General features: G+C 69.6%; 62 protein-coding genes. 33 read left to right on the top strand and 29 right to left on the bottom strand.

Annotated elements, in window-relative coordinates:
• Nucleotides 1–153 precede the first annotated feature (153 nt).
• Nucleotides 154–786, bottom strand: coding sequence for an RsiG family protein (locus tag AWZ10_RS29130; RefSeq protein WP_046707436.1), 633 nt, complete (start codon nucleotides 784–786; stop codon nucleotides 154–156).
• 216 nt (nucleotides 787–1,002) lie between these two features.
• Here AWZ10_RS29130 and dtd point away from each other — a divergent pair, with 216 nt between their 5' ends.
• Nucleotides 1,003–1,428 carry a D-aminoacyl-tRNA deacylase gene (gene dtd, locus AWZ10_RS29125; RefSeq protein WP_037688582.1) on the top strand — a complete coding sequence of 142 codons (426 nt, stop codon included), beginning with the start codon at nucleotides 1,003–1,005 and terminating at the stop codon, nucleotides 1,426–1,428.
• A 64-nt stretch (nucleotides 1,429–1,492) separates the two neighbouring features.
• On the opposite strand, the gene ygfZ is transcribed toward dtd, so the two are convergent.
• Genes ygfZ through AWZ10_RS29110 form a run of 3 tightly spaced genes read right to left on the bottom strand, consistent with a single transcriptional unit; the run spans nucleotide 1,493 to nucleotide 3,572 of the window.
• The gene (ygfZ, locus tag AWZ10_RS29120) at nucleotides 1,493–2,458 is read right to left on the bottom strand and encodes a CAF17-like 4Fe-4S cluster assembly/insertion protein YgfZ (RefSeq protein WP_046707437.1); all 966 of its coding nucleotides are present in this window, start codon (nucleotides 2,456–2,458) and stop codon (nucleotides 1,493–1,495) included.
• Nucleotides 2,459–2,468: 10 nt separating this feature from the next.
• Entirely contained in the window at nucleotides 2,469–2,936 is a 468-nt protein-coding gene (locus AWZ10_RS29115; protein WP_046707438.1) for a Fur family transcriptional regulator, read from the bottom strand.
• Nucleotides 2,937–2,996: 60 nt separating this feature from the next.
• Nucleotides 2,997–3,572: a heme-binding beta-barrel domain-containing protein gene (locus AWZ10_RS29110; RefSeq protein WP_046707439.1), complete on the bottom strand. Its 576-nt coding sequence runs from the start codon at nucleotides 3,570–3,572 to the stop codon at nucleotides 2,997–2,999.
• A 272-nt stretch (nucleotides 3,573–3,844) separates the two neighbouring features.
• On the opposite strand from AWZ10_RS29110, the gene AWZ10_RS29100 reads away from it, so the two are divergent.
• Entirely contained in the window at nucleotides 3,845–4,207 is a 363-nt protein-coding gene (locus tag AWZ10_RS29100) for a DsrE family protein (protein ID WP_046707440.1), read from the top strand.
• Nucleotides 4,208–4,290: 83 nt separating this feature from the next.
• On the opposite strand, the gene AWZ10_RS29095 is transcribed toward AWZ10_RS29100, so the two are convergent.
• The 7 genes from AWZ10_RS29095 to AWZ10_RS29065 form a co-directional block, all read right to left on the bottom strand.
• Complete coding sequence (locus AWZ10_RS29095; RefSeq protein ID WP_046707441.1) at nucleotides 4,291–4,560, bottom strand: DUF3099 domain-containing protein; 270 nt, start codon at nucleotides 4,558–4,560, stop codon at nucleotides 4,291–4,293.
• A gap of 98 nt (nucleotides 4,561–4,658) precedes the next feature.
• Nucleotides 4,659–4,946, bottom strand: a complete 288-nt coding sequence (locus AWZ10_RS29090) for a DUF1416 domain-containing protein (protein WP_037688344.1) — start codon at nucleotides 4,944–4,946, stop codon at nucleotides 4,659–4,661.
• A gap of 93 nt (nucleotides 4,947–5,039) precedes the next feature.
• Nucleotides 5,040–5,879: a sulfurtransferase gene (locus AWZ10_RS29085; RefSeq protein ID WP_037688342.1), complete on the bottom strand. Its 840-nt coding sequence runs from the start codon at nucleotides 5,877–5,879 to the stop codon at nucleotides 5,040–5,042.
• 445 nt (nucleotides 5,880–6,324) lie between these two features.
• Entirely contained in the window at nucleotides 6,325–7,059 is a 735-nt protein-coding gene (locus tag AWZ10_RS29080; protein WP_046707442.1) for an LmeA family phospholipid-binding protein, read from the bottom strand.
• A 337-nt stretch (nucleotides 7,060–7,396) separates the two neighbouring features.
• Nucleotides 7,397–8,686, bottom strand: coding sequence for a hypothetical protein (locus AWZ10_RS29075; RefSeq protein WP_046709819.1), 1,290 nt, complete (start codon nucleotides 8,684–8,686; stop codon nucleotides 7,397–7,399).
• A gap of 10 nt (nucleotides 8,687–8,696) precedes the next feature.
• Entirely contained in the window at nucleotides 8,697–8,951 is a 255-nt protein-coding gene (locus AWZ10_RS29070) for a MoaD/ThiS family protein (protein ID WP_046709820.1), read from the bottom strand.
• 183 nt (nucleotides 8,952–9,134) lie between these two features.
• Nucleotides 9,135–10,007, bottom strand: coding sequence for an alpha/beta hydrolase (locus AWZ10_RS29065; RefSeq protein WP_060892428.1), 873 nt, complete (start codon nucleotides 10,005–10,007; stop codon nucleotides 9,135–9,137).
• A gap of 216 nt (nucleotides 10,008–10,223) precedes the next feature.
• On the opposite strand from AWZ10_RS29065, the gene AWZ10_RS29060 reads away from it, so the two are divergent.
• The 6 genes from AWZ10_RS29060 to AWZ10_RS29035 all read left to right on the top strand — a co-directional run bounded on the left by AWZ10_RS29060 (nucleotide 10,224) and on the right by AWZ10_RS29035 (nucleotide 16,381).
• Nucleotides 10,224–11,015 (top strand): response regulator transcription factor, encoded by a 792-nt coding sequence (locus tag AWZ10_RS29060; protein ID WP_060892427.1) that lies wholly within the window; start codon nucleotides 10,224–10,226, stop codon nucleotides 11,013–11,015.
• 106 nt (nucleotides 11,016–11,121) lie between these two features.
• Nucleotides 11,122–12,144, top strand: a complete 1,023-nt coding sequence (locus tag AWZ10_RS29055) for a LacI family DNA-binding transcriptional regulator (RefSeq protein WP_060892426.1) — start codon at nucleotides 11,122–11,124, stop codon at nucleotides 12,142–12,144.
• A 267-nt stretch (nucleotides 12,145–12,411) separates the two neighbouring features.
• The gene (locus AWZ10_RS29050) at nucleotides 12,412–13,614 is read left to right on the top strand and encodes a S1C family serine protease (protein ID WP_060892425.1); all 1,203 of its coding nucleotides are present in this window, start codon (nucleotides 12,412–12,414) and stop codon (nucleotides 13,612–13,614) included.
• A 144-nt stretch (nucleotides 13,615–13,758) separates the two neighbouring features.
• Entirely contained in the window at nucleotides 13,759–13,971 is a 213-nt protein-coding gene (locus AWZ10_RS29045) for a hypothetical protein (protein ID WP_046709927.1), read from the top strand.
• A 215-nt stretch (nucleotides 13,972–14,186) separates the two neighbouring features.
• A complete protein-coding gene (locus AWZ10_RS29040) occupies nucleotides 14,187–14,921 on the top strand; it encodes a response regulator transcription factor (RefSeq protein WP_046707396.1) in 735 nt (244 codons plus the stop codon).
• On the top strand, nucleotides 14,918–16,381 hold the full coding sequence (locus AWZ10_RS29035; protein ID WP_060892424.1) for a HAMP domain-containing sensor histidine kinase: 1,464 nt from the start codon (nucleotides 14,918–14,920) through the stop codon (nucleotides 16,379–16,381). Before AWZ10_RS29040 ends, AWZ10_RS29035 begins: the two co-directional genes overlap by 4 nt.
• 54 nt (nucleotides 16,382–16,435) lie before the next feature.
• On the opposite strand, the gene AWZ10_RS29030 is transcribed toward AWZ10_RS29035, so the two are convergent.
• The 4 genes from AWZ10_RS29030 to AWZ10_RS29015 form a co-directional block, all read right to left on the bottom strand.
• Nucleotides 16,436–16,834 (bottom strand): PIN domain-containing protein, encoded by a 399-nt coding sequence (locus AWZ10_RS29030; RefSeq protein ID WP_046707398.1) that lies wholly within the window; start codon nucleotides 16,832–16,834, stop codon nucleotides 16,436–16,438.
• Entirely contained in the window at nucleotides 16,831–17,139 is a 309-nt protein-coding gene (locus tag AWZ10_RS29025) for a hypothetical protein (protein ID WP_046707399.1), read from the bottom strand. The genes AWZ10_RS29030 and AWZ10_RS29025 overlap by 4 nt, the downstream gene beginning before the upstream one ends.
• Before the next feature lie 66 nt (nucleotides 17,140–17,205).
• On the bottom strand, nucleotides 17,206–17,406 hold the full coding sequence (locus AWZ10_RS29020; RefSeq protein WP_046707400.1) for a DUF397 domain-containing protein: 201 nt from the start codon (nucleotides 17,404–17,406) through the stop codon (nucleotides 17,206–17,208).
• Entirely contained in the window at nucleotides 17,390–18,229 is an 840-nt protein-coding gene (locus tag AWZ10_RS29015) for a helix-turn-helix domain-containing protein (protein ID WP_046707401.1), read from the bottom strand. Before AWZ10_RS29015 ends, AWZ10_RS29020 begins: the two co-directional genes overlap by 17 nt.
• 148 nt (nucleotides 18,230–18,377) lie before the next feature.
• On the opposite strand from AWZ10_RS29015, the gene AWZ10_RS29010 reads away from it, so the two are divergent.
• Both AWZ10_RS29010 and AWZ10_RS29005 read left to right on the top strand, forming a co-directional pair.
• Nucleotides 18,378–18,614, top strand: coding sequence for a hypothetical protein (locus AWZ10_RS29010; RefSeq protein ID WP_060892423.1), 237 nt, complete (start codon nucleotides 18,378–18,380; stop codon nucleotides 18,612–18,614).
• Nucleotides 18,611–18,901: a hypothetical protein gene (locus tag AWZ10_RS29005; protein WP_046707403.1), complete on the top strand. Its 291-nt coding sequence runs from the start codon at nucleotides 18,611–18,613 to the stop codon at nucleotides 18,899–18,901. Before AWZ10_RS29010 ends, AWZ10_RS29005 begins: the two co-directional genes overlap by 4 nt.
• Here AWZ10_RS29005 and AWZ10_RS29000 read toward each other — a convergent pair.
• Complete coding sequence (locus tag AWZ10_RS29000; RefSeq protein ID WP_079104467.1) at nucleotides 18,898–19,155, bottom strand: erythromycin esterase family protein; 258 nt, start codon at nucleotides 19,153–19,155, stop codon at nucleotides 18,898–18,900. The genes AWZ10_RS29005 and AWZ10_RS29000 overlap by 4 nt on opposite strands.
• Before the next feature lie 54 nt (nucleotides 19,156–19,209).
• On the opposite strand from AWZ10_RS29000, the gene AWZ10_RS28995 reads away from it, so the two are divergent.
• The 4 genes from AWZ10_RS28995 (at nucleotide 19,210) to AWZ10_RS28985 (ending at nucleotide 21,542) form a co-directional block, all read left to right on the top strand.
• Entirely contained in the window at nucleotides 19,210–19,611 is a 402-nt protein-coding gene (locus AWZ10_RS28995; protein ID WP_079104465.1) for a TioE family transcriptional regulator, read from the top strand.
• The gene (locus AWZ10_RS51630) at nucleotides 19,608–19,766 is read left to right on the top strand and encodes a hypothetical protein (RefSeq protein WP_159058379.1); all 159 of its coding nucleotides are present in this window, start codon (nucleotides 19,608–19,610) and stop codon (nucleotides 19,764–19,766) included. The genes AWZ10_RS28995 and AWZ10_RS51630 overlap by 4 nt, the downstream gene beginning before the upstream one ends.
• 138 nt (nucleotides 19,767–19,904) lie before the next feature.
• Nucleotides 19,905–20,765, top strand: coding sequence for a hypothetical protein (locus AWZ10_RS28990; protein WP_046707406.1), 861 nt, complete (start codon nucleotides 19,905–19,907; stop codon nucleotides 20,763–20,765).
• Between the two features lie 66 nt (nucleotides 20,766–20,831).
• Entirely contained in the window at nucleotides 20,832–21,542 is a 711-nt protein-coding gene (locus AWZ10_RS28985) for a response regulator transcription factor (RefSeq protein WP_060892421.1), read from the top strand.
• Between the two features lie 122 nt (nucleotides 21,543–21,664).
• On the opposite strand, the gene AWZ10_RS28980 is transcribed toward AWZ10_RS28985, so the two are convergent.
• Entirely contained in the window at nucleotides 21,665–23,476 is a 1,812-nt protein-coding gene (locus AWZ10_RS28980; protein WP_060892420.1) for a bifunctional metallophosphatase/5'-nucleotidase, read from the bottom strand.
• Nucleotides 23,477–23,763: 287 nt separating this feature from the next.
• Here AWZ10_RS28980 and mshD point away from each other — a divergent pair, with 287 nt between their 5' ends.
• The 10 genes from mshD (at nucleotide 23,764) to AWZ10_RS28935 (ending at nucleotide 33,722) form a co-directional block, all read left to right on the top strand.
• Entirely contained in the window at nucleotides 23,764–24,708 is a 945-nt protein-coding gene (gene mshD, locus AWZ10_RS28975; protein WP_060892419.1) for a mycothiol synthase, read from the top strand.
• Nucleotides 24,709–24,810: 102 nt separating this feature from the next.
• Nucleotides 24,811–25,224 (top strand): GntR family transcriptional regulator, encoded by a 414-nt coding sequence (locus AWZ10_RS28970; RefSeq protein ID WP_060892418.1) that lies wholly within the window; start codon nucleotides 24,811–24,813, stop codon nucleotides 25,222–25,224.
• Nucleotides 25,221–26,138 carry an ABC transporter ATP-binding protein gene (locus AWZ10_RS28965; protein ID WP_060892417.1) on the top strand — a complete coding sequence of 306 codons (918 nt, stop codon included), beginning with the start codon at nucleotides 25,221–25,223 and terminating at the stop codon, nucleotides 26,136–26,138. The genes AWZ10_RS28970 and AWZ10_RS28965 overlap by 4 nt, the downstream gene beginning before the upstream one ends.
• Entirely contained in the window at nucleotides 26,135–27,139 is a 1,005-nt protein-coding gene (locus tag AWZ10_RS28960; protein ID WP_060892416.1) for a hypothetical protein, read from the top strand. Before AWZ10_RS28965 ends, AWZ10_RS28960 begins: the two co-directional genes overlap by 4 nt.
• Nucleotides 27,136–28,203 (top strand): hypothetical protein, encoded by a 1,068-nt coding sequence (locus AWZ10_RS28955; RefSeq protein ID WP_063809795.1) that lies wholly within the window; start codon nucleotides 27,136–27,138, stop codon nucleotides 28,201–28,203. The genes AWZ10_RS28960 and AWZ10_RS28955 overlap by 4 nt, the downstream gene beginning before the upstream one ends.
• Nucleotides 28,200–29,183, top strand: coding sequence for an ABC transporter permease (locus AWZ10_RS28950; protein WP_060892415.1), 984 nt, complete (start codon nucleotides 28,200–28,202; stop codon nucleotides 29,181–29,183). The genes AWZ10_RS28955 and AWZ10_RS28950 overlap by 4 nt, the downstream gene beginning before the upstream one ends.
• A gap of 452 nt (nucleotides 29,184–29,635) precedes the next feature.
• Nucleotides 29,636–31,870, top strand: coding sequence for an RNA degradosome polyphosphate kinase (locus tag AWZ10_RS28945; RefSeq protein ID WP_173531698.1), 2,235 nt, complete (start codon nucleotides 29,636–29,638; stop codon nucleotides 31,868–31,870).
• Nucleotides 31,851–33,113: a CHAD domain-containing protein gene (locus AWZ10_RS28940; protein WP_199845758.1), complete on the top strand. Its 1,263-nt coding sequence runs from the start codon at nucleotides 31,851–31,853 to the stop codon at nucleotides 33,111–33,113. The genes AWZ10_RS28945 and AWZ10_RS28940 overlap by 20 nt, the downstream gene beginning before the upstream one ends.
• Nucleotides 33,110–33,247, top strand: a complete 138-nt coding sequence (locus tag AWZ10_RS51625; RefSeq protein WP_159014988.1) for a hypothetical protein — start codon at nucleotides 33,110–33,112, stop codon at nucleotides 33,245–33,247. The genes AWZ10_RS28940 and AWZ10_RS51625 overlap by 4 nt, the downstream gene beginning before the upstream one ends.
• A gap of 40 nt (nucleotides 33,248–33,287) precedes the next feature.
• Complete coding sequence (locus AWZ10_RS28935; protein ID WP_046703629.1) at nucleotides 33,288–33,722, top strand: NUDIX hydrolase; 435 nt, start codon at nucleotides 33,288–33,290, stop codon at nucleotides 33,720–33,722.
• Nucleotides 33,723–33,812: 90 nt separating this feature from the next.
• Here the strand turns inward: AWZ10_RS28935 and AWZ10_RS48215 are convergent, their stop codons facing one another.
• Nucleotides 33,813–35,330 carry an ice-binding family protein gene (locus AWZ10_RS48215; protein WP_079104464.1) on the bottom strand — a complete coding sequence of 506 codons (1,518 nt, stop codon included), beginning with the start codon at nucleotides 35,328–35,330 and terminating at the stop codon, nucleotides 33,813–33,815.
• A 246-nt stretch (nucleotides 35,331–35,576) separates the two neighbouring features.
• Between AWZ10_RS48215 and AWZ10_RS55200 the strand changes: the two genes are divergently transcribed.
• The 3 genes from AWZ10_RS55200 to AWZ10_RS28920 all read left to right on the top strand — a co-directional run bounded on the left by AWZ10_RS55200 (nucleotide 35,577) and on the right by AWZ10_RS28920 (nucleotide 37,766).
• A complete protein-coding gene (locus AWZ10_RS55200; protein WP_279616645.1) occupies nucleotides 35,577–35,699 on the top strand; it encodes a hypothetical protein in 123 nt (40 codons plus the stop codon).
• A gap of 941 nt (nucleotides 35,700–36,640) precedes the next feature.
• A complete protein-coding gene (locus AWZ10_RS28925) occupies nucleotides 36,641–37,474 on the top strand; it encodes an SCO4651 family lipoprotein (protein WP_046703628.1) in 834 nt (277 codons plus the stop codon).
• 106 nt (nucleotides 37,475–37,580) lie between these two features.
• Nucleotides 37,581–37,766, top strand: coding sequence for a hypothetical protein (locus AWZ10_RS28920; RefSeq protein WP_046703627.1), 186 nt, complete (start codon nucleotides 37,581–37,583; stop codon nucleotides 37,764–37,766).
• Between the two features lie 159 nt (nucleotides 37,767–37,925).
• On the opposite strand, the gene AWZ10_RS28915 is transcribed toward AWZ10_RS28920, so the two are convergent.
• Entirely contained in the window at nucleotides 37,926–38,291 is a 366-nt protein-coding gene (locus AWZ10_RS28915; protein WP_037688248.1) for a metal-sensitive transcriptional regulator, read from the bottom strand.
• A gap of 188 nt (nucleotides 38,292–38,479) precedes the next feature.
• On the opposite strand from AWZ10_RS28915, the gene AWZ10_RS28910 reads away from it, so the two are divergent.
• Together AWZ10_RS28910 and AWZ10_RS28905 are read left to right on the top strand one after the other, a co-directional pair.
• On the top strand, nucleotides 38,480–39,100 hold the full coding sequence (locus tag AWZ10_RS28910; protein ID WP_013002574.1) for a DUF47 domain-containing protein: 621 nt from the start codon (nucleotides 38,480–38,482) through the stop codon (nucleotides 39,098–39,100).
• 7 nt (nucleotides 39,101–39,107) lie between these two features.
• Nucleotides 39,108–40,106, top strand: a complete 999-nt coding sequence (locus AWZ10_RS28905) for an inorganic phosphate transporter (protein WP_037688244.1) — start codon at nucleotides 39,108–39,110, stop codon at nucleotides 40,104–40,106.
• Nucleotides 40,107–40,406: 300 nt separating this feature from the next.
• Here AWZ10_RS28905 and pstB read toward each other — a convergent pair whose 3' ends face one another.
• The 4 genes from pstB to pstS form a co-directional block, all read right to left on the bottom strand.
• Nucleotides 40,407–41,183, bottom strand: coding sequence for a phosphate ABC transporter ATP-binding protein PstB (gene pstB / locus AWZ10_RS28900; RefSeq protein ID WP_046703626.1), 777 nt, complete (start codon nucleotides 41,181–41,183; stop codon nucleotides 40,407–40,409).
• Nucleotides 41,184–41,265: 82 nt separating this feature from the next.
• Nucleotides 41,266–42,321, bottom strand: coding sequence for a phosphate ABC transporter permease PstA (gene pstA / locus AWZ10_RS28895; RefSeq protein ID WP_046703625.1), 1,056 nt, complete (start codon nucleotides 42,319–42,321; stop codon nucleotides 41,266–41,268).
• Complete coding sequence (gene pstC, locus AWZ10_RS28890; RefSeq protein ID WP_046703624.1) at nucleotides 42,318–43,325, bottom strand: phosphate ABC transporter permease subunit PstC; 1,008 nt, start codon at nucleotides 43,323–43,325, stop codon at nucleotides 42,318–42,320. The genes pstA and pstC overlap by 4 nt, the downstream gene beginning before the upstream one ends.
• Before the next feature lie 137 nt (nucleotides 43,326–43,462).
• Nucleotides 43,463–44,593: a phosphate ABC transporter substrate-binding protein PstS gene (gene pstS, locus AWZ10_RS28885; protein ID WP_046703623.1), complete on the bottom strand. Its 1,131-nt coding sequence runs from the start codon at nucleotides 44,591–44,593 to the stop codon at nucleotides 43,463–43,465.
• Between the two features lie 695 nt (nucleotides 44,594–45,288).
• Here pstS and AWZ10_RS28880 point away from each other — a divergent pair.
• Nucleotides 45,289–46,845, top strand: a complete 1,557-nt coding sequence (locus AWZ10_RS28880; protein WP_060892412.1) for an FAD-binding oxidoreductase — start codon at nucleotides 45,289–45,291, stop codon at nucleotides 46,843–46,845.
• A gap of 284 nt (nucleotides 46,846–47,129) precedes the next feature.
• Here AWZ10_RS28880 and AWZ10_RS28875 read toward each other — a convergent pair whose 3' ends face one another.
• From AWZ10_RS28875 to AWZ10_RS28865, 3 genes are all read right to left on the bottom strand, one after another.
• Nucleotides 47,130–47,852 carry a phosphatase PAP2 family protein gene (locus tag AWZ10_RS28875; RefSeq protein ID WP_037688226.1) on the bottom strand — a complete coding sequence of 241 codons (723 nt, stop codon included), beginning with the start codon at nucleotides 47,850–47,852 and terminating at the stop codon, nucleotides 47,130–47,132.
• 235 nt (nucleotides 47,853–48,087) lie between these two features.
• Complete coding sequence (locus AWZ10_RS28870) at nucleotides 48,088–49,095, bottom strand: C40 family peptidase (RefSeq protein WP_173531696.1); 1,008 nt, start codon at nucleotides 49,093–49,095, stop codon at nucleotides 48,088–48,090.
• Between the two features lie 66 nt (nucleotides 49,096–49,161).
• Nucleotides 49,162–49,587: an ATP-binding protein gene (locus AWZ10_RS28865; RefSeq protein ID WP_208618567.1), complete on the bottom strand. Its 426-nt coding sequence runs from the start codon at nucleotides 49,585–49,587 to the stop codon at nucleotides 49,162–49,164.
• A gap of 151 nt (nucleotides 49,588–49,738) precedes the next feature.
• Here AWZ10_RS28865 and AWZ10_RS28860 point away from each other — a divergent pair, with 151 nt between their 5' ends.
• Genes AWZ10_RS28860 through AWZ10_RS28850 form a run of 3 tightly spaced genes read left to right on the top strand, consistent with a single transcriptional unit; the run spans nucleotide 49,739 to nucleotide 51,040 of the window.
• Nucleotides 49,739–50,587, top strand: a complete 849-nt coding sequence (locus AWZ10_RS28860; protein WP_060892434.1) for a helix-turn-helix domain-containing protein — start codon at nucleotides 49,739–49,741, stop codon at nucleotides 50,585–50,587.
• A gap of 11 nt (nucleotides 50,588–50,598) precedes the next feature.
• Nucleotides 50,599–50,790 (top strand): DUF397 domain-containing protein, encoded by a 192-nt coding sequence (locus tag AWZ10_RS28855; protein ID WP_060892411.1) that lies wholly within the window; start codon nucleotides 50,599–50,601, stop codon nucleotides 50,788–50,790.
• Complete coding sequence (locus AWZ10_RS28850) at nucleotides 50,783–51,040, top strand: DUF397 domain-containing protein (protein ID WP_060892410.1); 258 nt, start codon at nucleotides 50,783–50,785, stop codon at nucleotides 51,038–51,040. The genes AWZ10_RS28855 and AWZ10_RS28850 overlap by 8 nt, the downstream gene beginning before the upstream one ends.
• Before the next feature lie 102 nt (nucleotides 51,041–51,142).
• Here the strand turns inward: AWZ10_RS28850 and AWZ10_RS28845 are convergent, their stop codons facing one another.
• The 3 genes from AWZ10_RS28845 to AWZ10_RS28835 form a co-directional block, all read right to left on the bottom strand.
• Nucleotides 51,143–51,790, bottom strand: a complete 648-nt coding sequence (locus AWZ10_RS28845) for a hypothetical protein (protein ID WP_159058378.1) — start codon at nucleotides 51,788–51,790, stop codon at nucleotides 51,143–51,145.
• 91 nt (nucleotides 51,791–51,881) lie between these two features.
• The gene (locus tag AWZ10_RS28840; protein ID WP_244172577.1) at nucleotides 51,882–52,757 is read right to left on the bottom strand and encodes an immunity 49 family protein; all 876 of its coding nucleotides are present in this window, start codon (nucleotides 52,755–52,757) and stop codon (nucleotides 51,882–51,884) included.
• A gap of 16 nt (nucleotides 52,758–52,773) precedes the next feature.
• Complete coding sequence (locus AWZ10_RS28835; protein ID WP_060892407.1) at nucleotides 52,774–53,781, bottom strand: hypothetical protein; 1,008 nt, start codon at nucleotides 53,779–53,781, stop codon at nucleotides 52,774–52,776.
• Nucleotides 53,782–53,901 lie beyond the last annotated feature (120 nt).

Here is a 53,901-nt window from a genome sequence, read left to right as displayed (position 1 = left end):
CCGCCCCTGCCCGCCCCTGCCCGCCCCTTCTCCAGGGGCTGCGCCCCTTCGACCACCGGCCGCGGGTTCGGTTGGGGGCTGGTCGCGCAGTTCCCCGCGCCCCTGAGAAGACGGCCCTTCGGGCCTGTCTTCTCAGGGACACGCGTCCTCGCGTCAGATCAGCAGGTCGTCCACCTGGGCCTCGCCCTCGCGGTAGCGGCGGGCGATTTCGGCGCTGCAGTCGTCCGCGGTGCGCTGGAGGCGCTGGCGGCGGCCGGAGATCTGCTGCTCGTGATGGACGAGACGGGCGAGGCCGGCGGTGAGTTCGTCGTCGGTGCGGGCCTGGAGGTCGGAGAGTTCGACCTCGTCGAGCATGTCGGCGGCGAGCCGACGGTACTCCTCTCCGTAGGGCGTGCCCACGGTGACGTGGCGGGCCGAGGACCGGTGCCGGGCCGGGGCGTCCGTGAGGATCGCCGAGAGCCGGTCGACGAGCGCCGAGGGCTCCCCCCGGGCCGTGGGGTCCGCCGCGCCGCCCCGGCGGACCAGTTCGGCGCGCAGGATGTCGATACGGCCCTGGAGCAGCCGCCGCAGATAGCTGAGATCGGCCTCGTCCCGCTGGGCGTCCCGGCGCAGTGCGCGCAGTTCGGGCAGCCGCAGCCGGGACAGGGCGTGCTCGGCCGGGTCCGGCGGCAGTGGTTCGCTGTCCGTGCGCTGGACCGGTGGCCGGCGGACGCCGGGGCCAGGCCCCGGATTGGTACGGGTGAACGTCGCAGTCCCCGGGGGCTGCCCTGTACTCGATGTGCTCATGCGCCTCAACCGTCCCCTCGACCGGTGTGTGTGAGCATGGTGCCACTCTCAGTGGCCGCTATGTGACCGAGTCCCCGCGATCCACCCCAGATGGTCGGTAATGGATCAATGAGAAAGACCGGGCAAAGCGCTCTTCAAACCCTCGTGATCACAAACCCCCCGTAAGGAGGACCCCCTCGCGCGCGGCCGATGGACGTCGACGGCATGATGGTCGGCATGCGTGCGGTGGTGCAGAGGGTCGACGGCGCGAGCGTCGTCGTGGACGGTGAGACGGTCGGTGCGATCGAGGGCGAGGGGCTGTGCGTCCTCGTGGGGGTGACCCACGACGACACCAAGGAGAAGGCGGCTCAGCTGGCCCGCAAACTGTGGTCGGTGCGGATGCTGCACGACGAGAAGTCGTGCGGCGATGTGGACGCGCCACTGCTGGTGATCAGCCAGTTCACGCTGTACGGCGACGCGCGCAAGGGACGCCGGCCCACCTGGAACGCGGCGGCGCCCGGCGATGTCGCCGAGCCCCTGGTGGAGGAGGTCGTCGCGCAGCTGCGGTCGCTGGGGGCGACGGTGGCGACCGGGCGGTTCGGGGCGAGGATGCGGGTCACGCTGACGAATGACGGGCCGTTCACGGTGCTGCTGGAGATGTGAGGCGCCGGACGCCTCCGCCGGCCGGCGGGAGGGGGCGCAACCCGGCGCTCACGGGGTGCCGCCGCTACGGCTCGACCACGGTCTCCTGCGCCGCTGCCGTCGTGTCGGCCATGAGCCTCGCGTCCACCGGTACGTTGCGCTTGATCAGGGCGAGGGCCACCGGGCCCAGCTCGTGGTGGCGGGCCGAGGTCGTGATGAAGCCGAGCTTGCGGCCGTCGGGGCCGTCGTCCGCGAGGCGGATCTCCGCGCCGCGCGGCGGGAGGTGGACCTCGCTGCCATCGAGGTGGAGGAAGACGAGGCGGCGCGGGGGCTTGCCGAGGTTCTGGACGCGGGCGACGGTCTCCTGGCCCCGGTAGCAGCCCTTCTGCAGGTGCACCGCCGTACCGATCCAGCCCAGCTCGTGCGGGATGGTGCGGTGGTCGGTCTCGAAGCCGAGGCGGGGAAGGTGGTGCTCGACGCGCAGCGCCTCGTACGCGAGGAGACCCACCGCGGGTGCCGCCTTCTCCGCGTACGACTCCAGGTCGGCGCGCGGAAGGAACAGATCACGGCCGTACGGCGTCTCGCGGACCACCGTGCCCTGCGGGATCTCGGCGATCGAACCGGCCGGGAGGTGGACGACCGCGAAGTCGCCCGTCCGGTCGGCCACTTCGACCCGGTAGAAGAACTTCATCGACTCCAGGTACGCGAGCAGCGCCTCCTGGGTGCCGGGCTCGACGTGGGCCCAGACGGTCGCTCCGTCGTCGACCAGGTACAGCGCGTGCTCGATGTGGCCGTTGGCGGAGAGGATCAGCGCCTCGGTGGCCTCGCCCGTGGGGAGTTCGCTGACGTGCTGGGTGAGGAGCAGGTGCAGCCAGCTGAGCCGGTCGTCGCCGGAGACGGCGAGGACACCACGGTGGGAGAGGTCGACGAATCCGGTGCCGTCGGCGAGGGCACGCTGTTCGCGGAACAGGTCCCCATAGTGGGCGGCGACACCTTCGTCCACCCCCTCGCCGGAGACGGCGCCGGGCAGGGACAGCAGAGGGCTCTTCATACGCCTAAGCCTACGACTCGGTAGTTGAACTCTTGGCGGTTGAGGTCTTGCTGCTTGCAGCCTTGCGGGCGCAGTCCTTGCAGCGGCCGAAGATCGCGAAGTGCTTCATGTCCGTGTCGAAGCCGAACGTCTCGCGCAGCTTGGCCGTGAAGTCCGCCGCCACCGACACATCCGCCTCGATCACGTTCGTGCAGTCCCGGCAGACGAGGTGGATGTGGTGGTGCCGGTCGGCCAGGTGGTACGTCGGCGCCCCGTGCCCCAGATGGGCATGGCTGACCAGCCCGAGCTCCTCCAGGAGCTCCAGGGTCCGGTAGACCGTGGAAATGTTGACCCCCGACGCCGTCTTCCTCACTTCCACGAGGATGTCGTCGGGGGTCGCGTGCTCAAGGGTGTCCACGGCTTCGAGCACGAGTTGCCGCTGCGGCGTCAGCCGGTAGCCGCGCTGCCTGAGGTCACTCTTCCAGTCGGTGCTCACCACACCACGAGTCTAGGACCACTTCGGGTAGGCCCACTCGATGTGGGCCCACTCGATGTTGACCTACTTGAAGAAGGCGATGCCGTCGTCCGGCATGTCGTCCGGGAGGGCCTTGGCCCAGCGCTCGACGTCCTCGGGGGTGACGACCTTCTTCAGGTGCGCGGACATGTAGGGGCGCAGCTCGACGTCGGGCGTCGCCTTCTCACCGACCCACATCAGGTCGCTGTGCACATAGCCGTACAGCCGCTTGCCGCCGCTGTAGGGCCCCGAGGCCGCCGTACGCGCGACCGCGTCCGTGACCACGTCGATCTGCGGCTTCTGCTTGGCCAGCTCGCCGTACCAGACCTCGACGACGCCGTCGTCGCGGGTCATGACGATCTCGACCTTGCGGTCGGCGTCGATGCGCCAGAATCCGGACTCGGTCTCCAGCGGGCGGACCTTGTTGCCGTCCTTGTCCAGCACCCAGGTGTGGGAGTGGTACTCCAGGAAGTCCCGGCCGTCGTGGGTGAAGGTGACCTCCTGGCCGAAGTTGCACTTCTCGGCACCGGGGAAGTCGTAGACGCCCGCGCCCGCCCAGTCGCCGAGCAGAAAGGCGAGGGGGACGAGGTCCTTGTGCAGGTCGGACGGGATCTCGATCATGAGTGGCGGTTCCTGGATGTCCTCGACGTGGGTCAGCGCTGGCCCTGGTACAGCTTCTTCACGGTCAGGCCGGCGAAGGCGAGAACGCCGACGGCGACCAGGACCAGCAGGATTTCGAAGAAGAGTTCCACGGGGTGCTCCTCGGATGAGCGGATTCGGTACTGCACAAGGCCGGACCCCAGCTTACGCGGCCGGAACCCGGGGCTCGCCGTGAGGTGGGCCCTTTGCCGCTCGGCCGCGACGATGATCACGATGCGGACTACCATGCGGCCATGGCGAAGAAGCTCGTGATCAAGGTGACGGCCGGGGCGGATGCTCCCGAGCGCTGTTCGCAGGCGTTCACCGTGGCGGCGGTGGCGGTGGCCAGCGGAGTGGAGGTGTCCCTGTGGCTGACCGGCGAGTCCGCGTGGTTCGCGCTGCCGGGCCGGGCCGCCGAGTTCGAGCTGCCGCATGCCGCCCCCCTCCCCGACCTCCTCGACTCGGTCCTCGCGGGCGGCACGCTCACCCTGTGCACACAGTGCGCCGCCCGCCGGGACATCACGGAGAAGGACGTCATCGAGGGCGTACGGATCGCGGGCGCGCAGGTGTTCGTGCAGGAGGCGCTGGCGGACGGCACCCAGGCACTCGTCTACTGAGACGCCCCTGCGGCAGCTTCAGACTCCCCTGCGGCAGCTTCAGACTCCTCGGCCGCCGCCGAGACACGCCCCAGTGGCAGCGATCAAGGCTGTTGCCTCGGGCGCCTCTTGCCGTCCAGTTCGTCCCACCACTCGTCGGACTTCGGGTCGCCGGAGGGGTCGTCCCACCAGCGGTCGTCGGGGCCGCGCCGGTTGGCGACGACGGCGGCGAGCGGCGGGATGACCATGGCGACCACGCACATGCCGACCGCGACCGGGACCGACCAGAGGCGTACGACGCCCCAGGCCAGGACGAAGAGCGTGAGACACGTGCCCATCATGGCGAAGTAGGCGTGGCGCCGGCGGGCGTACATGTCTCCAGCGTAGGCCCGCTCACGCCTGAGGGCCGTACCCCGGGTCGGACGACCCGGGGTACGGCCCTCAGCCGTTCAGCCGTTCAAGAACGAACGCCTCAGACGGCGATCGCGACCTCCGCCAGGCCGCCCTGCTCGGCGACGACGGTGCGGTCGGCGGTGCCGCCGGGGACGAGCGCGCGGACGGTCCAGGTGCCCTCGGCCGCGTAGAAGCGGAACTGGCCCGTCGCGGAGGTGGGAACCTCCGCCGTGAACTCGCCGGTCGAGTCCAGCAGACGGACGTAGCCCGTCACCGGCTCGCCGTCGCGGGTCACCTGACCCTGGATCGTGGTCTCACCGGGCTTGATCGTCGAGGCGTCCGGGCCGCCGGCCTTCGCTCCACACATGTCTTTCTCCAAGAGAGGTCTGACCGGAAGGAAGGCCGGTCGGGATGAACGGGTGTTCGCTTACTACTGGCTGTCGGCTGCTGTCGGCCGGTCCTACTTGTTGGCGCCGAGCTCGATCGGGACGCCGACCAGGGAGCCGTACTCGGTCCAGGAGCCGTCGTAGTTCTTGACGTTCTCCACGCCGAGCAGCTCGTGCAGGACGAACCAGGTCAGCGCGGAGCGCTCACCGATACGGCAGTAGGCGATGGTGTCCTTCGCCAGGTCCACCTGCTCGTCGGCGTACAGCTCCTTGAGGGCGTCGTCCGACTTGAAGGTGCCGTCGTCGTTGGCGTTCTTCGACCACGGGATGTTGCGGGCGGACGGGACGTGGCCCGGACGCTGCGACTGCTCCTGCGGCAGGTGGGCCGGGGCGAGCAGCTTGCCGGAGAACTCGTCGGGCGAGCGCACGTCGACCAGGTTCTGCGAGCCGATCGCGGCGACGACGTCGTCACGGAAGGCGCGGATCGCGGTGTTCTGCGGCTTGGCCTTGTACTCGGTCGCGGGGCGCACCGGCACCTCGTCGACCAGCTCGCGGGCGTCCAGCTCCCACTTCTTGCGGCCGCCGTCGAGAAGCTTGACGTTCTCGTGGCCGTACAGCTTGAAGTACCAGTAGGCGTACGACGCGAACCAGTTGTTGTTGCCGCCGTAGAGGACGACGAGGGTGTCGTTGCCGATGCCCTTCTCCGACAGGAGCTTCTCGAAGCCCTCCTGGTCGACGAAGTCACGGCGTACCGGGTCCTGGAGGTCCTTCGTCCAGTCGATCCGGATGGCGTTCTTGATGTGGTTCTTCTCGTACGCGGTCGTGTCCTCGTCGACCTCGACGATGGCGATGTTCGAGTCGTCGAGGTTGGCCTCGACCCAGTCGGCGTCTACCAGGACGTCGCTGCGGCTCATGCTCTTTCTCCTCCGGGGCAGTTGCGGCGGGGTGTGCGAGGCGCCTGACGGCGGTCGGGCCGGGCGCGCACGGGTGTGCCCTGGCTGGGCAGGGCGACGGGGAACGCGGCAGTCGTGGCTGCCACTCAGAAAGTGCGACAGAGCATGGCGGCGACGCGGCACAGGTCTACTGCCCGCCGCTTCGTGAGATCCGCCTGTCGCTTCATGATGGTCGATCGTAGGGACGGACAGGCGGGCGTGTCACCGGCATGTCGTATTCTGAGACGCGATCGTCCGGAATGTGGGATAGCGAGGCTGTCGGGGCTGCCGTGACAGGGCTTCCGGGCCCGTGTAGCCGTCGTCACATCTACGGTGCGGACGGTGGCGTCTCGCTTCTTGGACGCCGTCGGGCCACCGCGGTCGGTGCCGGGTGCCGGTCCCGGCCTGCCGGGCGCCGTCGGTCGTCCTACCCGGCCAGCCTGACGTTGGAACCCCGCACCGTGATCTCCACGCCGTCCGGTGCCGCCTCGACCTTGTCGAGCTTGATGCCGCCGGGGAGGTCGTCGATCTTCTGCTCGAAGTCGGTGATCGACCGGACCTGCCCCTCCGCGGCCTCGACGACCAGGTTCGGCAGGTTGTCGGCGTGCACCTTCACGGTGTCACCGTCGACGGTGACGGTGCTGAGCACCGGGTACGTCGTCGACTTGCCCAGGACGTCGACCTTGACCTTGATGTCGACCTTGACCTTGCCCTTGCCACCGTCGGAGAGGCCGACGACCTGGGCGGTCACGCCGGGGAGGATCCGCGTCGGTGCGGACTTGGCTGCCTTGAGGAGTTCGTCGTACGCGATGGTCGCGCTGCCGGTGGCGCTGGTGGCCGTGGCGGAGCTGTAGTCGCTGGAGAAGGCCACGCCGCGCATGTTCGCCTGCAGATCGGCGATACGGATGCTCTCGTCGGACTTGCCCGTGCTCGCCTCGTAGTCCTTGATGCCGACCTCGACGTCGTCGAGTTCACCGCTCGCGACCTGGGTGAGGAACGGGAAGCCCTTGATGGACACGTCGGGGGTGCTCGCCAGGCCCTCGCTGGTCTTCAGCTGCTCGGCCGCCTCGTCCTCGGCGAAGCCGACGGCCACGCGGTCCGCGATCACGAACAGGCCGCCCAGGATCACGGCGACGATGACAAGTATTCGCAGTGCGCGCATGTCTCGGTGTTCCCCACGTTGTCCACTCGGCGGCCGGTTCGGCGGTCGGTCCGGCTTCAACGACCCGGGTGGCCGTTCTACGCGAGAGTAATCGTGCGGGCGTATGGGCGGGGTTGGTTGGCCGGCCTTGTCGATCACCTGTGACAGGGCGGGTGGGCGCGCGACTTGGGGGCTTTCGCCCCCACCGCCCCTGCCCGTCCCGTCCCTCGGGGCTCCGCCCCGGACCCCTTTCGCGCAGTTCCCCGCGCCCTTGAAAAGGGGCGCGAGGAACTGCGCGAGACGCCCCACGTACGTTGCAGGCGACCCAGATACGTGAGCGGGGCGAAGGAATCCCTGCTCAGCCCAGCGCGCGGCCCAGCAGGTACACCGCCGGGGCCGCGGCGGCCAGCGGGAGGGCGACTCCCGCGGTGAAGTGGACGAAGCGGGAGGGGTAGTCGTAGGCGGCGACGCGGTGGCCGACGAGGGCGCAGAGGGCCGCGGCGGCGCCCAGGAGCGCGCCGGAGGTGCCGAGGTCGGTCGCGCCGCCGACGGCGATGCCCGCGCCGGTCGCCGCCAGCAGGGACACGATCACCGAGGCCGGTGTGGGGAGCGGCAGGGCACGGGCCAGGACGGCCACCGCCACCGCGACACCGCCCACCGTGACCGCGTCCGCCACGGCTGCCAGGTAGCCGGTCGCGATGATCGACAGTGCCGCCGAGGTCACGGTGGCCATCAGTCCGTACATCCGCTCGTCCGGGTCCGCGTGGCTGCGCAGTCCCAGCACGATGCTGAGCAGCACCCACACGCCGAGCGTGCCGAGGATGGCCGCGGGCGCGTGCTCCCGGCCGGCCGCGAACAGTGCCGTGTCCGCCGCGAGCGCGCCCGCGAAGGCCAGCACGATGCCCTGACGGGCCGGCCACATGCCGTTCAGCCGGAACCAGCCCGCCGCGGTCACGGCCTGAAGGATCACCAGCGGTACGGCGAGGGCGTACTCGCCGATCGCCGCGGCACCGGCCAGCAGCAGGCCCAGTACGGCGGTGAGCAGCGCCGGCTGCATCCCGGGCTCGATGATCGGCGACCGTCCCTCGGCCCGCGCCCGCTGGGCGTCGGTGACCCGGGTGTTGCCGGTGAGGGTGGGCGGACCGTAGCCGGGGCCGGACTGCGGGACGGGGTCGGACTGCGGGACGGGGTCGGCCGGGGGCCGGCTTGAGGGTTGCGGCTGCTGTGGCTGCGGCTGCGGCCCGCCCTGGGGCGCGTACTGGCCGTACTGCGCGTTCGGGTCGTGCTGCGCGTTCGGGTCGTGCTGCGCGTTCGCGCCGTGCTGCGCGCCTTGGCCGTACTGCCCGCCCTGGCCGTACTGCGCGTTCGGGCCGCCCGTCTGCGGGGGCAGGTAGGCCGTCTCCGCCACGTCGGCGGCGGGCGGGGTCCCGGGCGGCGTCTGGGGCTGGATCTGGGTCTCCCAGGTCTGGCCCTCCCACTGCTGGGTGTACTGCTGGGCGTGGGCGGCCTGGCTCTCGTCGTAGCCCTGCCAGTGCGGCTGCGCCTGAGGCTGGGCCGCGTACTGGTGGGGCTCCGCCTGCGGCTCCTGGTAGGCCTCGTAGCCCTGGTGTCCCTGGTGGCCCTCGTACCCGTACGGCTGGTTGCTCATGATGTGGGGGTCACCCTCCTGCGAACGGCGGGAGCACCTCGACCGTGCCGCCCTCGGCCAGACGTACCGTCTCATGCGCACGGGTGCCCACGGGGTCCCCGTCGACGAGGAACGCGCATCGGCTCAGTACGCGGACGAGTTCGCCGGGGTGTCGCTCGCGGGCCGTGTGCAGGGCGTCCGCGAGGGTGGCCGCGTCGTAGGGCTCCTCGGCGATGCCTGCGGCGGCTTTGGCGGCTGCCCAGTAGCGGACGGTGCCCTTTGGCATCTGCGTTCCTCTGTATTAGTCGTGACGGGGATCAGGCTACGGGGCGGTCGGCTTCGCGCGGAAACCACGGGCCCGGTGGGGGCCGGTCACGCCCGCGCGGCGGAGCCTCACTTCGATACGGCCCCGCGATCCTTACGGCCCCGCGATCCTTACGGCCCCGCGATCCTTACGGCCCCGCGCCCCTCACGGGGTCGCGTTCTTCTCCACCCAAACCCCGATCCGCTCCAGCAATTCCTCGCTCGCCGCGTTCTCCGCGTGCCCCATCCCGTTCTCCAGCCACAGTTCGCCGTTCTCCCCCGCCGCTGCCGCCAGCATCTCGGGGTGGTCGGTCGGGAAGTAGCCGTCCCTGTCGCCGTGGACTATCAGGAGCGGGGTCGGGGAGATCAGGGGGACGGACTCGACCGGGGAGAGGGGGACGGGATTCCAGTCGCGGTGGTGGATGCGGGTGCGGAAGCCGTAGCGGCCGACCAGGCGGCCCTCGGGGCGGGTGATGAGCCAGTGGACCCGGCGCATGGGGGCCGTGCCGCGGTAGTACCAGCGGGCGGGGGCGCTCACGGAGACGACGGCGTCGGGGCCGTCGGGGAGTGCCGCGTGGCGCAGGACGACCGAGCCGCCCATCGAGAAGCCGACCGTGGCGACGTGCTCGTGGCCCAGTTCGCGGGCCCAGCGGACCGCCGCCGCGAGGTCGAGGACCTCGCGGTCGCCGACCGTGGAGTGGCCGCCGGATCTTCCGTGACCGCGGAAGGAGAAGGTGACGACGGACCCGTACCGGGCGAGCACCCCCGCCACCCTTCGAACATGTGGACGATCAGCGTCACCCGTGAAGCCGTGCGCGACGACGACGGCCAGATGGCCGGAGGATGGCGTTCCGGTGCCGTCGGAGCCGTTGTATACAACGGCTCTCGGATCGTATACGGCCTCGATATTCACCCCGTCGTCAGTGCGCAGAAACCTGCGCAAAGGGGTTCGGGGCGGCCTCGACGGGGTTCGATCGACCGTCTCAGAGTTCGGAATGTCGAAAGATCGCGTCACATGACCTGCCGGACCAGCACTCATGTGGGCTATTCTGCTGGACAGAGGACTCGGGCAATGTCGCCCCCGGGTCCTTTTGTGCTTTCGGAAGCGTTGTATACGAGCGGGAAACGCCAGGTGACCGCAGATGTACGGGCCCCGGGATCGCAGAGCAGAACACTGTGGAGCACCGCAGTCGACAATCGCGGTGCCGCTCAGTGCCACACACGTCCTCGCAGGGACCGAGGAGGAACCAGACGTATGAGTTCTCTGCTGCTCCTGACCAATGCCCTCCAGCCTTCCACCGAGGTGCTTCCGGCCCTCGGCCTGCTGCTGCACAACGTGCGCGTGGCCCCGGCGGAAGGCCCCGCTCTCGTCGACACCCCAGGTGCGGACGTCATCCTGATCGACGGACGCCGTGACCTTCCACAGGTCCGCAGCCTGTGTCAGCTGCTCCGCTCCACCGGCCCCGGCTGCCCCCTCATCCTCGTCGTCACCGAGGGCGGCCTCGCCGCCGTCACCGCGGACTGGGGCATCGACGACGTCCTCCTCGACACCGCCGGCCCCGCCGAGGTCGAGGCCCGACTGCGGCTCGCCATGGGCCGGCAGCAGATCGTCAACGACGACTCCCCCATGGAGATCCGCAACGGCGATCTCTCGGTGGACGAGGCGACCTACAGCGCCAAGCTCAAGGGCCGCGTCCTCGACCTCACCTTCAAGGAGTTCGAGCTCCTCAAATACCTCGCCCAGCACCCGGGCCGCGTCTTCACCCGCGCCCAGCTGCTCCAGGAGGTCTGGGGCTACGACTACTTCGGCGGTACGCGCACGGTCGACGTCCACGTACGGCGGCTGCGCGCCAAGCTCGGCCCCGAGCACGAGTCGCTGATCGGGACCGTCCGGAACGTCGGTTATCGATTCGTTACGCCCGAGAAGGCGGAGCGCGCCGGTGACGACGCGAAGGGCAAGGCGGCGTCCTCGGACTCCTCCTCAAAGGCGGCGGATGCGGACGAGACGGCGTCCCTGGACACGGTCGAGATCGCGGCCGAGGCGTAGCGCCCCGCCCCTCCGGGTCCCTGCAGGGCGGCATACGCACCACCGCCGCCCAAGGGGTCTCCCGTACGCCCTGCCCAGGGGCGATTTATCCGCGTAGACTCCGGGCGTGGCCAAGGTGACTCGGGATGACGTGGCAAGACTGGCGGGTACGTCGACCGCCGTCGTCAGCTATGTCATCAACAACGGACCCCGGCCGGTTGCCCCGGCCACGCGCGAGCGTGTCCTCGCCGCCATCAAGGAACTGTCGTACCGGCCCGACCGCGTCGCCCAGGCGATGGCGTCGCGCCGCACCGAGCTGATAGGCCTGATCGTCCCGGACGCACGCCAGCCGTTCTTCGGCGAGATGGCGCACGCGGTCGAACAGGCCGCCGCCGAGCGCGGCAAGATGGTCCTCGTCGGGAACTCCGACTACGTCGCCGAGCGCGAGGTCCACTATCTGCGGGCGTTCCTCGGCATGCGTGTCTCCGGGCTGATCCTCGTCAGCCACGCCCTCAACGACAACGCCGCCGCCGAGATAGAGGCGTGGGACGCGCGGGTCGTGCTGTTGCACGAGCGGCCCGAGGCGATCGACGACGTGGCCGTGGTGACCGACGACCTCGGCGGCGCGCAGCTCGCCGTGGAACATCTCCTCTCGCACGGCTACGAGTACGTCGCCTGTATGGGCGGTATCGCCGAGACCCCGCTCGTCGGTGACCCCGTCTCCGACCACGTCGAGGGCTGGCGGCGCGCGATGGACGAGGCCGGGATCCCGACCGAGGGGCGGCTCTTCCAGGCGCCCTACAACCGGTACGACGCGTACCAGGTGGCGCTGAAGCTGCTGGCGGAGCCGGGCCGGCCGCCGGCGATCTTCTGTTCCACCGACGACCAGGCGATCGGTGTGCTGCGGGCCGCGCGGGAGCTGCGGATCGAGGTGCCGAGCGAGTTGGCCGTCGTCGGGTTCGACGACGTCAAGGAGGCGGCGCTCACGGATCCGCCGCTGACGACGATCGGGACGGATCGTACGGGGATGGCCCGGGCGGCGGTGGATCTGGTGCTCGATGACGGGATTCGGGTGCCCGGGTCCCGGAGGGAGCGCGTGAAGCTGTTCCCGTCGAGGTTGGTGGCCCGGCGGTCCTGCGGTTGCGAGTAGCGGCGGGCGAGTAGCGGTAGCGGGTAGCGGTAGCGGGTAGCGGTAGCGGGTAGCGCCCAGAGGCTGCCCGCCGTTGCTGACTGCGGGTTCGTCGTGGCTGATCACGCGGTTCCCCGCGCCCTCAGAAGCCGGCCTCCCCGCACGGCCTCCCCCTTGTTTCCCATGCCTGTGGGGCCTCGGCGCCTTTATATGGGGCGAACGAGGTTCTGGCGGGGTTCTCAGGGAGCACTCAGGAAGGTCTCATGATCGGGCGGCAGGCTCTGGGTCATGACCGAGAGCTTCCGCCGCAGCGGCGAGTACGAGAACCCCTATCAGGGTGACCAGCAGCAGCACTCCGGGTACGCCGAGGGCGAGACCCGGCAGCAGCCCGCGTACCTCCAGCAGCAGCCCGCCTCCGCCCCGGTGAACCCGGAGTGGCCGCCCCCGCCGGCGTACGACCCGGCCTCGGCGCCTCCCGCTCCGGCGGCACCGTCCGCTGAGTACGCGTACGCCACGTACGAGCAGCCCGCCGCGGCGGCCTCGGCTCCCACCGCGCTCCTCACCGAGCCGGTCTCCTCCGCCGCCGCCCCCGGGTCGGCGCCCTCGACGAGAAGGCGTGCCCGGGGTCCGATCGCGCTGCTGGCGGCCGTGGCGTTCGTCGCGGCGGCGATCGGCGGTGGCACGGCGTACGGCATCCAGGAGCTGACCGGCACGGACACCGTGGCCTCCAGCTCCACCAGCACGAGTGTGGTGCCGACCAGTCAGAAGGGCACGGTCTCCGGGGTCGCCACGGCGGTCAGCCCCAGCATCGTGGAGATCAGCGCCACCTCGAACGCGGGCGAGTCCACCGGTTCCGGTGTGATCATCACCAGCGACGGCGAGATCATCACCAACAACCACGTGATCTCCGGCGCCTCCCAGATCAAGGTGACGACGAGCAACGGCAAGTCCTACACGGCCGAGGTCGTCGGCACCGACAGCAAGAAGGACCTCGCCCTCATCAAGCTGCGGAACGCCTCCGGGCTGAAGGCCGCCACCCTCGGCGACTCCGCCGGCGTCAAGGTCGGCGACCAGGTCGTGGCGATCGGCTCCCCCGAGGGCCTGACCGGCACGGTCACCAGCGGCATCGTCTCCGCCCTCGACCGTGACGTGACGGTCTCGACGGACGAGAGCCAGGGCCAGCAGCAGCAACAGCAGGACGGCGGCAGCGGCCAGTGGCCGTTCGAGTTCGGCGGCCGGCAGTTCAACGGTGACACCGGCTCCTCCACGACCACGTACAAGGCCCTCCAGACCGACGCCTCCCTCAACCCGGGCAACTCCGGCGGCGCCCTCATCGACATGAACGGCAACATCATCGGCATCAACTCGGCGATGTACTCCGCCGCGGACGCCTCGTCGGCCGGCGCCGGCAGCGTCGGCCTCGGCTTCGCGATCCCGGTCAACACCGTCAAGGCCGACCTGAGCACGCTGCGGGCGGGCGGCTCGGACTGAGGTCCGCCGCATCGCATCCGACCAGGTAGATCCCTGCCGGTGCCTCCCGGTGCCTCCCGGTGCCTTCTGGTCCCTCCCGGTCCCTTCCGGTGCCTCCCGGTCCCTTCCAGCCCTTTCCCGTCCGCTGAGTCCAAGGAGTTCGACATGATCACGCAGATCAGGAACGGCGCGCAGATCACGCAGGTCTCGCACGACGTCGCAACCGCCGGCGACCCGGCCGGGCTGGGCCTCGCCCTCGCGGTGGCCGCCGAACTGCACACGCCGGTGACCCGGGCCCCCGAGGTGGCGTCCGCCGCCCGAGGAACGGCCCGCCGCACCACGGCGGCGCGCCCGCACCGGCGTACGGTTCGCGGCTGATCCTCACGGGACTCTCACGGGCTACTGCGCGGCCAGGGGACGTGCAAGGCTAGGGCGGTACCGCGCGCGCCCCTCCAGGGGCGCGGGGAACTGCGCGACCAGCCACAACGCACCCGCACCCGCACCCGCACCCGCACCCGCACCCGGCAACGCACAAGGAACCCCCACGGCGCCCCCGGCCCTGGAAACCACCGCATCCGAGGAACGAAACCATCATGAGCCCCGCCGAAGGCGCCCCCGAACCCCAGCGCATCCTCATCGTCGACGACGAGCCGGCGGTGCGCGACGCACTCAAGCGCAGCCTCGCCTTCGAGGGCTACGGCACCGAGGTCGCCGTCGACGGCGCGGACGCGCTGGAGAAGGCGACCGCGTACAAGCCGGACCTGGTCATCCTCGACGTCCAGATGCCGCGGATGGACGGGCTGACCGCCGCCCGCCGGATCCGCGGCGCCGGCGACACGACCCCGATCCTGATGCTCACGGCCCGCGACACGGTCGGCGACCGCGTCACCGGCCTCGACGCGGGTGCGGACGACTACCTGGTCAAGCCGTTCGAGCTGGACGAACTCTTCGCCCGCGTCCGCGCGTTGCTGCGCCGCAGCACGTACGCGTCCGCCCTGACCGACGCCGCCGAGGTGGACGAGGCGCTCACCTTCGCGGACCTGCGGATGGACCTGGCCACGCGGGAGGTCACGCGGGGCGGGCGCCCGGTGGAGCTGACCCGCACGGAGTTCACACTCCTGGAGATGTTCATGGCGCACCCGCGCCAGGTCCTCACGCGCGAGCAGATCCTGAAGGCCGTCTGGGGCTTCGACTTCGAGCCGTCCTCCAACTCCCTGGACGTGTACGTCATGTATCTGCGCCGCAAGACCGAGGCGGGCGGCGAGCCGAGGCTCGTCCACACCGTGCGGGGTGTCGGGTACGTCCTGCGCCAAGGCGGCGCGGAGTGAAGAAGCTCCTGAGCCGCTACCGGTCCCTGCCGATCCGGGCCCGGCTGTCGATGCTGGTCGCGGCGGCGGTGGCGTTCGCGGTGGCGGCGGTGTCGGTGACGTGTTGGTTCATCGTGCAGGGGAAGCTGTACGACGAGATCAACAACGATCTGGAGTCCATGGTCAGCCGTGCGCTGCCCAAGCAGATGGTTGAGCAGAGCGTCCTCACCGCCTGCCCAGAGGTTCCGTCGCAGTCATTCTTCGGGCCGCGGAACAAGGGGTACTCCCAGGTGGTCAAGGCGGACGGCACGAAGTGTGTCTTCCCCAACTCCACAGGTGTGGTGAACGTCGCCGAAAGCGACAAGGACGTGGCCGCGAACCCCAAGATCAAGACCGGGCAGATCCGCAACGGCACTGACAGCGAGGGCAATTCCGTACGAGTACTGGCCACGGCACTCGTGGTCGAGGAGGGCGGCAGGCAATACGTGATGGAGAACGCCGCCTATGTCGTGGCGGTACCTCTCAAGGGCACCCAGTCCACCCTCAACGACCTCGCCCTGATCCTCCTCCTCGTCTCCGGCATCGGAGTCGTCGGCGCCGGTGCGGCCGGTCTGGCCGTGGCCCGCGCGGGTCTCCGTCCGGTCGACAAGCTCACGGAAGCCGTCGAGCACGTGGCGCGCACCGAGGACCTGAGCATCCGCATCCCCGTGGAGGAGGAGAGCGAGGACGAGATCGCCCGCCTGTCCCGCTCCTTCAACTCGATGACCAGCGCACTCGCCAACTCACGCGAACTGCAGCAACAGCTGATCGCGGACGCCGGCCACGAACTCCGTACGCCCCTCACGTCCCTGCGGACGAACATCGAGCTGCTCACCCGCAGCGAGGAGACGGGCCGCCCGATCCCGGCGGACGACCGCAAGGCCCTGCTCGCCTCGGTGAAGGCCCAGATGACCGAACTGGCCGCGCTGATAGGCGACCTGCAGGAGCTGTCGCGCTCGGAGTCGGGCCAGCAGGGAGGCCGTCACCTCCAGGTGGTCGACTTCCAGGAGACCGTGGAGGCGGCCCTGCGCCGGGCCCGTCTGCGCGGCCCCGAGCTGACGATCACGGCGGACCTGCAGCCCTGGTACGTCCGCTCCGAGCCGTCCGCCCTGGAGCGCGCGATCGTCAACATCCTCGACAACGCGGTGAAGTTCAGCCCCGAGGGCGGCACGATCGAGGTCTCGCTGGATGCGGGTGTCCTCACGGTCCGCGACCACGGCCCCGGCATCCCCGTCGACGAACTCCCCCACGTCTTCGACCGCTTCTGGCGCTCCCCCAGCGCGAGGGCCCTGCCGGGCTCGGGCCTGGGCCTGTCCATCGTGGCCCGCACGGTCGAGCAGGCGGGCGGCGAGGTGTCCCTGGCGCGAGCCGAGGGCAGCGGCACGCTGGCGACGGTACGGCTGCCGGGGGCGGCTACTCCGCCGCCGGGGGCGCCGGAGTAGCCGTAGGAGATTCGGCACCGGGACGGATTGGTCCGTGGCCGCTTCTGGGGAGCCTCAGTGGAAGCCGAGCATTCCGGGGGAGTCGATGTCGATGGCGAGTACGCCCGGCGGGTAGTCGTCCTCGTGTCCCGTCAGGATGATGGACATGCCGCCGGTCTCCAGGTGCGGCGTGGCGACGTAGAGAGCGTGACAGGTATCGGCTCCGCCCCAGCCGTCACGCACCATCCCGCCCACCGTCACAGCGGCCGTCTGGCCGAGTGGATCGACGTGGATGCCCGGCAGCGCGAGCAGTGCCCGTCCGATGCCCTCGTCCTTCTCCTCCGCCCGCATGAGGCACAGGGAGGGAATGTGCAACCAGTCACCGGGGGTATGCGCGACGTTGTCCGCGAGGCGGTGCATGGCCTCGTGGCCGCGCGCGAGCGCGAGGGCCGCGCCCGTGTCGAGGACGATCACGCGGCGCGCTCCTGGTCAGGGCGCGTCGTCTCGCGGCCGGAGTGCATTTTATCCGCAGCCATCGCGTAGATATTGGCCAGGACGTCCGGCCCGCCGTCGAACTCCTCGTCGGTGAGCGTGCACCCCATGCGCTCACGCAGCACCTTGCGCGTGGCGGCGACCCGCTCCGCGATCTGCTCCGCCGTGGGCTGCTCCGCGGCCAGCCGCTCGATGAGCTGGCCGAGGGTCATGCCTCGCTCCTTGGCGACCTGGGCCAGATGATCGCGGGCCTGCTTGGACACCTGGATGGTCGTACTCTCTGCCATGGATGCACCATAGCCACACCACGGCGGAGGTGTCCCGCTTCCGAGATCCCCTTCACCCGAAGGTGCTCAGCCGGCCGCGACGACCTTGACGAACGCGGACCAGGCATGGGGGGAGAACAGGAGCGGACAGCGGTCCGGGGCCTTGCTGTCCCGGACGGGGACTATGCCGGGGACTTCGTCGGTGACTTCGAGGCAGTCGTTGGCGCCCCCTTCGCTGTAGCTCGACTTGCGCCAGGCAACGGTGCCGAGGTCAGGGGTGTGCGTCATGGTGTGTCTGCTCCTTCAAAACGGCCCTGATGAACGCGAGCGAGTCGGACGGTGACAGTGCCAGGTCGCGGAGCCGATCGTAGGACAGGCGGCGCCGCGTGACCTCGTTCGGATCCTCGTCCAACTGGCTGCAGCCGTTGCCTTCTTTGTAGGCGACGGCGCTTCCATCTTCCTGCCAGAGCAGCGTCAGCGACCCGGTCATGTGGTGGTGAACGCCTGCGGAAATCGGCAGCACCTGAAGCACGATGTTGGGCCGCGTGGCGGCGGCCTCCAGGTGGCGCAGTTGCTCGCGCCACGTCTCGGCACTGGCGGCGGTGCGGCGGAGTGCGATCTCGTCGATGACGATGCGGACGCTGGGCTCCGGCTTCCGCCCCAGCAGGTACTGGCGCCCCAGCCGAGCCGCGACCTGCTCTTCGACCCAGACGTCGCCGTCGGCCGTTGTCTGGGCTCCAGACAACACCTCGCGGCAGAAATTCTCCGTTTGCAGAAGACCTGGCACCGCCGGCGTGAACACCCGCATGATGCGGGCCGTCGCTTCCAGTTCCATGAACCGCTTGTACTGATCCTTGAAGGCGTCGAGGCGTGCCGCCCTCCAGTGGCTTACCAGCAGGTCACCGGCCTCGTAGTACGTATCCAAGTCCTCCATGAGCGTCACCTTGGACAGCCGCTCACCCGACTCCAGACGGCTCAAGTAGCTCTTGTCGTACCCCGTCTCGTCGGCCAGTTGCCCCAGCGACTTGCCTGCCTTCTCACGCAGAAAACGAAGTGTCCGGCCAAGCACAGCACGCCCCGACTCGCCCTTTGCGTCAACCAGTTCGCCCATGTCACCCCTCGCCGTTGTCTGGGGCGCCAGACAACACCGACCCCCTTCCGCAGCGTACGTCTCACCCGTGACGATCGGAACACGAACGGTAATCACCGCTCGTCAGCCCGACCCTGAAATAACCCTGAGACGAAAGAAGGGCACCGCCATGCGCGCACTCGTCGTCCGGCTCTGCGAGGCACTGCTCCGCTGGGCCGCGCCCGGTCCACCGCCGTCCGAGGCGGAGGAGCCGTCGGAACCCGTCCCTCCTCGCCCACCCCACAAGCCCGTCGACATCTGGCCCTTCGAGCGCTACGACAACCTCGTACGGCCCTACGTGCTCAGCGCGGAAGAGCTGTACAGCCACGACATCTTCGGCTTCCACCGCATCGAGGTCCCCGCATGATGGAAGGACTGCGTCTGCTGCCGTGGACCACCCCCGACGGCAAGCCCTGCTATCTCGACCCGGACACCGCGCACCCCGGGGCCCTCTCCCTCCTCGCCGACAATGTGGAGGTGTCCCAACTCGGTTCGGCTGAGGAGGTGTTGGCCGGAAGCAGGGCCGTACTCGGGGACGCGGCGGCCGGGGAGCGGGCGGTGCGGTTCGCGCTGACGCGGGCGGCGGAGTCGTTGGAGGACGTGGTGCGGATCGCGGTCAGCAGGGGGCGCCGGATCGGCGAGGACGGCCCCTAGTCGGGAACGTCGATGTGCAGGATCCCGTCGGCTCCTTCGGGGGTCGCCTCGTCGGGGTCCAGGCTGCCGGCGAAGAAGGCGTACCGTTCGCCGATCAGCGGGCTCAGGATGGCGCCGGCGCCGTACCAGTTGAGGTCCAGGTCACGCATGCGCATGTGGCTGAGGCCTCGTCGCAGGTGGAGGTTGTGGCCGAAGACCAGGGTCGGGCCGCGGCCTGCCTCGATGGCGCGGATGTCGAGGAGGTTATCGACCATGAGGGCGTCGCGGGTGGCGAGGAGGCGGGATATGCGGACGCTCTCTTCGAACTGATGGCGGAGGCCGACGCCGAGCGGCCGGCACCGCCGTCGGCCGAGCACGGCACCCGCACCGTCGGGGAACTCGCCCACCGGCTCCAGGTCACCCCGGCGACCCTGCGGAACTGGGAGAACGCCGGCATCCTCTGCCCCGCACGCGACCCGCTCACCGGATACCGCGTGTACCGCGCGGCCGACATCCGCGACGCGGAACTGGCCCACCTCCTGCGGCGCGGCGGCTACCCCCTGGACCACATCGCCACCGTGGTCCGGCAGATCCGGACGGCCGGCGGCACCGACACACTCTCCGACGCCCTGGACGACTGGCGACGGAGACTGACCGCGCGGGGCGTCGCCATGCTCGACGCGGCGGCTCGCCTCGGCGCGTACCTGGGCCTGCTCGATCGAGGCCCATGACCGAGGTCTTGACCGAGGTCTTGACCGAGGTCTTGACCGAGGTCTTGACCGAGGTCTTGACCGAGGTCTTGACCGAGGTCTTGATCAAAACCCTTGGCGGTGAGGAACCGCCCGCTTTGTGGATCTTGCGTGATGGTTTCGTGACACATCTCTGAGCGGGGTCTGAGAAAGCTCTGACGCGGCTGTGAGGTGGGTCGTGTTCGCTGCCGGTGAGTTCTTCGAGTTCTTACGTTCCCCAGACGACAGAACCGGTGACCGCCGACGCCGGCGTACAGCAGTAGGAGCACACAGCCATGCGAACTGCACTCAAGGTCAAGGCATCTCTCAAGAAGGGCGCCCTCGTCGCGGCGTCCACCGCGCTGGCCGTGGCCGGTGTCCTGGCAGGCCCCGGTTCCGCCCAGGCGGCCACCGGGCCGGGCGGCGCGACGAACATCCGGGGCGTGGACCCCGGCAACACCGACTCGATGATCGAGCGGCTGTGCAACCAGCGGACGAGCCTGACGGGTGTGTACGGCGCCCTCAACGTCCGGACCGGCGAGTTCAAGACCCAGGACGAGTACCTGCGGGACGTCTTCGGGCTGTTCGTGCCCGCCGGGGACTGGGAGACCTTCCGCGGCTGGTGCGGCAACGCGCAGGCGTCGACCTGGTCCACCACGGGCGCCGCCATCCGTACCTCCCCCTGGATCGGCAATCGGGGGTCGCAGGCCGACAAGGAGACGTTCGTCAGCAGCTACAGCACCAAGACGTTCGCGAAGAAGAGCGTCGGCGCGGAGATCAGCCTCTCCGTCGCCAAGAGCATCTTCTCCGCGAGCGCGGGCGGCAGCTTCTCGTACGAGTGGGGCTGGGAGAAGTCGTCGAGCTTCGAGCGCCGCAGCGAGAAGGCGATCCCGCCGTGCACCCAGATCGCCATCACCTGGTCGCCGTACCAGCGCGTCGTCCGCGTCAACCCGATCTTCTACGTCGAGGACTACTCCTGGAACAAGGGCAACGGCGAGAAGACCGTCCACACCTGGCGCAACCGCTCCTACCGCACGATCTACTCGCACGGCTACTACATCGACGGCACCTCCGACAAGCTCCTCCCCAACGGCCAGCCCGACGGCCGCGAGGACAAGTGGGAGCAGAAGCTGGACCCCAAGACCTGCGCCAAGTGAGGCTCCCCCAGCCCGCCCACACCCCGCTCCAAGACCAGCCACAGTGGCCACCCCCACCTTGTGGGGATGGCGCGGAAGATTCTGCTGGTCGATGACGACGGGGCCGTACGTGAGGGAATCGGGCGGCTGTTGAGGTTCGAGGGCTACGAGACCGTGCTCGCCGAGAACGGTCTCGTGGCCCTCGACGCCCTGGGGGCTCCTGGCGGTGCGCCGGACCTCGTCCTCATGGACGTCACCATGCCGGGGCTCGACGGGCTCGCCGCCACCCGGCGGATCCGGGCCTCCGGCTCCACCGTGCCGGTCATGATGATCACCGGCCGGGACGCGGTCGGCGACCGTATCGTCGCCCTCGACAACGGCGCGGACGACTACCTCACCAAGCCCTTCGCCCCCGAGGAACTCCTCGCGCGTGTACGGGCGTTGCTGCGCCGGGGCCAGCCGCTCGCCCTCCGCGGGATCGTCCCCCGCCTCCCCGCGGACCGGCTCGCCTACGCCGACGTCGTCATGGACCTCGGCAGCCGTGCCGTCACCCGCGCCGAACGCCCCCTCGCCCTCACCCGCACCGAGTACGCCCTCCTCGAATACCTCCTCCGTCACCCGGTCAGGGTCCACAGCCGCGCCCGGATCTTCCGGGAGGTCTGGGGCTTCGAGTTCGAGCCGGCCTCCAACACCCTCGATGTGTACGTCATGTACCTCCGCCGCAAACTGGAGGGCCGGGGCGAGCCCCGCATCATCCACACCGTGCGGGGGCTGGGGTACACGCTGCGCGGGGCGTGAGCAGCCGCGCAGAGGCAGAGAAAAAAGCAGTTCCCCGCGCCCCGGAAGGGGGCGCGGGGAACTGCGCTGTCCAGTCACGGACCACCCGCGGCGAAACGACGGCCGGAAGCAGTCCGCTTCGCCTAGCTGATGATCGTGATCCGGTTGGCCGCCGGCGGCGCGATCGGGCTGGTGGCCGAGGAGTTGGCCAGCATGTACTGCTCCAGCGCGGCGAGGTCGTCCGCGCCGACCAGGTCGTTCGTGCCCTGGCCCAGCGTCGGGTAGCCGTCGCCGCCGCCCGCGAGGAAGCTGTTGGTGGCGACGCGGTACGTGGCGGCCGGGTCGATGGCAACACCGTTGAGCTTGATGGTGCCGACGACGACGCGGTCGGCGCCGGCCTTCGTGAGGTCGAGCGTGTACGTCAGGCCGGACGACGGCAGCAGCACCTTCGGCGCGGCGGTGTTCGAACCGCTCACCTGCTCCTTGAGGACCTGGATGATCTGGGCACCCGTGAAGTCCTGAAGGTTGACCGTGTTGGAGAACGGCTGGACGGTGAAGCCCTCGGCGTAGGTCACCACGCCGTCGCCCTCGGTGCCCTTGGCCGCGTAGGTGAGCGGCGCGCGCACACCACCGGGGTTCATCAGCGCGAGGTCGACCTCGGGGTCCAGCGTCTTGCCGTACCAGTACTGCGCGTCGGCGATGAGGTCACCCATCGGCGTCTCCGTGCCGACGTTGGGCACATCGCCGGATATGTAGCCGATGGTGCGGTTGCCGATGGGGGCGGCGAGCGTGTTCCACCTGCTGATGAGGGCCGTCATGTCGGCGGCCTTCGCGACGGTCCGGGTGACCACGTGGTTCGCGGACTTCACGGCCGTACGGGAGATGTCGTTGGTCTGACGGTCGTACGTCAGCGTCGTGTCGGTGTAGAGGCGGCCGAAGGACGCGGCCGAGGTGACCATGCGGGGCTGGCCCGCCGGGTCGTTGATCGTGCAGGCGTACGCGGCGTGCGTGTGGCCGGTGACGACGGCGTCGACCTTCGGCGTGATGTTCTTGGCGATGTCGACGATCGGACCGGAGATGCCGTCACCGGCGCCGGGCGAGTCGCAGTCGTAGTTGTACGACTGGGAGGCGGGGAGACCGCCCTCGTGGATCAGCGCGACGACCGACTTGACGCCCTGGCCCTCCAGCTCCTTGGCGTACTTGTTGATCGTCTCGACCTCGTCCTTGAACTTGAGGCCCTTGACGCCCTCGGCGGAGACGACGCCCGGGGTGTCCTCCAGCGTCACACCGATGAAGCCGATCTTGACGCCGTTCTTCTTCCACACCCAGTAGGGCTTCAGGAGCGGCTTGCCGGTCTTCTCCTCGATGACGTTCGCCGCGAGGTACGGGAAGTCGGCGCCCTTGAACTTCTTGCCCTCGACGTAGCAGCCGTCGGCCTTGTGGCAGCCGCCCTTCTGCAGGCGGCGCAGTTCCTTGGGGCCCTCGTCGAACTCGTGGTTGCCGACGCTCGTCACATCGAGGTCGAGCCCGTTCAGCGCCTCGATGGTGGGCTCGTCGTGGAACAGGCCCGAGATCAGCGGGGAGGCGCCGACCATGTCACCGGCGGCGGCCGTGATCGAGAACTTCGTGTTGGCCTTGCGGGCCTCGCGCAGGTGCGTGGCGAGGTACTCGACACCACCGGCGTTGATCGTCGTGGTCGTACCGTCCTCGTGCAGCTCGGTCACCCGGCCCGAGGAACCGGCCGGCGGCTCCAGGTTGCCGTGCAGGTCGTTGAACGACAGCAGCTGCACGTCCTGGTACCGCGGCTTGCTCTTGCCGGGCTTGTGAGACTGCGTCTCACCGGCACTCGCCGGGATCGCGGCGGCCAACGCCCCGAAGGTCGCCAGGCCTGCCGCGGTGGCGATGATCCGGTTGCGGCGGCTTCTGCGGCGGTGCGCTTGGGGTGTGGCTGACATGTGCCCCCCTGGATTCGTGAGATGTGAGAGAAACGTGAGAACAGGCCCCGTGGGCCCGAAGCGTAGGGTCAACGCGCGTAGCGCGACAGGGGGTTCATGGTTACGACCTGGTTGCCGTCAGGGAGGAGTAGGAACGAAACGGCACGTATGGGGGCGTGGGACCGTGACATCCGCGGCTCCGCCGTGGGGCGCGATCAGCCACATTCAAGCCGCGGTCACGGGACAACGGGAGACAACCGGGCTCGTGGGGCGCTCCCTCGGCCCACCCCACGGTTAACCTCGAACCCATGACCAGCGACGACACCGCCCGGCCCGGCTCAGCGGCAAGCGCAGCCGCCGCCCGCAGTATCGAGACCCGTCTGGACCTGACCTCCGCCCAGAAGGACGCCGTACTGGCCCTGCTGGAAGAGGCCGCCCAGGTGGACGGCCAGCAGGCGGTGTCCGAGCAGGGCCGCCTCCAACTCCGCGGCGGCCCGCGGGACGGCGTACGCCACCTCCTCCTCAGCCTCGGGGACGACCTGGTCGGTTACGCCCAGCTGGAGGACAACGACCCCGTCGAGGCCCCCGCCGCCGAGCTGGTCGTCCACCCCTCCCACCGGGGCCACGGCCACGGCCGGGCCCTCGGCTCCGCCCTGCTCGCCGAGTCCGGCAAGCGCCTGCGCGTCTGGGCGCACGGCGGCCACTCCGCCGCCCGCCACCTCGCCCAGGTCCTCGGCCTCACCCTCTTCCGCGAACTGCGCCAGATGCGCCGCTCCCTGGCCGATTTCGACCCGCCCGAGCCGGTGCTGCCCGGCGGCGTCACCGTCCGCGCCTTCCGCCCCGGCGAGGACGACACGGCCTGGCTCACCGCGAACGCGGAGGCCTTCGCCCACCACCCCGAACAGGGTTCCCTCGTCCAGCGCGACCTCGACGACCGCAAGGCCGAACCCTGGTTCGACCCGGCGGGCTTCTTCCTGGCCTTCAGGGGTGACGAGCTGGTCGGCTTCCACTGGACGAAGGCGCACACCGACGAACAGCTCGGCGAGGTCTACGTCGTCGGCGTCCGCCCCGGCGCCCAGGGCGGGGGCCTCGGCAAGGCCCTCACCACGATCGGCCTGCGCCACCTCGCCGCCCAGGGCCTGCCCACCGCGATGCTCTACGTCGACGCCGACAACAAGGCGGCGGTGACCGTGTACGAACGCCTCGGATTCGTGACGTACGAGACGGACCTGATGTACCGCAGCGAAACCTGACGTACCCGGAGTTTTCCACAGGCTGGGGGCGGTGTTGTTGACACCGCCCCCTCTCTTGCACCACCCTTTCACTACTCAATTAGTGAAAGGGTGGTTGTCCGAGTGGTCGAGTACCGCATCGACCGGCGCAGCGGTGTCGCCACCTATGTGCAGATCGTCCACCAGACCAAACAGGCCCTGCGGCTGGGCCTGCTGGAGCCGGGCGACAAGCTCCCCACGGCCCGCGAGGTCGTGGAAGCCACCGCGATCAACCCGAACACGGTGCTGAAGGCCTACCGCGAGCTGGAGCGCGAAGGCCTGGTCGAGGCCCGCCGCGGCCTCGGCACGTTCGTACGGAAGTCCCTGGGCGCCACGCCCGTCGACTCCCCGCTGCGGGCCGAGCTGGACGCCTGGGCCGTACGGGCCAGGGAGACCGGGCTCGAACGGGACGACGCGGCGGCGCTCTTCACGTCCGTACTGGACGAACACTTCACCAAAGACCAGCGAGACCAGAAGGATCAGGGGGACGAGGCATGACGGGGACCGCGATGGAGGCGGCCGCGCTCGGCAAGAAGTTCGGGTGGCGGCAGGGGGGCTGGGCGCTGCGCGACTGCACGCTGCGGCTGCCGATGGGGCGGGTGTGCGCGGTCGTCGGACCGAACGGCGCGGGCAAGTCGACACTCCTGGCCCACGCGGCCGGGCTGCTCGCCCCCACCGAGGGCGCGATCAGTGTGCTGGGCACGACTCCGGCGGCGGCCCGCGAGCGCATCGCCTACGTCGCCCAGGACAAGCCCCTCTACCCGCAGCTGACCGTCGCCCAGACACTGCGGCTGGGCCACGAACTCAACCCCCGGCGCTGGGACGCGACCGTCGCCGAGCGGGTGGTGGACGCGGGCGGGCTGAACCTGGACGCCAAGATCCGCTCCCTCTCCGGCGGCCAGCGCACCCGGGTCGCGCTCGCCCTCGCCCTCGGCAAGCGGCCCGAACTGCTGCTCCTGGACGAGCCGATGGCCGACCTCGACCCGCTCGCCCGGCACGAGCTGATGGGCACCCTGCTCGCGGACGCCGCCGAGCACGGCACCACGGTTGTCATGTCCTCGCACGTAGTGGCCGAACTGGAGGGCTCCTGCGACCACTTGTTCCTGCTGGGCGCCGGGCGCGTCCGGCTCGCGGGCCCGCTGGACGAGATCCTCGCCGCACACACCCTGGTCACCGGCCCGGTCGGCGATCTCGCCCCGCACACGGTCGTCGAGTCCCGCACGACGGGGCGTCAGCTCAGCGCGCTCATCCGCCCGCAGGGCCCCGTCGGCCCCGGCTGGCAGACCGCCGAGCCGACCCTGGAGGAGCTGGTCCTCGCCCACCTGAGGGCACCTCAGGCACCGGCCCTCGTCGTGGACGAGGGCGACGGTGACCCCGCCGACGAGACCGAGGCGCGGGAGGCGGCCGTATGAGCACCACGACCACCGAGACCGTCTGGTCCGCCCGCTCCGAGGACCCCACCCCCGCCCCGGCGATGACCCCGACCCGGGGTCTGATCCGGGCGACGCTGCGCGTGCACCAGTCGGCGCTGTGGTTCTGGGGGCTGCTGGTGGTGCTGGCCGCCAGCGGGCTGCTGTGGGCCGCCGGACCGGGGGTGGACGCGGCCTGGGCGGAGTACGTGAAGAGCGGCTGCAAGGAAGTCGACTACTGCGAAGTGGGCCCCGCGTACAGCCGGTTCGACCTGACCGTCGGCCTCGCCTCCGCCGCCCTCGCCGTCGCTCCGATCCTGATCGGCGCCTGGGCGGGCGGTGCCCTGATCGCCCGCGAGCTGGAGAGCGGCACGGCCAGGCTGGCCTGGACCCAGTCCGCCAGCCCGGCCCGGTGGCTCGCCGCCAAGCTCGCGGTCCCGGCCGCCCTGATCGCCTCGGGGACGACCCTGCTGACCCTGCTGCACCGCCTGGTGTGGTGGTCGGACGAGGAGCTGCGGCACGCGCTCGGCACCCGCGACTGGTTCGAGTCCGAGACCTTCACGGCCAACGGCACCGTCGCCACGGCCTACGCCCTGCTCGGGCTGGCCGTCGGAGCCGTCGCGGGCCTGCTGCTGCGCCGTACCCTGCCCGGCCTCGCCGTCGGCCTGGTGGGCACGGGCGTCCTGATGGGCACGCTCGTATCGAACCGCCACCGGCTGTGGCCGACCGAGACCCTCGTCTCCAAGACCGCGGAGCCGGCCTGGACGGGCGAGATGGTCGACCGCGGCTTCATCACCAGCACGGGCGAACGCGTCTCGGACGTGGCGTGCACGGACGACACCTGCGGTCGGACCGACGCCGTCGCCTTCTACACCGACTTCCACCCCTCCTCCCACTTCTGGCCCCTCCAACTCGTCGAGACCGGCATCGTCCTCGCCGTCACCGCCCTGCTGGGCCTGGCCGCCTTCCGCCTGCTCCGGCGCCGTACGGGAGGTGCCGTATGACCATCACGGCGACCACACCGTCGGCCCCGGCCCCCGTCACCCGCGAAGGCCGACGTACGAAGCGGGGGCCCCAGGGGCTGACCTGGCTGACGCTTCGCCTGCACCGCTGGGCGGCGGTGTGCTGGACGCTCCTGGTCCTCGTGGCCGCGGGGGCGCTGCTGTGGGCGAATGGACCGGGTGGCGACGCCGCCTGGACCGAGTACAACCGGATGGGCTGCCACGACGGGATTCCGAACCTCGGCTGCGACCTCAACGGGCCCGCGTTCGACCGGTACGACACGACCGTCATGCTCGTCTCCGCGCTCATCACCCTCGCGCCCCTGTCGGTCGCCCTCTGGGCGGGAGCCGCGCTGATCGGCCGCGAACTGGAGAACGGCACGGCCCAGCTGGCCTGGACCCAGTCGGTCTCTCCCGCCCGCTGGCTGGCCGCCAAGCTCGCCGTGCCCGCCGGCCTCCTCACCGTCGGCACCCTCCTGCTCGTCCTGCTGCACCGGTCGATGTGGGCGGCGCACCATGCTCAATGGCGGCAGCTCGGTACCTGGCAGTGGTACCAGCGCGAGATCTTCGTGGCCAACGGCCCGGTCGCCGTCGCCCATGTCCTGCTCGCCCTCGCGGTCGGCGCCCTGATCGGCCTGCTCACCCGCCGTTCCCTGCCCTCACTGGGCTTCGGCTTCTTCGCCATGGGAAGCCTGCTCTACGCACTCGAAGAGCTGCGTCCGTACCTGTGGCCGGCCGAGACGGCGACGACCACGAGAGAAGAGGGCACACCGCCCTCTGTCGACATGGCCTTCGACGGGGGTGTCGTCACCGCCGACGGCGCCCACATCTCGACCGGTTCGTGCGCAGACCCCGACTGCGGCAGGACCGACGTCGTCGGTTACTACCTCGACCACCACCCCTCCTCCCACTTCTGGCCCCTCCAACTCGTCGAGACCGGCATCGTCCTCGCCGTCACCGCCCTGCTGGTCCTGGCCGCCTTCCGCCTGCTCCGGCGCCGTACGGAAGGCACCTCATCCACCCGTACGGAAGGCACCTCATCCACCCGTACGGGAGGCACCGCATGACCACCACCATCAACGCCCCCGCCCCTGTCACCCGGGGCGGGCCCCGCCCCCGCGGCCTCGTCCGGACCGTGCTGCGGCTGCACCGCTCCGCACTGCTGGTGTGGTGCGCGTACGTGCTGCTCATGGTCGGGTGGATGCTCTGGCTGCAGTACGTCACGGGGGCGGAGATGCGCGCGGAGCGCGACGCCTGCCGGGAGCGGGAGAGCGGGTGCATCGACATCGAGTCGGCGTTCGCCTACTCCCAGGGCATGAGCTGGGTCGGCACCCTCATCGCCTACTTCTCCTACGCCGTGGCCGCCTGGGCCGGCGCCTCGCTCACCGGCCGCGAACTGGAGCGGGGCACGGCCCGGCTGGCCTGGACCCAGTCCGTCACCCCGGTCCGCTGGCTCACCGCCAAGCTGGCCGTGTCCGCCGCCGCGCTGACCGCCGGCACCGCCGTCCTGGTGCTGGTCTACCGCTGGGCCTGGTCCTCGAACCGGGACCTGAGCGGCGACGAGTGGTACTACACCGACCCCTTCGTGAACCGCGGCCCCGCCGTCCTCGCGTACGCCCTGTGCGCACTGGCCGTCGGCGCCCTGGCGGGCCTCGCCCTGCAGCGGGCGCTGCCGGCCCTGGCCGTGGCCTTCGGCTTCATGCTCTGGTTCCACCTGTGGCTCGACGGCCATTCCAACGAGCTGTGGCCCACCAAGACGCTCACCGGCACCGCCGCCAGCAGGCTGCCGATGACGGCGGAACAGCTGGACCTGGGCGCGATCACCGGCCCCGGCGGCCGCGCCAACGACCTGACCTGCTTCGACGCCGACGCCGACGTCGACTACACCCGCTGCATGAGCGAGAACGGCTTCACCGACCTGTACGCCGAGGTGCACCCGGTGTCCCACTTCTGGCCCCTGCACCTCATGACCACCGGCGTCATCCTCGCCCTCGCCGTCCTCGCCACCGCCGCCGCCTACTGGACGCTGCGCCGCCGCGCCCGCTGACGGCCCCCTGACCCGGCACGCCCCTCCTACGGGGGGAGGGGCGTGCCGAAGGCGTACGACCGGTGAACAGCGTGCGACGGCGAAAAGGCGTGCGCCGGGGCTTCGCGCGTGCCACCACGGAACCGGCGGTCCTCCCTGCGCTATCCCGTACGTAAGGTCTCCGTAACCGGCGATTCAGACGAGCTTGCGAAGCTTCCGCAATGAACCCCGTCGTGCCCGAGCCCTCGCCTCCCCCACGCAACGGCCCAAGCAACGGGAAGAGCACGGGGAGCGGACCCCGTGCGACCGTCCCCGTCGCCCCGGACCACGCCGCCGATGTCGTCGACGTCGTCGCGCGCATCGACGCGGACATCGCCGAGAACGACGCCGCGAACGCCTCCGCGCCCCTGCCCGCACTCCCACCGGCCCTGTCCGACGCGCCTGTGATGCTCGCGGCGCGGAAGAATGGTGTCATGAGCCAGTCCAACGCCCAGGCAGACCAGGTCCAGCACGCACAGCCGACCGTCGGCTCCATAACGGGCCACCGCCCGCACACGGTGTCGGCCGTGGTCTCCGACCTGGAACCCGACATCGACGCCGACCTCGACGGCTACGAGGAGGAGGAGCACGAAGGCGGACGGCTGCCGCAGGGCCGATTCCTCGACCGGGAGCGCAGCTGGCTCGCCTTCAACGAGCGCGTCCTGGAACTGGCCGAGGACCCGAACACCCCCCTCCTCGAACGGGCGAACTTCCTGGCGATCTTCGCCAGCAACCTCGACGAGTTCTTCATGGTCCGCGTGGCCGGTCTGAAGCGCCGTATCGCCACCGGTGTGGCCACCCGCTCCGCCTCCGGCCTCCAGCCCCGCGAGGTGCTGGAGATGATCTGGGCCCGCTCCCGCGAGCTGATGGCCCGGCACGCCGCCTGCTTCCACGAGGACGTCGCCCCGGCGCTGGCCGAGGAGGGCGTGCACCTGGTCCGCTGGAGCGAACTGGCGGAGAAGGAGCAGGCCCGCCTCTTCACGCTCTTCCGCCACCAGATCTTCCCGGTCCTGACGCCCCTGGCCGTCGACCCCGCGCACCCCTTCCCGTACATCTCGGGTCTCTCCCTGAACCTGGCCGTACGCGTGCAGAACCCCGTGACCGGCACCTCGCACTTCGCCCGCGTCAAGGTGCCGCCGCTGCTGTCCCGCTTCCTGGAGGCCTCCCCGGGCCGGTTCGTCCCCCTGGAGGACGTGATCGGCGCCCATCTGGAGGAGCTGTTCCCGGGCATGGAGGTGCTGGAGCACCACGCCTTCCGGGTCACCCGCAACGAGGACCTGGAGGTCGAGGAGGACGACGCCGAGAACCTCCTCAAGGCCCTGGAGAAGGAGCTCATGCGGCGCCGCTTCGGGCCGCCGGTGCGCCTGGAGGTCGAGGAGAACATCAACCAGGAGGTCCTGGACCTGCTGGTGCGCGAGCTGAACATCAAGGAGTCCGAGGTCTACCCGCTGACCGGGCCCCTGGACCTCACCGGCCTCTTCCGCATCGCCTCCCTGGACCGGCCCGAGCTGAAGTACCGCAAGTTCGTCGCCGGCGTCCACCGCGACCTGGCCGAGGTCGAGTCGGCGTCCGCCCCCGACATATTCGCCGCCCTGCGCAACCGGGACGTGCTGCTGCACCACCCGTACGACTCCTTCTCGACGTCGGTGCAGGCGTTCCTGGAGCAGGCGGCCGACGACCCGGACGTCCTCGCGATCAAGCAGACCCTGTACCGGACCTCCGGCGACTCCCCCATAGTCAACGCGCTCATCGACGCAGCCGAGGCAGGCAAGCAGGTCCTCGTCCTGGTCGAGATCAAGGCGCGTTTCGACGAGCACGCCAACATCAAGTGGGCACGCAAGCTGGAGGAGGCCGGCTGCCACGTCGTCTACGGCCTGGTCGGTCTGAAGACCCACTGCAAACTGTCCCTGGTGGTCCGTCAGGAGGGCGAGTCGCTACGGCGCTACAGCCACGTCGGTACGGGCAACTACCACCCGAAGACGGCGAGGCTGTACGAGGACCTGGGCGTGCTGACGTCGGACCCGCAGGTCGGCGCGGACCTCTCCGACCTCTTCAACCGGCTCTCCGGCTACTCACGCCGCGAGACCTACCGCCGCCTCCTCGTCGCGCCCAAGTCCCTGCGCGACGGCCTGATCGCCCGTGTCAACAAGGAGGTCCAGCACCACCGTGCCGGGCGTCCCGCGCACGTCCGTATCAAGGTCAACTCGATCGTGGACGAGGCGCTCATCGACGCCCTGTACCGGGCCTCGCAGGCGGGTGTGCCCATCGACGTGTGGGTGCGCGGCATATGCGCCATCCGGCCCGGCGTCCCGGGCCTTTCGGAGAACGTCCGGGTGCGCTCCGTCCTCGGCCGCTTCCTCGAACACTCCCGGGTCTTCGGCTTCGGCAACGGCGGCGAGCCCGAGGTGTGGATCGGCAGCGCCGACATGATGCACCGCAATCTCGACCGCCGGATCGAGGCCCTGCTGCGGGTCACCGACCCGGCCCACCGGGCGGCCCTCAACCGCCTGCTGGAGACCGGTATGTCCGACACGACCTCCTCCTGGCACCTCGGCCCCGACGGCGAGTGGACCCGGCACTCGTACGACGCGGACGGCCAGCCCCTGCGCAACGTCCAGGAGATGCTCATTGACGCCCGGAGGCGCCGGCGTGGCACAGCAACACCTTGACCCCACGGACCCCACGGTCGTACCCGCCGATGCCGTCGCCGGCTATCTGCGGGCCCAGGCCACGGAGTTCCTCCGCGCGCTGCGCACCCACCGCGAGACCGGTGGGGGCGTGGCGGCGGGTGCCGAGGAGTCCAGCGACGCAGCCCTGGCCCTGCGCCGCTCGGCCCGCCGCATCAGCGGCACGCTGCACACCTTCCGCCCGCTCCTGGACACGGACTGGTCGGAATCCCTCCGCCCCGAACTGGCCTGGCTGTCGGGCACACTGGGCCGCGAACACGCCTACGCGGCCCGTCTGACCCGCCTGGTGACAGCCCTCAACCGCCTCTCGGGAGCGAGCCCGTTCCCGACCCAGCCGGCCCTGCCCACCCGCGCCACCGCCGCCGCCTCCGCGAGTGGTCTCGCCACGGCCACCACCCCGGGCGGCCGCTCCGCCGGTGGCCGTTCCACCGCCGCAGCCTCGACCGCCGGTGGCCGTTCCACCGCCGTCTCCGCTGTGGGCAGTCGTGCCGCCGGGGCGGAACGGGCGGGCACCGGGGGCACCTCCCAGGCCTTCAAGGCACCGGGGGAGGAACCCGGCACCGCCGGGCCAGGTCCCCGCCCCGCGGCGACCCCCGACCGCGGCAGTCTCACAGTCGGCGCGGCGAAGGCCGGCGCCCTCCTGGACCGCCAGCTCACCCTCGCCCGCACCCGGGCCCACTCCGCCGCCCTCCAGGCCCTCGGCTCCAGCCGCTTCCACGCCGTCGCCGACAACGTCGCCGTCCTCGCCAGCGAGGTCCCCCTCACCCCCACCGCCCCCACCGTGGACCTGCGCCCCCTTGCCGCCGCCGCCCACGACCGCCTCCGCGACGCGATCACCGGCCTCCCCCTCCACACGGCCGGCCACCCGTACAACGCCGAGGCCCTCGTCCACGGCCTCTCCCCGGACACCGCGCCCCACCCCCAGGACGCCCCCTGGCACCAGGTACGGCTCCTGCTCCGCCTCCACCGTTACGCCCTGGAGGTCCTGTACCCCGAGGCCGTCCCCGTCGACGTACGCCTCCTCGCGGCCGGCGAGGCCCTCAACCGCCACCGCGACGCCTCCGAAGCGGCCTCCGCGGCGGCCGCCGCCGCCCGCACCCCCCGCATCACCCCGGCCACGGCCTACGCCCTCGGGGTCCTCCACGCCGACCAGCGCCACGAAGTGGAGGCATCCCGGTTCGCGTTCCAGCAGTCCTGGCAGAAGGAGGCGGTGAGCACGTCGTGACCGAGAACACCGACGCCGTCGTCCGGGCGGCGGGCCGCGTCCTGTGGCGCCGCTCGCCGGACGGCGCGGACCTGCGGATCCGTCCGGCCCACCGGCCGCAGTACGACGAGTCGTGTCATCGCTCATCACGGTGAAAGAACCCGCAGGCCAGAGGCCCGACGAATCGAGGTAGTGATGGACGTCACACCATTGGTGCTTGCCGCAGGCTGTGCCCTGTGGCGCCGGTCGCCCTCCGGCGGGGGCATCGAGCTGGCCTTGGTCTACCGGCCGAAGTGGTCGGACTGGTCCCTGCCGAAGGGCAAGCTCAAGCGTGACGAAGAGGCCCGTGACGGCGCCCTTCGCGAAGTTCTTGAGGAAACCGGCATGGAATGCGCCCTCGGCCCGGAACTCCCGACCGTCCACTACACCGACGCCCAGGGCCGCCCCAAGCAGGTGCGCTACTGGGCGGCCGAGGCGACCAGCGGCGTGTTCGCCCCGAACCGCGAAGTGTCCCGCCTCCTCTGGCTGTCTCCCGAGGCCGCGGCGCAGCGCCTCACGCACGAGAGGGACCGAACGATGGTGTCCTCGCTCCTCGAAGCGCTGCACAAGTCAGGGACGGGCCACCAGTAGGGCTTGGCCGGGAAGGGGCGCCCCCCACCAGGGAGGGCGCCCCTTGCTCATCTCGCTGTCCTCCTCAAGAAGATGAGGCCTTGTTCTCGCTCAGTCCTCGCACTCCTCCTTGAACTTCGCCTTGGACTTCCACAACCAGTCCTTCCCGTCCTGCTCCCAGGGGAGAGGACCGTCGTGCTCCCAGAGGGGAGGACCGTCGTGCTTGGAGCAGTGGGGCTTGTGGGGCTTGTGGCCCCCGTGATCACCCTTGCCTCCGTGATCACCCTTGCCTCCGTGATCACCGTGATCACCGTGGCCCTCTCCAGGTCCCGCAGGACCCTGAGACCCTTCAGGACCCTGAGGCCCGGTGTCTCCCTTGGCTCCCTTGGGTCCGACGGGCCCGGTGTCTCCCTTGGCTCCCTCAGGCCCGACGGGCCCGGTGTCTCCCTTGGCTCCCTCAGGCCCGACAGGACCGGCGTCTCCCTTGGCTCCCTTGGGCCCGACGAGACCGGCGTCTCCCCTGGCTCCCTCACGCCCGACGAGACCGGCAGGCCCGACTGGTCCGAGAGGCCCGGCGGGACCGGTGTCCCCCTGAGCCCCCTCAGGCCCGACGGGACCGATGTCCCCCTTGGCTCCCTCAGGCCCTACGGGACCGGCAGGCCCGGCGGGACCGGCGTCTCCCTGAGCCCCCTCAGGTCCGACGGGACCGGCAGGCCCGGCAGGCCCGGCGGGACCGGTGTCTCCCTGGGCCCCCTCAGGCCCAGCGGGACCGGCAGGTCCACTGGGGCCCGCAGATCCACTGGGGCCCGCAGGACCCGTCGGCCCAACAGGCCCGGTGGGTCCGGTGGGTCCGGTCACGCAGACCGGCGACGTGATGACGTTGTCGTCCAGCGTCACCGCGCCGGTCTGCGCGAGGACCCTGCCCTGGATCTCGACGCCGGTCGTCACCGTGATGGATGCCTGGGCCAGGATGGTGCCCACGAAGGTCGAATTGGTCCCGAGAGTGGCGGAACTTCCCACCTTCCAGAACACATTGCAGGGCTGCGCGCCATTGACGAGGACGACGCTGCTCGCGGAGGCGGTGGTCAGCGTCGATCCGGCCTGGAAGATGAAGACCGCATTGGGGTCACCCTTGGCATTGAGGGTGAGGGCTCCGGTGAGTCCAATGCCCTCATTGGCCGTGTAGACCCCGGGCACCAGTACCTGTCCGCCGAGATCTGCCGTAATGGCAGCCCCGGGTCCCCGACCGGCCGCATCGGTGTAGGCAGTGGTCAGATCCGTCTTCGCCTGAATGGCCTCGGCGTTGGACACGTTCAGGTCGCCGAAGATCTGTCCGGGGCCGGCGGGCGTCGACGACGAGAAGCCCGTCACCGAAGAGCCCGGACTGAGCCCCACGTCACCGTTGATGACGGTGGGGCCGGTGTTGGTGATCTCCGAACCGGCCAGGATCGCGTAACTCTTGGCGGTCCCCAGCTCAACCGGGGCTTCTGCGGCCTGCGCGGTGGTGAACCAGGCCAGAGTGGCCGTGGCCAGCAATACCACGCCGGGCACGACCGCGAGACGCGCCTTGAGGCGGCGGTTTATACGGGGTCTGCTTCGCAGCGGAGATGGTGCGTCGACCACTGTCATTGTGACTGACCTTTCTTGTCGCCATTGAGCCCAGCCGCCGGCACAAGGGCATCCCGGACTCCCGCGGTGAGTTCCGGTCGGACCGGAAGCCGCGTCTCGTATCGAGGTTCCGCGGAGTGGGCCGACAACAGAGGACCGCTGGGACGAGCACCTGCCGATGGTGATGAGCCGTCATTAACCATTTGAAAGCTAGCAATAGCCGCTTAAAGGACATATGGATAAGAGGCCGAACGAGGTGCAATGTGTGTGTTATTCACCCTGCCGGTCGTGTCGGTCCTTGCTTCCTCCGGCCATCGGCTCGCTCTCGGGGAGGGCCTGGTCACCAGCCGGATCACGGAGGTGGCGACCGGCACGGGTACACCGACGTGAGCCGACAGACAACGGCGGGCGCCTCCAGTTCCCCCCAGTTCCCCGCTGCTTCGCATCGCCCACCAGGCACAAGACGAAGCGTCAGCCGAGATGACCTCGGGCGACCTGCACCCGGACACGGTGATCACCGCGCAGTCCCTCACCGAGGACGAAAGGGCGTGGCCGTGACTCGGTTCCCAAGGGCAAGTCGAAGCGCGACAGGGACGCCCTCACCGCACGCCGCGCGAGGCCGAGGACGAGACGGGCCACCGCCGCTCGCCCGGCCCCCGGCTGCCCACGACCCACCACTTCGTCAACGGGCTTGCCGGGCAGGTGAGTTACTGGGCCGAGTTACCGGGCCGCCGAGGTGGCCGACGGCCACTCCACGTCCAACCGCGAGGTGGACCGGATCCTCCGGCCGGGCCCGCCGCCGCCCGCGCCCGCCTCACCCGGCCCCGCGACCGGGACCTGATCGACGAGTCCCTGGCGACCCTCCGCCACGCCTGACCCTCAGGCCCCGCCCGCCGTGTGCCCCTGCGCGTCCGTCCGCGCCAGGCTCCGGGCCCGCCGGGCCGGACCGCGCCAGCCGCAGCTGCATCTCGCCACACAGAACTGGCCCTGTTCGACAGTGGTCGTACGGTGCTGCTGCGGAGGTATCGGCTCGCCCTGATGCGCCACACCCACAACGTTACCCAGGGCAAGCAGGCCCGATCCCCTCCGCCCCGAACGCCCTCGAACGCCCCCGAAGGGGCGCGGGGCTGCGCCATCTGCGGCTCCCCCGCGGGGCGCGACCAGCCACGACCCACCCTCAGTCGCGACACGACGGACGACCCGAGCCACGGGGCGCTCCCACCCCTCACCCTCACCCTCACCCACCCCGCGTGACGACCTCCCCGACCCGTCGTTATCACGAAAACAAGCAGGTGGACCCGGTACAGACCCGGCCAGGGGATTGGCAGGCGATGGTGACGCGGCGGCACAGCAGGACAGGCGCGGCGCTCGTCGCGGCAGGACTCATCGTCGGCACGACCGGTGTCACCGGCTGCTCGGGCGGCGGCGGCCCCGACGACTCCCTCCCTTCCGACCCGGTGGACCTGCTGCACCGCGCCGCTCCCACCCTCGTCCGCGCGGGCAGCTCCAAGGCCCGTACGGAGATGGAGATGGCCACCGGCGGCACCCGCGTGACCATCCACGGCGAGGGCGTCTACGACTACGGCAGACAGCTCGGCAGGCTCAAGGTGCTGCTCCCGCACGACCCCGCCGGCCGCAGCGAGCACCGCCCGATCACCGAACTCCTCGCCCCCGGCGCCCTGTTCATGAAGAACCGCGGCGCGGGCGTCCCCGCCGACAAATGGGTCCGCGTCGACACGGGCACCCTCTCCGACGGCAATCTGGTCACCGGCGGCGCCACCGACCCGTTCGCCGCGGCCGAGGTGCTGCGCGGGGCACGTACGGCGGAACTCGTCGGCGAGACCGAGATCGACGGCACCCGGGTCCGGCACTACCGCGGCACCGCCGACCTCACGACCGCCTCCCGCGCGGCCTCCGAGGGCAACCGGGCCCCCCTGCGCGCCGCCGCCGAGGGCTTCGCCACCGCCCGGGTCCCCTTCGACGCCTACCTCGACGACGAGGGCCGCATCCGGAAGGTCCGCCACCGCTTCAGCTTCGTCAACGGCGCCCGGCAGGGCACGATCGCCGTCACCTCGACGACCCTGCTGTACGACTTCGGCGTCCACGTCACCGTACGGCTGCCGAGACCCGAGGACATCTACGCCGGGAAGATCGCGGAGGAGTAGTCCCCGAGGAGTCGGAAAGTACGGGGCCGGAAATGGTCCGTTGGTGCCATGCGCGGGCCGTGGGCCGCTGCCTACCCTAGGAGTCGGTGACGGCAGAGAAGAGGTGATGCGCGTGGCTCCGGCAGGCGGTACGGCGGTTCAGGACCACGTGGCCCTCGCCGAGATCGAGCTCTGCGGCGACCTCATCATCGCGGCCTCGACCACCGACGGCGACCGCCTCAGTCCCGACCGCATCGACGAGGTCCTGCGCGTCTGGGAAGAGCACGCCCACGAGGACCAACCACCCCGGTAGCGGACGGCCGCGCCGGGAGCACCGGCCCCTGGCCGCACCCGCACACCGCGGCGGGCCCCGGTGGCTGATCCTGTGGCCGCGCCCGGTGACCACACCTGGCGACCACACCCGGTGGCCGAAAAGCACCCCTCGGGCAGCACGCCCCCAAGCCCCCGGCGCTCAGGTCCGCAGCAGCCGCCCGATCGCCTTCGTGGCCTCCTCCACCTTCGCGTCGATCTCGGCGCCGCCCTTGAGAGCCGCGTCGGCGACGCAGTGCCGCAGGTGTTCTTCGAGCAGCTGCAGCGCGAAGGACTGCAGGGCCTTGGTGGAGGCGGAGACCTGGGTGAGTATGTCGATGCAGTAGACGTCCTCGTCCACCATCCGCTGGAGCCCACGAATCTGCCCCTCGATACGCCGCAGGCGCTTCAGGTGCTCGTCCTTCTGGTGGTGGTACCCGTGGATTCCACGGTCGTGGTCGGTCACGACACCCGGCTCCACGCCGTCTACGGCGGAGGGCACTTCAGCGCCGGCCCCTGTGGTCGTCATCGCAGCCTCCAGACATATACCCCTACCGGGTATATGGTAGCGAACTTTGGCGGGTATACGCCCTGCGGGCGGCCCCCCTGCCGGTCGATCTGCATGATGGGCGACACTGGGGGACGGCCCATTAGCCGTGGCCGGATGATGCGCCTAGCATCAGCCTGACCGAAACCAATGCATACCGAGGACCCCACGTGCGCTTTCGTCTGACCCCCAGGGAGACGAGCTTCTACGACATGTTCGCCGCATCCGCGGACAACATCGTCACGGGCTCGAAACTCCTCATGGAACTGCTCGGGGCGGACACCGCCGGCCGGGCCGAGATCGCAGAGCGTATGCGGGCCGCTGAACACGCCGGTGACGACGCCACACACGCGATCTTCCACCAGCTGAACTCCTCGTTCATCACGCCGTTCGACCGCGAGGACATCTACAACCTCGCGTCCTCCCTCGACGACATCATGGACTTCATGGAGGAGGCCGTCGACCTGGTCGTCCTCTACAACGTCGAGGATCTGCCCAAGGGCGTCGAGCAGCAGATCGAGGTGCTGGCGCGGGCCGCCGAGCTGACCGCCGAGGCCATGCCGAACCTGCGGACCATGGCCAACCTCACGGAGTACTGGATCGAGGTCAACCGGCTGGAGAACCAGGCCGACCAGATCCACCGCAAGCTGCTGGCCATGCTCTTCAACGGCAAGTACGAGGCCATCGAGGTGCTGAAACTCAAGCAGATCGTGGATGTGCTGGAGGAGGCGGCGGACGCGTTCGAGCACGTGGCGAACACGGTGGAGACCATCGCCGTCAAGGAGTCCTGAACCTTTCATGGACACCTTCGCTCTGGTCGTGACCATCGGGGTCGCGCTCTTCTTCACGTACACCAACGGCTTCCACGACTCCGCGAACGCGATCGCGACCTCGGTGTCGACCCGCGCGCTGACGCCCCGCGCGGCCCTCGCCATGGCCGCGGTGATGAACCTCGTGGGCGCCTTCCTCGGCAGCGGCGTCGCCAAGACGGTCAGCGAGGGCGTGATCTCCACGCCCGAGGGCTCGAAGGGGATGGGCATCCTCTTCGCGGCGCTGGTCGGCGCGATCACCTGGAACCTCGTCACCTGGTACTTCGGTCTCCCGTCGTCCTCCTCCCACGCGCTGTTCGGCGGCATGGTGGGCGCGGCACTCGCGGGCGGTACGACGGTCTACTGGTCCGGCGTGCTGGAGAAGATCGTCATCCCGATGTTCGTGTCACCGGTGGTCGGCCTGGTCGTCGGCTATCTGGTGATGGCGGCGATCATGTGGATCTTCCGCCGCGCCAACCCGCACAAGGCGAAGCGCGGTTTCCGTATAGCGCAGACCGTGTCGGCGGCCGGCATGGCCCTCGGCCACGGTCTTCAGGACGCACAGAAGACGATGGGCATCGTCGTGATGGCCCTGGTCATCGCGGACGTCGAGGACTACGGCGATCCCATCCCGGTCTGGGTGAAGATCGTCTGCGCGGTGATGCTCTCCCTCGGTACGTACGCGGGCGGCTGGCGCATCATGCGCACTCTGGGCCGGAAGATCATCGAACTCGACCCGCCGCAGGGCTTCGCCGCCGAGACCACCGGCGCGTCGATCATGTTCATCACGGCCTTCATCTTCAAGGCCCCCATCTCCACGACCCACATCATCACCTCGGCGATCATGGGCGTCGGCGCGACCAAGCGCATCAACGCCGTCCGCTGGGGCGTGGCCAAGAACATCATCCTCGGCTGGTTCATCACGATGCCGGCCGCGGCCCTGGTCGCCGCGACAAGCTTCTGGATCGTGAACCTGGCGGTCCTGTAGCCCCGCCCCTCCCCCCACGGGCCGCGGGGAACCGCGCCCCGTCAGGGGCGCGGGGAACTGCGCGAGAAGCCCCGCCGGACCCGCGCCCGACCACTCGGCGATGGGGGTCCGGGGGCGCAGCCCCCAGGGATGGGACGGGTAGGGGCGGCGGGGGCGAGAAGAGGCGCCTGCCACGCCCCCGCGAGAAGGACCCCGTGCGGACGAGAAAGGGCCCGCCCCCGGAAACCGGGGACGGGCCCTTCACCTACCTCGCGGCGGCACCGCCATGCAGCACCGCGAGGAGTTCCTTCGGGCGACGGCCTAGCCGAAGCGGCCGGAGATGTAGTCCTCCGTGGCCTGGACGGACGGGTTGGAGAAGATCCGCTCCGTGTCGTCTATCTCGATGAGCTTGCCGGGCTGCCCCACGGCCGAGAGGTTGAAGAACGCCGTACGGTCGGAGACACGCGCCGCCTGCTGCATGTTGTGCGTCACGATGACGATCGTGAAGCGCTCCTTCAGCTCACCGATGAGGTCTTCGATGGCGAGCGTCGAGATCGGGTCCAGCGCGGAGCACGGCTCGTCCATGAGCAGCACCTTCGGCTGGACCGCGATCGCGCGGGCGATGCACAGTCGCTGCTGCTGACCGCCGGAGAGACCGGAACCCGGCTTGTTGAGGCGGTCCTTGACCTCGTTCCAGAGGTTCGCGCCCTTGAGGGACTTCTCGACGATGTCGTCCAGCTCGGACTTCTTCTTGCCACCGACCAGCTTCAGGCCCGCCGCCACGTTGTCGTAGATCGACATCGTGGGGAACGGGTTCGGCCGCTGGAAGACCATGCCGACCTCACGCCGCACGGAGACCGGGTCGACCCCGGCGCCGTACAGGTTCTCGTCGTCGAGCATGACCTTGCCCTCGACACGGCCGCCCGGCGTGACCTCGTGCATCCGGTTCAGGGTGCGCAGGAACGTGGACTTGCCGCAGCCGGAGGGGCCGATGAAGGCCGTCACCGTACGGGGCTCGATGGCCATCGAGATGTCCTCGATGGCCCGGAACGAGCTGTAGTAGGCGTTGAGGCCGCTGACGTCAATTCGCTTGGCCATGGGAATCACTGCTTCTTTCGCGGGGGAACTGGTCGCTGTATGGCCGCGTCAGCGACCGGCCACGCGGCGGAGCCGCGTGTTGTCATCGTGGGGCCTTCCAGCGGGCGATACCGCGGGCCGCCAGGTTCAGGATCATGATGAAGGCGATCAGCGTCAGCGACGCCGCCCAGGCGCGGTCGTACGCCGCTCCGGAGCCGCCGCTCTGCTGGAACTGCAGATAGATGTACATCGGCAGCGAGGCCTGCGGGTCGGCGAAGGGGTTCGCGTTGATGTAGTTCGAGCCCCACACCAGCAGCAGGACCGGAGCGGTCTCACCGGCGATACGGGCGACCGCGAGCATCACACCTGTCGTAATACCACCGATCGCGGTCGGCAGCACGATTTTGAGGATGGTGCGCCACTTCGGCACGCCCAGCGCCAGCGAGGCCTCGCGCAGCTCGTTCGGGACGAGCTTGAGCATCTCCTCGGTGGAGCGGACGACGACCGGCAGCATCAGGATGGTCAGCGCCATCGCGCCGGCGAAGCCGGAGGGGCCCATGCCCAGTATCAGGATCCAGGTACTGAGGATGAACAGGCCCGCGACGATCGACGGGATGCCCGTCATGACGTCGACGAAGAACGTGACGGCCTTGGCGAGATTGCCGCGGCCGTACTCGACCAGGTAGATCGCGGTCAGCACTCCGACCGGAACGGAGATCACGGCGGCGATGCCGACCTGCTCCAGCGTGCCGAGGATGGCGTGGTAGATGCCGCCACCGGGCTCGGAGGTGGAGACCACACCCATCGAGTGGCTGAGGAAGTAGCCGTCGAAGACCTTCACACCGCGCTTGACCGTCTCGTAGATGAGGGAGGCCAGCGGGATGAGGGCGAGCAGGAACGCGACCCAGACGAGGCTGGTCGCCACACGGTCCTTGGCCTGCCGGCTGCCCTCGACCCGCGAGGTGATGACGTACGACCCGAGGACGAAGAGGAGTCCGGCGATCAGGGCCCACTGGATGGAGCTCTCCAGGCCTGCCGCCGCGCTGATGCCGAGGCCCAGAGCGATCGAGCCGGCGGCGACCGCCCACGAGAACCACTTGGGCAGGGACGCGGCGCGCAGCGTGCTCGGGCGCTTTCCGGAGAGAGTCGAGTTGCTCATGCGTTGGCCCCCGAGAACTCCTTGCGGCGGGCGATGATCAGGCGCGCCCCACCGTTGACCAGCAGGGTGATGACGAACAGGACCAGACCGGAGGCGATGAGCGCGTCCCGCCCGATCTCGGTGGCCTCACTGAACTTGCTCGCGATGTTCTGGGCGAAGGTGCCGCCGCCCGGGTCGAGCAGGCTGAGGTTGATCTCGAAGCTGGACGACAGGACCATCGCCACGGCCATGGTCTCGCCGAGGGCGCGGCCGAGGCCGAGCATCGACGCGGAGATGACACCGGAGCGCCCGAAGGGCAGCACCGCCATGCGGATGACTTCCCACCGGGTGGCGCCGAGGGCCAGGGCGGCCTCCTCGTGCATCCGCGGGACCTGGCGGAAGACCTCGCGGCTCACGTTGGTGATGATCGGCAGGATCATGATCGCGAGCAGGATGCCGACGGTGAGCATCGAACGGGGGGCGCCGCCCTGCCATTCGAAGATTCCGGTCCAGCCGAGGTAGTCGTTCAGCCAGCCGTAGAGCCCGTCGAGCTGCGGTACGAGGACCAGGGCGCCCCAGAGGCCGTACACGATGGACGGCACGGCGGCGAGCAGGTCGATCACGTACGCGATGGGGCCGCCCAGCCTGCGCGGTGCGTAGTGCGTGATGAACAGGGCGATGCCGACCGCGACCGGGACCGCGATGGCCATGGCGATGACCGACGAGACGATGGTGCCGAAGGCCAGGACCGCGATGCCGAACACCGGCGGCGCCGCGGTGGGGTTCCACTCGAAGGTGGTGAAGAAGTTGGCCTCGTCCTCACTGATCGCGAGCGCGGCACGGTAGCTGAGGAACACGGCGATGGCCGCCATGAGCGCCAGCAGGAAGATGCCGGATCCGCGGGAGAGACCGAGGAAGACCCGGTCGCCGACGCGTGTGGCGCCGCGGGCGGCGCGCTTCTCCTCGACGGTGGCGGAACTCGGTGGAGTGGGAGGAGCGGGAGTGTCTTTGGTCGATATGTCCATCACGTTCTCCGGTCTGCGGAGCCGTCGTCGTGCGGACGGCGGCTCGGGGCGGAGCCACCCGCGATGGCGGAGGGCTCCTGGCGGCGGTGCACCGGACGGTGCGGCCCGGTCCCGGTGGGGACCGGACCGCACTCAGGTCAGCTCAGTTCCGAGATGGTCGTGCGGACCTTGGTGATGATCTCCTCGGGCATCGGGGCGTACCCGGCCTCGGAGAGCAGCGCCTGGCCGTCCTCGGAGGCGACGTAGGTGAGGAACGACTTGGTGGCGGTCAGGGTGTCGGCCTTGTTGCCCTTGTCGCAGACGATCTCGTAGGTGACGAGGGTGATCGGGTAGGCGCCCTCGGCGGTCGGCGTGTAGTTGAGCTTCAGCGCGAGGTCCTTGCCGGTACCCACGACCTGGGCCTCGGAGATGGCCTTCGTGGCGTTCTCGACGGTCGCCTTCACCGGGGTGGCGGCACCGGTCTTGACGTCGACCGTGCTGATGCCCTCCTTGGCGTAGGAGAGCTCCATGTAGGAGATCGCGCCCTTGGTCTCCTTCACGCCCTGCGCGACACCGGAGGAGCCCTGCGCGGACTGGCCGCCCTTGGCCTGCCAGGCCTTGCCGCCCTCGTACTTCCAGCTGTCGGGGGCCGCGGCGATCAGGTACTTGGTGAAGTTGTCCGTGGTGCCGGACTCGTCCGAGCGGTGGAAGGCCTGGATCTTGAGGTCAGGCAGCTTGGCGTCGGGGTTCAGCGCCGCGATGGCCTTGTCGTTCCAGTTGGTGATCTTGCTGTCGAAGATCAGGGCGAGGGTCTTGGCGTCCAGGATCAGGCTGTCGACACCCGGGACGTTGTAACCGACGGCGATCGGACCGCCGACCATCGGCAGGTCGATGCCCTGACCGCCGGAGCAGATCTCCTTGGAGGCCGTGACCTCTTCGGGCTTCAGCGCCGAGTCGGAGCCGGCGAAGGCGACCTGGCCCTGGGTGAACGCGGTGATACCCGCGCCCGAACCGCTGCCCTTGTAGTTGATCACGACGTCCTTGCAGGTGCTCTGGTACTGCTTCACCCAGGCGTCGATCGCGTTCTTCTGCGCGGAGGAGCCGTCGGCCAGCAGCTGACCCTTGGCGTCGCCGCAGTCGATGTTGCCGGCGGCCGCCGAGCTGTCGCCGGTACCGCTCGCGCCACCACTGGTGTCGTCGGACCCGCATGCCGTGAGGGTCAGGACGCCGGTGACGGCGACAGCACCGAGAGAAAGGGCGCGCAGCCGGTTCTTGCGCTGAAGCTTCACTTTCGGGAGTTCCTTCCAAGAGCCGCCGTCCACATGGCGGCGTGCGAAGTCGTCTAGTCAGCATCGGGATCTGTCCAGCGGGTGCCTTCAGTCCCTCAGACTGCTGTCGTCACGGGTTGCGCGGCCTCATTTGGCCCACACCCCGCACCGGGTAAGGCCGAAATTAGGCAGATCAGGTGAAGCCGCCGATGGACGGAAGTGAACGGCGAGTGAACCCCTGCCGAAAGTGCGGTGAGGTCACGGAACGCTCACGGGAAGAGCACGTGCAGATTCCGATGCGGCGCCCCCCGAGCGATCACCTCACCAACCCCACCGGGCTCAAGCGTTCCACACACCCTCACCTCCCCCCTTCCATAGTGACGCTCCGCACCCATTCAACTACAGAGAGAAGCAATCCCCAGTTCAAGCCCGCCCTACGCCCATCCACCGCCTCCGGCCCGCACAAAAGAGGCGCGGGGAGCCGCGCGAAAACCCCATGATTCCCGCACAAAACACCCACAACAACCATCCCATCACCCCCAGCGAGGGCCTGGGAGCCGCCCGGGGGCGGCAGCCCCCAGAATCGAGGGTCGAAGGGGCGCGGCCCCTGGGGATGGGAACGGGCAGGGGCGGCGGGGGCGGAAATCCGGGAACCCCACCCCCAGCAACCCCGTCTCGTTCCACGACCCACCCCACGCGGCGCACCGGAGGCGCACATGGAACGACGCACGTTCATCGGCGGCGGCGCAGCCGCCCTGACCACCCTGACGGCCTCCGCCTGCACAGGCACCGACCCCGGTCCCGGCACCCGCGCCACGGACACCTCCCTGCGCACGACTGCCACGGGCGCGGGCACCGCATCCAAGGCCACCGTCGCCGACTGGTCCGCCCTCGCCCGCGACCTCGACGGCCCCCTCGTCCGCCCCGGCGACAAGGCCTGGTCCACGGCCCGTCAGCTCTACAACACCCGCTTCGACACCCTCAAGCCCACCGCGGTCGCCTACGTCGCCCACTCCGACGACATCCGCACGACCCTCGCCTACGCCAGGGCCCACGACATCAAGGTCTCGATCCGCAACGGCGGCCACTCCTACGGGGGCTGGTCCTCCGGCAACGGCCGCCTGGTCGTGGACGTCTCGAAGCTGAGCAAGGTCCGCGCCTCCGCGAACGAGGCGGTGGTCGGCGCCGGCGCGAAGCTCATCGACGTCTACCGCGCCCTGGCGGCGAAGGGCGTGACCATCCCCGCCGGCTCCTGCCCGACCGTGGGCGTCTCCGGCCTGACCCTCGGCGGCGGCCACGGCGTGACCTCCCGCGCGTACGGCCTGACCTGCGACAGCCTCACCCAGGCCACGCTGATCACGGCGGACGGCAAACAGCTGATCGCGAACGCCACGACGAACAAGGACCTCTTCTGGGCCCTACGAGGCGCGGGCAACGGCAACTTCGGGGTGGTCACCGAACTCCGCTTCAGGACCCACCCGGCCCCCCAGGGCGTCACCGCGTATGTCACGTGGCCGTGGTCCAAGGCCGCCGCCGTACTGAAGGCCTGGCAGGAGTGGGGCCCGACACAGCCCGACGAGATCTGGTCCTCCTGCCACCTGCAGAACGGGGGCAGCCCGTCCGTCGCGGTCGCCGCCTTCTCCCTCGGCACGTACGGCGACCTGGAGAACGCCCTCGACCGCCTGGCCGACCGCGTCGGCACCCCGGCCCGCAGTGTCTCCCTGCGGCGCCGCTCGTACGAGGACGCCATGGAGGGCTACGCGGGCTGCGCCTCCTTCTCGACCGACGCCAAGTGCCACCTTCCCGGCTCGACCCCGGGCCGCTCACCCCAGGGCGCGCTGGGCCGCGAGACGTACGCGGCCCGCTCGGACTTCTTCGACCGCTCGATCTCCTCGGCGGGCATCCAGACCCTCCTGACCCAGATCGCGGGCGTGAAGGGCGGGGCCGGCAGCATCGCCCTCACCGCTCTCGGCGGCGAGATCAACCGCGTCTCCCCCACGGCCACGGCCTTCGTCCACCGCCGCTCCCGAATGCTGGCCCAGTACCTCGCCTCCTGGAAGAGCGGCACCTCCGGCACGGCGGCCCAGTCCTGGCTCACCACGGCCCACAGGTCCATGACCCGCCACGCCTCCGGCGCGGCCTACCAGAACTACGCCGACCCCACCCTCACCAACTGGAAGAAGGCCTACTACGGCGACGCGGTCCCCCGCCTCACGACCCTGAAGAAGAAATACGACCCGAAGCGCTTCTTCACGTTCCCGCAGGCGCTGTAGCCCCCGGACCTCTGACGGGCGCCAGACCCTGCCCGTTCTGAAGGGCCGCAGGCCCCTTCAGGGGCGCGGGGAACTGCGCGACAAGCCCCCACCCACCCGCACCCGCCGAACAACCGACCCCCCGAGCCATCAGGCGCCCGAGGGGTCGAGGGGGGTCGAAGGGGGGTCGAAGGGGCACAGCCCCTGGGGATGGGAATGGGTAGGGGCGGCGGGGGCGAAAAGGATCCCGGGCGAACCCCCAGGAAGATCCCCGGACGAACCCTCAGGAAGCCCCGGGCGAACCCTCAGGCCGCCAGATCCCGCTCCTCCGCCGGAGCCCCTTCGACCCGCGCCCCGGGAATCACCGCACGCCCCCCGTCCCGCCCCCGAGCCCGCACGACCCACCCCACCCGAGGCGACCGCTCCACCGCCCTCATCAACGGCGTGAGCAGAGCCATCGCCAGCGGCGACAGCAACAACGCGACAGCGGTCCCCAACGCGAACCCACCGATCACGTCAGTCGGATAGTGCACACCCATGTAGACCCGGATGAACCCACCCAGCAGCCCGATGACCAGCCCGACCATCCCGAACTTCCGATTGGCGACGAACAACCCCACCGCCATCGCCATGATCAGCGTCGCGTGATCGCTCACGAACGAGTAGTCCGTCTTGCCGGAGACGAGCACCTCCAGCCCCTCATGATCGAGAAAGGGCCGGGGCCGCTCCACGAACCCGCGTATCGGCACGTTCACCAGCACGGCGATCCCGGCGGCGAGCGGCGCCCACACCAACGCGGCCACGGACGGGGCGGCATCCTCCCCGCCCCGCTTCCGCACGCCCCACCAGCACCACAGGATCAGCAGCACCATCGCGAAGAGAAGCCCGTACTCACCCACGAACTCCATCACCCGGTCCAGCCAGTGCGGCGCGTCCTTGGCGAGGCCGTTGATGTCATACAGCAGCTCGACGTCGGGGTTCGATCCGGATTCAGCGGCAATTGCGGCATGCGCGGCGAGTCCAGCCATCGTGCTGCGGCCCTTTCGTCATCGTTCTCGCGACCGCACCCTTACGTGCGCCGCGCTCTGCCACCCCCGTGGTGTACGTAGTGCTTCCGCATGAGCGTCAACGGGCTACGTCAAATAGGAACGCACACTCTCCTTCAATACGTTCCACCCTCCACTGAATGATCACTCAGACGTTATCGAAGAGAGACACGTCTCCGCAGCTCAGGGCAGGGTCTCACAGAGAATTACGGCGCTGTCAGACCGTCTTGGGCAATGCTTTCGCGCCATCCTCGGTGACCCGTGTGGCGCCGAAGTAGTCGGGGGTATCAACCGGGTCGAACCGGATGACGGCCCCCGTCCGCGGAGCGTCGATCATGTATCCGCCCCCCACATAAATCCCGACGTGCCGAATGGCACGGGAGTTGGTGAGGTCGTCCGAGAAGAACACCAGATCGCCGGGCAGCAGCTCGGCCCGCGAAGGATGCGGCCCGGCGTTGTACTGATCGTTCGCGACCCGCGGCAGCGTGATCCCCACACTCTCGTACGCCGCCTGCGTCAGTCCCGAGCAGTCGAAGCGTCCGCCCTGCTCAGCGGTGCCGGTACCGCCCCACAGATACAGCGTGCCGAGCTTCTTCTGCGCGTACGCGATGGCTCCGGCCGCCTGCTCGCTCGGATCGACCCGGCTCGTCGGCGCGGCGAAACTCTCCGACAACGTCGTGATCGTCTTGACGTAGTTCTGGGTCTCCTTGTACGGCGGGACGCCCCCGTACTTGATGACGGCGTACGCCCCCGCGTTGTAGGAAGCGAGCATGTTCGCCGTCGGATCACCGGGTACGTCCTTCACGTACGACGCGAGGTGACAGTCGTACGAGGCGGCCGATGGAATCGCGTCATTCGGGTCCCAGACGTCACGGTCCCCGTCTTTGTCCCCGTCGACCCCGTGCGTGGCCCATGTCCCCGGAATGAATTGCGCGATCCCCTGCGCGGCGGCAGGGCTCTGCGCCTTCGGGTTGAACCCGCTCTCCTGATACAGCTGGGCGGCAAGCAACGCCGGATTGATGGCGTCGCACAGATTGCCCCATTTCTGCACGAGGGTCTGATAAGCGGCGGGCACGGCCCCCTTGGCCAGGCCGACCGACTTCCCGCCGATCCCGCCCGCGAGATTCCCGGCGACCATGTAGACACCCACGACCAGCAGCATCACGAAGCTCAGCCCGGCGCTGCCGGCAGCGATCACCACGATCCACGCCTTACGCACCGTCAACCGCCCCTCACCGCGCGCCAGTCCGCCGACGGTAAGTGTAGATGCGGTCGATCCCGTTAGGAATGATCACCGGACCGGCCCGCAGTCGACCCACAACAACTTCCCACCCTGTGAGACACCGAGGTCGCGCAATACGGACACGCCCCGATCCTGGGAGCAGGCGCGCACGAGCTGCAGCCCACGCCCACGCTCGGCGTCGAGGTCGACGGGCTGGGCGCCCCCCTTGAACCCCACCGGCACCCGCCAGTCCCGATCCCACACCCCCACGCGCAGCCTCCCGCCGATCTCCAGCACCCGCAGGGCGTACTCCTGCACGGTGTGCCGATGAGCGTTGGTGAGCAGCTCGGCGGCCAACAGTTCAGCGGTGGGGGCAAGTTCGGAGAGACCGTGGGCGGCGAGCACGGCCCGGAGAGTGGCACGCCCGACGCCGGGGGACCGGGGATCACGCGGGAGGCTCAGGGTGTAGTTCCAGGACGGGGATACGGTGGCCATGGAAGTCTCCGACTACTGAGGGGAGTTGGTTGGATACGGCTTCTGAGTCCTAAAGTAGCGGGACAGAGTTAATACATTCACTGATCCTCGGCAATTTCGTTCACTGCCACCCGTGTGGGTGACCAGCGGTGGCAAGGAGGTCGACAGCCCCGTGAGAACCAACCCGACGGGCAGACAACTCCGCTTCGGCGCAGAGCTGCGCAAACTCCGGGAGCGAGCGAGTCTGAGCGCCACGGAGGCCGGTCAACTTCTGGGCATCAAGCAGACGCAGGTCAGCAATATGGAGGCCGGCCGCGTGGGAGTGAGCCCCGAGCGCCTGCGCACGATCGCCTGCCACTACGACTGCTCGGACAAGGCCCTGGTCGAGGCGATGGCGGCCATGACGTCGGACCGGAAGCGAGGCTGGTGGGAGGCGTACCGCGAGCTGCTCCCGACGCCGCTGGTCGACCTGGCCGAACTGGAGCACCACGCCGAGTCGTTGCGCGATGCCATCACAGCCCGCATCCCTGGCCTGCTCCAGACCCGCGAGTACGCCCTTGAGATCTTCCGCCAAGCGGTCACCGAACTCTCACCGCCCGACATCGAGCACCGTCTCTCGTTCCGCATCAAGCGGCAGGCGATTCTCTTCCGCGAGGACGACCCGACTCCGTACGAGGCGGTCATCCACGAGGCCGCCTTGCGCATGAGGGTCGGCGGTTCCACGGTTGCCCGACAGCAGTTGCAACACCTGCTCGACATGAGCGACCGACCCCACATCACCCTGCGAGCGATCACCTTCGACGCCGGCGCCTACCCAGGGTCCGGGCAGTCGATCCACTACGCCTTCGCCCACGTGCCACAGCTGGACACCGTCTATCTCGACCAGTCCCACGGCCTCGCGTTCCTCGACGCCGAGGCGCAGTTGCACAAGTACCGCACCCTGTTCGACCGGATCGAAGCCGTCACACTCGCTCCCGAGAAGACCCGAGACCTCATCCACAACGTGATGCGAGAGCTGTGAAGGGAACACCCATGACCCCACGCTGGCAGAAGTCCTCGTACTGCTCCGAGGGCGCCTCCTGCATACACATAGCCACCGACTCCCCCACCATCCACCTCACCGAGTCCGCCGACCCCACCCAAGCCACCCTCACCACCACCCCCTCCTCCTTCCGAGCCCTCCTCCACGTACTCAAACTCGACAAGGAACCCACCCGTGTCTGACATCCCCCCGGACCTCGACTGGATCCGCGCCGCCCCCGAGGACGCGACCGGCCCCGGCCCCTGGATCGAGCTGGCCTTCGGGGAGGGTCAGGGCGAGGACGACCCCGAGGCCCCCGTCTACATCCGCGAGACCAGCGACCCCGACAACGTCGTGACGACGAACCGCCGGAAGTGGGACGCGTTCGTACTGGGCGTACAGGCGGGGGAGTTCGACCACTTCGTGGAGGGGGTCGAGCGATTCGAGAAGTGAAGGTGACCGTGTGCGGGCGGTAGGGAAGCCGGGTTGCTGCTCATCGCCGTCGATGTCTCGCAACTAGCCGGACGAGCTGTACATCGACAGGTGTCCGCCGCCTCACGGCGTCCAGATGACTCCCGAGGAGGCAGGGAAATCGGGGTAGCCCTGACCTGTCCACACCGCTCCGGTGACCTCGGTGCCGGGGTCGGCGAGGACCGGTGCACACGTCTCGTACGAGGCGCCGGGCGGGAAGCTCTTGGTCTTCGGGTAGGAGTCACACGTGGCGAAGGTCCCGATGACCAGTAGCTGCCTGGCGGCAGTCCCGTCGTCGAGCAGCCCACCTGGCGGGTCGACAGGGGCGTGGGAGAGATCTTTCTCGCCCGCGTTCTTGATGGTCGCGCGCACGTAGTACGGCGTCATCTTCTTGGCGTCGCCGCTCAGCCCCAGCGGGGCCACATCCGCCTTGCTGCCCTTCTCGATGCCGGTGATCGTGACCTCGAGGGTGCCCGCCTTCGTCCCGCCTTCGTAGCTGAGCAGGGTCGGTTCTCCGAGCTTCGCCTTTGTCCCTGGCTTCGCCGTGCCGTCCTCGTTCGTGCTCGAGGTCGGTGACGACGAGGGCTGGGGGGAACCGGTGGCGGAGACATTCGGTGCAGGCGTGCCGCCAGGGAAACCCTCCTCGCCGCCGGAACCGCAGCCGGCAAGGGTGAGCGCGAGGACCAACGAAGCCGCGGCCGACGCTGACCGGGGAGTAGTGCGAGTGACCATGCCAGGCATCGTATGCATCTTCGGGCGGCCACAGCGGCAGTGTCCCGGCCATGCCCGCCGTGGTCGGCGGCACGTACCGCCGACGGTCGTTTCAGGTGTCGATCTCGCCCCGCCACGCGAACGTCAGCAGAGCGCTCGGCAGGTACTCCGACTCGACCTCGATGGGGAGTCCCTTGTCGTGGGCGAGGCAGGCGATGGCCAGCGGACCGAAGGCGACGAGGCCGTCACTGTTGATGGCCCGGTCGTCGGACGCGGTCCAGTACTCCTTGTGCCACCGGAGCGCGTCGACCAGCGCCTCGTTGAACTTCTCGTGGTCCTCACGCAGGTAGCGATAGAACAGGATGATCGGCGGATAAAGGATCGAGGACATGTAGTCCTGGTCTGCCCACTGCGCCGAGTCCGGACCGGTGCCGTCCACGGCGGCGACCAGATGGTCACCGACGCCGTCCTGGCCCAGCCAGAAATGCTGCAGGGTCTCCACCCACGAGTAGATGTACTCGTCGAACGTCGCACCCGATTCACGCAGCAGAGAGACGGGCACCCGAGCCAGCTCGCCCAGCCTCTCGTTCTCACGGCAGATCAGCGCGAGGTAGAACGCCTTGACCCAGCTGCCGGCGTTCACGTTGGGCTGGGGCCCGGTGGCGAGAAGGTGCCGCTCCTTCTCCTTGATCCGGCACGTCATGGCGCTGCCCTCGGGAGCGGTCGCCAGAGCGAACTGCGCGGAGCCCAGTTGCATGGCGGTGACCCAGGCTTCCCAGGTCTCGAACTCCTCGGCATCCGGGTCCAGTTTGCACCGGGTCTCGGCCAGGGTCAGCGTTGTGCCCAGAGCCTGTTCCCAGGCGAGGTCCGACCGCTCGATGCGTTCCAGCGCCCATTCCACGGTCTCCGCAAGCGATTCCACACCCGCTGCCGTATCGATGTCGTCCGCGAGGCTCGGGGGGTCGTCGTGGCGGGGAATGCGCGTCACCACTGGTTCTCTCCTCTTAGTCAATCTTGAAGTGCTCCAGCTTCGCACCAGCGTAGGTGCCCGGGTTCTCCGCGGCCTTGACCATGACGTACTTCAGCTTGCCGCTGTCGAGGGCATCGATTATCTGGCGTGCGATGGCGCCGTTGGTGACCGGCTTGCCTGCAGCGTCCAGCACCGGATTGCCCGCGCTGTCCCGCGCGACGAGACGCGAGTTCTTCCCCATCTCGTGGAGGATCGTCTGAATGTACGGCCGTGTCCCCTGCTGGACCATCCAGCCGTCCGCCCCCGGACCGGCACCCTTGCGCCAGATCGGATTCCCCTTCGGCGCTTTGGCCTCCGCAATGACCAGCGTGCCGTCATCCAGCCGGTAGAGCTGGTCGAACATGTTCGCGCCGTTCGATGTCTTCGGCAGGTCGATCCACTGGGCGTCCGGGAACCGTTGCGGAATGACATGTCGCATGGCCGCCTGCTCACCGAGAGCCTCGGCGATCGAGCTGTTGTTGGGCCGCCCCGGGAGCTGCGCGTCGAACGCGTTCTGCGCGCTGTTGAGCTTCGTCAGGTTCTCAGCAGAGGGATCAGCCCTGTACGCCCGCTCGGCGTTGGTGAGGTCCTTGGACACCTTCCGGTCCATCGAGGCGTCGTCGAGGTGACCGATCTGGTCGGTCCGGACCGACCCGCGATCGAATGTCCCGGGGTCGAGTGTGCTCTTCGCGCCCGGCTTCGGCGGCAGGGAGTCCTTGGAAATCCAGCTGCCGTCCGAGTCCTTGGCGAGGATCGGCAGCTCGTCCCCGTTCTCATCGAGCGTCTTGATGCTCTTACGGTGACCGTCGGAGCGGTAGAAGTCCTCGAACCAGGTCTGATCGGGATCGTTGGCCTTCCTGATCTGCTCCGCGATGATCTTCTTCTGCTCTTCGGGGGTACGTTCGCGCGCCTGCTGCCCCTCGTCCGCAGCCCCGGCGCCGTTGTCGCCCGCGTCTCCGGCCCCAGCAGCCTCGTCGCCGGAACGGCCCGCGTCGCCGGCCACATCGTCACCGACCCGCCCCGCGTCATCCCCGGTACGCCCGAGATCGTCCAGGCCACCACCGCCGGAGCCGCCCGAGCCACCGCGCCCAAGTGGCGGATTCCCGCCGGCACGGCCCCCGGC

It is taken from the genome of Streptomyces europaeiscabiei (assembly GCF_001550375.1).
In the GTDB taxonomy this organism is placed as follows: Bacteria; Actinomycetota; Actinomycetes; order Streptomycetales; family Streptomycetaceae; genus Streptomyces; species Streptomyces europaeiscabiei.
This window is presented reverse-complemented; position numbering and strand designations above follow the sequence as displayed.

Bases quoted from the DNA above. Each gene is read 5' to 3' on its own strand.
- AWZ10_RS29130 (WP_046707436.1), bottom strand. From the start codon at position 786: ATGAGCACATCGAGTACAGGGCAGCCCCCGGGGACTGCGACGTTCACC.
- dtd (WP_037688582.1), top strand. From the start codon at position 1,003: ATGCGTGCGGTGGTGCAGAGGGTCGACGGCGCGAGCGTCGTCGTGGAC.
- ygfZ (WP_046707437.1), bottom strand. From the start codon at position 2,458: ATGAAGAGCCCTCTGCTGTCCCTGCCCGGCGCCGTCTCCGGCGAGGGG.
- AWZ10_RS29110 (WP_046707439.1), bottom strand. From the start codon at position 3,572: ATGATCGAGATCCCGTCCGACCTGCACAAGGACCTCGTCCCCCTCGCC.
- AWZ10_RS29100 (WP_046707440.1), top strand. From the start codon at position 3,845: ATGGCGAAGAAGCTCGTGATCAAGGTGACGGCCGGGGCGGATGCTCCC.
- AWZ10_RS29095 (WP_046707441.1), bottom strand. From the start codon at position 4,560: ATGTACGCCCGCCGGCGCCACGCCTACTTCGCCATGATGGGCACGTGT.
- AWZ10_RS29090 (WP_037688344.1), bottom strand. From the start codon at position 4,946: ATGTGTGGAGCGAAGGCCGGCGGCCCGGACGCCTCGACGATCAAGCCC.
- AWZ10_RS29085 (WP_037688342.1), bottom strand. From the start codon at position 5,879: ATGAGCCGCAGCGACGTCCTGGTAGACGCCGACTGGGTCGAGGCCAAC.
- AWZ10_RS29080 (WP_046707442.1), bottom strand. From the start codon at position 7,059: ATGCGCGCACTGCGAATACTTGTCATCGTCGCCGTGATCCTGGGCGGC.
- AWZ10_RS29075 (WP_046709819.1), bottom strand. From the start codon at position 8,686: ATGAGCAACCAGCCGTACGGGTACGAGGGCCACCAGGGACACCAGGGC.
- AWZ10_RS29070 (WP_046709820.1), bottom strand. From the start codon at position 8,951: ATGCCAAAGGGCACCGTCCGCTACTGGGCAGCCGCCAAAGCCGCCGCA.
- AWZ10_RS29065 (WP_060892428.1), bottom strand. From the start codon at position 10,007: ATGAGTGCTGGTCCGGCAGGTCATGTGACGCGATCTTTCGACATTCCG.
- AWZ10_RS29060 (WP_060892427.1), top strand. From the start codon at position 10,224: ATGAGTTCTCTGCTGCTCCTGACCAATGCCCTCCAGCCTTCCACCGAG.
- AWZ10_RS29050 (WP_060892425.1), top strand. From the start codon at position 12,412: ATGACCGAGAGCTTCCGCCGCAGCGGCGAGTACGAGAACCCCTATCAG.
- AWZ10_RS29045 (WP_046709927.1), top strand. From the start codon at position 13,759: ATGATCACGCAGATCAGGAACGGCGCGCAGATCACGCAGGTCTCGCAC.
- AWZ10_RS29040 (WP_046707396.1), top strand. From the start codon at position 14,187: ATGAGCCCCGCCGAAGGCGCCCCCGAACCCCAGCGCATCCTCATCGTC.
- AWZ10_RS29025 (WP_046707399.1), bottom strand. From the start codon at position 17,139: ATGGCAGAGAGTACGACCATCCAGGTGTCCAAGCAGGCCCGCGATCAT.
- AWZ10_RS29020 (WP_046707400.1), bottom strand. From the start codon at position 17,406: ATGACGCACACCCCTGACCTCGGCACCGTTGCCTGGCGCAAGTCGAGC.
- AWZ10_RS29015 (WP_046707401.1), bottom strand. From the start codon at position 18,229: ATGGGCGAACTGGTTGACGCAAAGGGCGAGTCGGGGCGTGCTGTGCTT.
- AWZ10_RS29010 (WP_060892423.1), top strand. From the start codon at position 18,378: ATGCGCGCACTCGTCGTCCGGCTCTGCGAGGCACTGCTCCGCTGGGCC.
- AWZ10_RS29005 (WP_046707403.1), top strand. From the start codon at position 18,611: ATGATGGAAGGACTGCGTCTGCTGCCGTGGACCACCCCCGACGGCAAG.
- AWZ10_RS29000 (WP_079104467.1), bottom strand. From the start codon at position 19,155: ATGGTCGATAACCTCCTCGACATCCGCGCCATCGAGGCAGGCCGCGGC.
- AWZ10_RS28995 (WP_079104465.1), top strand. From the start codon at position 19,210: ATGGCGGAGGCCGACGCCGAGCGGCCGGCACCGCCGTCGGCCGAGCAC.
- AWZ10_RS51630 (WP_159058379.1), top strand. From the start codon at position 19,608: ATGACCGAGGTCTTGACCGAGGTCTTGACCGAGGTCTTGACCGAGGTC.
- AWZ10_RS28990 (WP_046707406.1), top strand. From the start codon at position 19,905: ATGCGAACTGCACTCAAGGTCAAGGCATCTCTCAAGAAGGGCGCCCTC.
- AWZ10_RS28985 (WP_060892421.1), top strand. From the start codon at position 20,832: ATGGCGCGGAAGATTCTGCTGGTCGATGACGACGGGGCCGTACGTGAG.
- AWZ10_RS28980 (WP_060892420.1), bottom strand. From the start codon at position 23,476: ATGTCAGCCACACCCCAAGCGCACCGCCGCAGAAGCCGCCGCAACCGG.
- mshD (WP_060892419.1), top strand. From the start codon at position 23,764: ATGACCAGCGACGACACCGCCCGGCCCGGCTCAGCGGCAAGCGCAGCC.
- AWZ10_RS28965 (WP_060892417.1), top strand. From the start codon at position 25,221: ATGACGGGGACCGCGATGGAGGCGGCCGCGCTCGGCAAGAAGTTCGGG.
- AWZ10_RS28960 (WP_060892416.1), top strand. From the start codon at position 26,135: ATGAGCACCACGACCACCGAGACCGTCTGGTCCGCCCGCTCCGAGGAC.
- AWZ10_RS28955 (WP_063809795.1), top strand. From the start codon at position 27,136: ATGACCATCACGGCGACCACACCGTCGGCCCCGGCCCCCGTCACCCGC.
- AWZ10_RS28950 (WP_060892415.1), top strand. From the start codon at position 28,200: ATGACCACCACCATCAACGCCCCCGCCCCTGTCACCCGGGGCGGGCCC.
- AWZ10_RS28945 (WP_173531698.1), top strand. From the start codon at position 29,636: ATGAGCCAGTCCAACGCCCAGGCAGACCAGGTCCAGCACGCACAGCCG.
- AWZ10_RS28935 (WP_046703629.1), top strand. From the start codon at position 33,288: ATGGACGTCACACCATTGGTGCTTGCCGCAGGCTGTGCCCTGTGGCGC.
- AWZ10_RS48215 (WP_079104464.1), bottom strand. From the start codon at position 35,330: ATGACAGTGGTCGACGCACCATCTCCGCTGCGAAGCAGACCCCGTATA.
- AWZ10_RS28925 (WP_046703628.1), top strand. From the start codon at position 36,641: ATGGTGACGCGGCGGCACAGCAGGACAGGCGCGGCGCTCGTCGCGGCA.
- AWZ10_RS28920 (WP_046703627.1), top strand. From the start codon at position 37,581: ATGCGCGTGGCTCCGGCAGGCGGTACGGCGGTTCAGGACCACGTGGCC.
- AWZ10_RS28915 (WP_037688248.1), bottom strand. From the start codon at position 38,291: ATGACGACCACAGGGGCCGGCGCTGAAGTGCCCTCCGCCGTAGACGGC.
- AWZ10_RS28905 (WP_037688244.1), top strand. From the start codon at position 39,108: ATGGACACCTTCGCTCTGGTCGTGACCATCGGGGTCGCGCTCTTCTTC.
- pstB (WP_046703626.1), bottom strand. From the start codon at position 41,183: ATGGCCAAGCGAATTGACGTCAGCGGCCTCAACGCCTACTACAGCTCG.
- pstA (WP_046703625.1), bottom strand. From the start codon at position 42,321: ATGAGCAACTCGACTCTCTCCGGAAAGCGCCCGAGCACGCTGCGCGCC.
- pstC (WP_046703624.1), bottom strand. From the start codon at position 43,325: ATGGACATATCGACCAAAGACACTCCCGCTCCTCCCACTCCACCGAGT.
- AWZ10_RS28880 (WP_060892412.1), top strand. From the start codon at position 45,289: ATGGAACGACGCACGTTCATCGGCGGCGGCGCAGCCGCCCTGACCACC.
- AWZ10_RS28875 (WP_037688226.1), bottom strand. From the start codon at position 47,852: ATGGCTGGACTCGCCGCGCATGCCGCAATTGCCGCTGAATCCGGATCG.
- AWZ10_RS28865 (WP_208618567.1), bottom strand. From the start codon at position 49,587: ATGGCCACCGTATCCCCGTCCTGGAACTACACCCTGAGCCTCCCGCGT.
- AWZ10_RS28855 (WP_060892411.1), top strand. From the start codon at position 50,599: ATGACCCCACGCTGGCAGAAGTCCTCGTACTGCTCCGAGGGCGCCTCC.
- AWZ10_RS28845 (WP_159058378.1), bottom strand. From the start codon at position 51,790: ATGGTCACTCGCACTACTCCCCGGTCAGCGTCGGCCGCGGCTTCGTTG.